Annotated in this window: 47 protein-coding genes and 1 riboswitch (1 of these 48 running past the window's edge); of the genes, 21 read left to right on the top strand and 26 right to left on the bottom strand. The window is 57.2% G+C overall.

The window, feature by feature from the left end:
• From Q1A43_RS10720 to Q1A43_RS10705, 4 genes are all read right to left on the bottom strand, one after another.
• Positions 1-160, bottom strand: the 5' end (the start) of a protein-coding gene (locus Q1A43_RS10720; protein WP_299923311.1) for an ABC transporter ATP-binding protein. Its footprint begins 632 nt before the window's first position; 160 of the gene's 792 nt are visible here — the first part of the coding sequence; its start codon is at positions 158-160; its stop codon lies off the left edge, out of view.
• Entirely contained in the window at positions 157-564 is a 408-nt protein-coding gene (locus Q1A43_RS10715) for a DUF1636 domain-containing protein (RefSeq protein WP_299923308.1), read from the bottom strand. The genes Q1A43_RS10720 and Q1A43_RS10715 overlap by 4 nt, the downstream gene beginning before the upstream one ends.
• A 122-nt stretch (positions 565-686) precedes the next feature.
• Positions 687-910, bottom strand: a riboswitch (cobalamin riboswitch).
• Between the two features lie 176 nt (positions 911-1,086).
• Positions 1,087-2,427: a sigma-54 dependent transcriptional regulator gene (locus Q1A43_RS10710; protein ID WP_299923305.1), complete on the bottom strand. Its 1,341-nt coding sequence runs from the start codon at positions 2,425-2,427 to the stop codon at positions 1,087-1,089.
• A gap of 8 nt (positions 2,428-2,435) precedes the next feature.
• Positions 2,436-4,160, bottom strand: a complete 1,725-nt coding sequence (locus tag Q1A43_RS10705) for an ATP-binding protein (RefSeq protein ID WP_299934931.1) — start codon at positions 4,158-4,160, stop codon at positions 2,436-2,438.
• A 159-nt stretch (positions 4,161-4,319) separates the two neighbouring features.
• Here Q1A43_RS10705 and Q1A43_RS10700 point away from each other — a divergent pair, with 159 nt between their 5' ends.
• Together Q1A43_RS10700 and Q1A43_RS10695 are read left to right on the top strand one after the other, a co-directional pair.
• Positions 4,320-6,209, top strand: coding sequence for a diguanylate cyclase (locus Q1A43_RS10700; protein ID WP_299934928.1), 1,890 nt, complete (start codon positions 4,320-4,322; stop codon positions 6,207-6,209).
• Between the two features lie 195 nt (positions 6,210-6,404).
• Positions 6,405-7,235, top strand: a complete 831-nt coding sequence (locus Q1A43_RS10695) for an amidohydrolase family protein (RefSeq protein WP_299923296.1) — start codon at positions 6,405-6,407, stop codon at positions 7,233-7,235.
• Positions 7,236-7,256: 21 nt separating this feature from the next.
• Here the strand turns inward: Q1A43_RS10695 and Q1A43_RS10690 are convergent, their stop codons facing one another.
• Complete coding sequence (locus Q1A43_RS10690; RefSeq protein ID WP_299934925.1) at positions 7,257-8,681, bottom strand: aminotransferase class V-fold PLP-dependent enzyme; 1,425 nt, start codon at positions 8,679-8,681, stop codon at positions 7,257-7,259.
• Between the two features lie 95 nt (positions 8,682-8,776).
• On the opposite strand from Q1A43_RS10690, the gene Q1A43_RS10685 reads away from it, so the two are divergent.
• Entirely contained in the window at positions 8,777-9,241 is a 465-nt protein-coding gene (locus Q1A43_RS10685) for an Lrp/AsnC family transcriptional regulator (RefSeq protein ID WP_299934922.1), read from the top strand.
• A 106-nt stretch (positions 9,242-9,347) separates the two neighbouring features.
• Positions 9,348-10,547 (top strand): mannonate dehydratase, encoded by a 1,200-nt coding sequence (gene uxuA / locus Q1A43_RS10680; RefSeq protein ID WP_299934919.1) that lies wholly within the window; start codon positions 9,348-9,350, stop codon positions 10,545-10,547.
• Here the strand turns inward: uxuA and Q1A43_RS10675 are convergent.
• From Q1A43_RS10675 to Q1A43_RS10640, 8 genes are read right to left on the bottom strand one after another with little or no spacing between them, the layout of a single operon-like run.
• Entirely contained in the window at positions 10,544-11,428 is an 885-nt protein-coding gene (locus Q1A43_RS10675) for an FAD:protein FMN transferase (protein ID WP_299934915.1), read from the bottom strand. The two genes, uxuA and Q1A43_RS10675, sit on opposite strands and share 4 nt — an antisense overlap.
• Positions 11,425-11,946 carry a nitrous oxide reductase accessory protein NosL gene (locus tag Q1A43_RS10670; protein ID WP_299923286.1) on the bottom strand — a complete coding sequence of 174 codons (522 nt, stop codon included), beginning with the start codon at positions 11,944-11,946 and terminating at the stop codon, positions 11,425-11,427. Before Q1A43_RS10670 ends, Q1A43_RS10675 begins: the two co-directional genes overlap by 4 nt.
• Positions 11,943-12,764 (bottom strand): ABC transporter permease subunit, encoded by an 822-nt coding sequence (locus Q1A43_RS10665; protein ID WP_299923284.1) that lies wholly within the window; start codon positions 12,762-12,764, stop codon positions 11,943-11,945. The genes Q1A43_RS10670 and Q1A43_RS10665 overlap by 4 nt, the downstream gene beginning before the upstream one ends.
• Positions 12,761-13,666, bottom strand: a complete 906-nt coding sequence (locus Q1A43_RS10660; RefSeq protein ID WP_299934912.1) for an ABC transporter ATP-binding protein — start codon at positions 13,664-13,666, stop codon at positions 12,761-12,763. Before Q1A43_RS10660 ends, Q1A43_RS10665 begins: the two co-directional genes overlap by 4 nt.
• On the bottom strand, positions 13,656-14,924 hold the full coding sequence (locus Q1A43_RS10655; RefSeq protein ID WP_299934909.1) for a nitrous oxide reductase family maturation protein NosD: 1,269 nt from the start codon (positions 14,922-14,924) through the stop codon (positions 13,656-13,658). Before Q1A43_RS10655 ends, Q1A43_RS10660 begins: the two co-directional genes overlap by 11 nt.
• Positions 14,925-14,927: 3 nt before the next feature.
• Positions 14,928-16,853 (bottom strand): TAT-dependent nitrous-oxide reductase, encoded by a 1,926-nt coding sequence (nosZ, locus tag Q1A43_RS10650; RefSeq protein WP_299934907.1) that lies wholly within the window; start codon positions 16,851-16,853, stop codon positions 14,928-14,930.
• A gap of 13 nt (positions 16,854-16,866) precedes the next feature.
• Positions 16,867-19,023, bottom strand: coding sequence for a NosR/NirI family protein (locus Q1A43_RS10645; RefSeq protein WP_299935476.1), 2,157 nt, complete (start codon positions 19,021-19,023; stop codon positions 16,867-16,869).
• A 38-nt stretch (positions 19,024-19,061) separates the two neighbouring features.
• Complete coding sequence (locus Q1A43_RS10640; protein WP_299934904.1) at positions 19,062-19,535, bottom strand: DUF2946 family protein; 474 nt, start codon at positions 19,533-19,535, stop codon at positions 19,062-19,064.
• 316 nt (positions 19,536-19,851) lie between these two features.
• Here Q1A43_RS10640 and Q1A43_RS10635 point away from each other — a divergent pair, with 316 nt between their 5' ends.
• The 8 genes from Q1A43_RS10635 to Q1A43_RS10600 all read left to right on the top strand — a co-directional run bounded on the left by Q1A43_RS10635 (position 19,852) and on the right by Q1A43_RS10600 (position 27,576).
• Complete coding sequence (locus Q1A43_RS10635; protein ID WP_299934902.1) at positions 19,852-21,033, top strand: substrate-binding domain-containing protein; 1,182 nt, start codon at positions 19,852-19,854, stop codon at positions 21,031-21,033.
• 87 nt (positions 21,034-21,120) lie between these two features.
• The gene (locus Q1A43_RS10630; RefSeq protein ID WP_299934899.1) at positions 21,121-21,885 is read left to right on the top strand and encodes an ABC transporter ATP-binding protein; all 765 of its coding nucleotides are present in this window, start codon (positions 21,121-21,123) and stop codon (positions 21,883-21,885) included.
• On the top strand, positions 21,878-22,615 hold the full coding sequence (locus Q1A43_RS10625) for an ABC transporter ATP-binding protein (protein WP_299934896.1): 738 nt from the start codon (positions 21,878-21,880) through the stop codon (positions 22,613-22,615). The genes Q1A43_RS10630 and Q1A43_RS10625 overlap by 8 nt, the downstream gene beginning before the upstream one ends.
• Positions 22,612-23,646, top strand: coding sequence for a branched-chain amino acid ABC transporter permease (locus Q1A43_RS10620; protein ID WP_299923270.1), 1,035 nt, complete (start codon positions 22,612-22,614; stop codon positions 23,644-23,646). The genes Q1A43_RS10625 and Q1A43_RS10620 overlap by 4 nt, the downstream gene beginning before the upstream one ends.
• 9 nt (positions 23,647-23,655) lie before the next feature.
• Positions 23,656-24,708, top strand: coding sequence for a branched-chain amino acid ABC transporter permease (locus Q1A43_RS10615; RefSeq protein WP_299934893.1), 1,053 nt, complete (start codon positions 23,656-23,658; stop codon positions 24,706-24,708).
• Positions 24,705-25,436, top strand: a complete 732-nt coding sequence (locus Q1A43_RS10610; protein WP_299934891.1) for an alpha/beta hydrolase — start codon at positions 24,705-24,707, stop codon at positions 25,434-25,436. Before Q1A43_RS10615 ends, Q1A43_RS10610 begins: the two co-directional genes overlap by 4 nt.
• A gap of 62 nt (positions 25,437-25,498) precedes the next feature.
• Positions 25,499-26,545, top strand: coding sequence for an alcohol dehydrogenase family protein (locus Q1A43_RS10605; protein WP_299934888.1), 1,047 nt, complete (start codon positions 25,499-25,501; stop codon positions 26,543-26,545).
• A 110-nt stretch (positions 26,546-26,655) separates the two neighbouring features.
• A complete protein-coding gene (locus Q1A43_RS10600; RefSeq protein WP_299934885.1) occupies positions 26,656-27,576 on the top strand; it encodes an alpha/beta hydrolase in 921 nt (306 codons plus the stop codon).
• Between the two features lie 92 nt (positions 27,577-27,668).
• Here the strand turns inward: Q1A43_RS10600 and Q1A43_RS10595 are convergent, their stop codons facing one another.
• The 7 genes from Q1A43_RS10595 to Q1A43_RS10565 all read right to left on the bottom strand — a co-directional run bounded on the left by Q1A43_RS10595 (position 27,669) and on the right by Q1A43_RS10565 (position 33,725).
• Positions 27,669-28,025 (bottom strand): phosphate acetyltransferase, encoded by a 357-nt coding sequence (locus Q1A43_RS10595; protein WP_299934883.1) that lies wholly within the window; start codon positions 28,023-28,025, stop codon positions 27,669-27,671.
• On the bottom strand, positions 28,025-28,378 hold the full coding sequence (locus Q1A43_RS10590) for a MaoC/PaaZ C-terminal domain-containing protein (RefSeq protein WP_299934880.1): 354 nt from the start codon (positions 28,376-28,378) through the stop codon (positions 28,025-28,027). Before Q1A43_RS10590 ends, Q1A43_RS10595 begins: the two co-directional genes overlap by 1 nt.
• A complete protein-coding gene (locus Q1A43_RS10585) occupies positions 28,371-29,858 on the bottom strand; it encodes an AMP-binding protein (protein ID WP_299934878.1) in 1,488 nt (495 codons plus the stop codon). The genes Q1A43_RS10590 and Q1A43_RS10585 overlap by 8 nt, the downstream gene beginning before the upstream one ends.
• Positions 29,859-29,871: 13 nt before the next feature.
• Positions 29,872-30,618: an enoyl-CoA hydratase/isomerase family protein gene (locus tag Q1A43_RS10580; protein WP_299934876.1), complete on the bottom strand. Its 747-nt coding sequence runs from the start codon at positions 30,616-30,618 to the stop codon at positions 29,872-29,874.
• The gene (locus tag Q1A43_RS10575; protein ID WP_299934874.1) at positions 30,615-31,199 is read right to left on the bottom strand and encodes a TetR/AcrR family transcriptional regulator; all 585 of its coding nucleotides are present in this window, start codon (positions 31,197-31,199) and stop codon (positions 30,615-30,617) included. The genes Q1A43_RS10580 and Q1A43_RS10575 overlap by 4 nt, the downstream gene beginning before the upstream one ends.
• Before the next feature lie 121 nt (positions 31,200-31,320).
• Positions 31,321-33,153, bottom strand: coding sequence for a dihydroxy-acid dehydratase (ilvD, locus tag Q1A43_RS10570; RefSeq protein WP_299923253.1), 1,833 nt, complete (start codon positions 33,151-33,153; stop codon positions 31,321-31,323).
• Between the two features lie 140 nt (positions 33,154-33,293).
• Positions 33,294-33,725 carry a hypothetical protein gene (locus Q1A43_RS10565; RefSeq protein WP_299934871.1) on the bottom strand — a complete coding sequence of 144 codons (432 nt, stop codon included), beginning with the start codon at positions 33,723-33,725 and terminating at the stop codon, positions 33,294-33,296.
• A gap of 802 nt (positions 33,726-34,527) precedes the next feature.
• Between Q1A43_RS10565 and Q1A43_RS10560 the strand changes: the two genes are divergently transcribed.
• The gene (locus Q1A43_RS10560) at positions 34,528-35,517 is read left to right on the top strand and encodes a LacI family transcriptional regulator (protein WP_299934868.1); all 990 of its coding nucleotides are present in this window, start codon (positions 34,528-34,530) and stop codon (positions 35,515-35,517) included.
• 136 nt (positions 35,518-35,653) lie between these two features.
• Entirely contained in the window at positions 35,654-36,205 is a 552-nt protein-coding gene (locus tag Q1A43_RS10555) for a hypothetical protein (RefSeq protein ID WP_299934865.1), read from the top strand.
• Between the two features lie 177 nt (positions 36,206-36,382).
• Here Q1A43_RS10555 and Q1A43_RS10550 read toward each other — a convergent pair whose 3' ends face one another.
• Together Q1A43_RS10550 and Q1A43_RS10545 are read right to left on the bottom strand one after the other, a co-directional pair.
• A complete protein-coding gene (locus Q1A43_RS10550) occupies positions 36,383-37,378 on the bottom strand; it encodes a DUF4105 domain-containing protein (RefSeq protein WP_299934863.1) in 996 nt (331 codons plus the stop codon).
• A 45-nt stretch (positions 37,379-37,423) separates the two neighbouring features.
• Positions 37,424-38,566 carry an alpha/beta hydrolase gene (locus Q1A43_RS10545; protein ID WP_299934860.1) on the bottom strand — a complete coding sequence of 381 codons (1,143 nt, stop codon included), beginning with the start codon at positions 38,564-38,566 and terminating at the stop codon, positions 37,424-37,426.
• 198 nt (positions 38,567-38,764) lie between these two features.
• On the opposite strand from Q1A43_RS10545, the gene Q1A43_RS10540 reads away from it, so the two are divergent.
• The 4 genes from Q1A43_RS10540 to Q1A43_RS10525 all read left to right on the top strand — a co-directional run bounded on the left by Q1A43_RS10540 (position 38,765) and on the right by Q1A43_RS10525 (position 45,301).
• Entirely contained in the window at positions 38,765-40,573 is a 1,809-nt protein-coding gene (locus Q1A43_RS10540; RefSeq protein ID WP_299923240.1) for an autotransporter assembly complex family protein, read from the top strand.
• Positions 40,573-44,301, top strand: coding sequence for a translocation/assembly module TamB domain-containing protein (locus Q1A43_RS10535; protein ID WP_299934857.1), 3,729 nt, complete (start codon positions 40,573-40,575; stop codon positions 44,299-44,301). The genes Q1A43_RS10540 and Q1A43_RS10535 overlap by 1 nt, the downstream gene beginning before the upstream one ends.
• A gap of 112 nt (positions 44,302-44,413) precedes the next feature.
• A complete protein-coding gene (locus Q1A43_RS10530; protein WP_299934855.1) occupies positions 44,414-44,800 on the top strand; it encodes a GFA family protein in 387 nt (128 codons plus the stop codon).
• Positions 44,801-45,301, top strand: coding sequence for a hypothetical protein (locus tag Q1A43_RS10525; protein WP_299934849.1), 501 nt, complete (start codon positions 44,801-44,803; stop codon positions 45,299-45,301).
• Between the two features lie 278 nt (positions 45,302-45,579).
• Here Q1A43_RS10525 and Q1A43_RS10520 read toward each other — a convergent pair whose 3' ends face one another.
• Positions 45,580-49,023 (bottom strand): pyruvate carboxylase, encoded by a 3,444-nt coding sequence (locus tag Q1A43_RS10520; protein ID WP_299934846.1) that lies wholly within the window; start codon positions 49,021-49,023, stop codon positions 45,580-45,582.
• A gap of 304 nt (positions 49,024-49,327) precedes the next feature.
• Entirely contained in the window at positions 49,328-50,464 is a 1,137-nt protein-coding gene (locus Q1A43_RS10515; RefSeq protein ID WP_299934843.1) for an alpha-hydroxy acid oxidase, read from the bottom strand.
• 134 nt (positions 50,465-50,598) lie between these two features.
• On the opposite strand from Q1A43_RS10515, the gene Q1A43_RS10510 reads away from it, so the two are divergent.
• Both Q1A43_RS10510 and Q1A43_RS10505 read left to right on the top strand, forming a co-directional pair.
• Positions 50,599-51,081 carry a hypothetical protein gene (locus Q1A43_RS10510; RefSeq protein ID WP_299930636.1) on the top strand — a complete coding sequence of 161 codons (483 nt, stop codon included), beginning with the start codon at positions 50,599-50,601 and terminating at the stop codon, positions 51,079-51,081.
• Positions 51,082-51,168: 87 nt separating this feature from the next.
• Complete coding sequence (locus Q1A43_RS10505) at positions 51,169-53,637, top strand: ATP-dependent helicase (protein WP_299934840.1); 2,469 nt, start codon at positions 51,169-51,171, stop codon at positions 53,635-53,637.
• Between the two features lie 101 nt (positions 53,638-53,738).
• Here Q1A43_RS10505 and Q1A43_RS10500 read toward each other — a convergent pair whose 3' ends face one another.
• Positions 53,739-54,200: an Lrp/AsnC family transcriptional regulator gene (locus Q1A43_RS10500; protein WP_299930632.1), complete on the bottom strand. Its 462-nt coding sequence runs from the start codon at positions 54,198-54,200 to the stop codon at positions 53,739-53,741.
• A 133-nt stretch (positions 54,201-54,333) separates the two neighbouring features.
• Between Q1A43_RS10500 and hppD the strand changes: the two genes are divergently transcribed.
• A complete protein-coding gene (gene hppD, locus Q1A43_RS10495) occupies positions 54,334-55,431 on the top strand; it encodes a 4-hydroxyphenylpyruvate dioxygenase (protein ID WP_299934838.1) in 1,098 nt (365 codons plus the stop codon).
• Between the two features lie 71 nt (positions 55,432-55,502).
• Here hppD and Q1A43_RS10490 read toward each other — a convergent pair whose 3' ends face one another.
• Complete coding sequence (locus tag Q1A43_RS10490) at positions 55,503-57,533, bottom strand: hypothetical protein (RefSeq protein WP_299934836.1); 2,031 nt, start codon at positions 57,531-57,533, stop codon at positions 55,503-55,505.
• Positions 57,534-57,671: the final 138 nt, after the last annotated feature.

Genomic DNA, 57,671 nt, shown 5'->3' with positions numbered 1-57,671 from the left:
AGATCATCCGCAACAGCGTCGTCTTGCCCGCGCCATTAGGCCCGACGACCCCAAGCACTTGGCCCGCTTCGAGGTCGAATGTGGTTTTGTGCAGCAAGAGAGGCGCGCGCCGACGCGGTGCCCAACTGACGTTGTCGACGGATAGGGACGCGGCGCTCATGAAACGCGATCCGCTGTTTCTTCTAGCGCAATGATCGTCGCGGGAATGCGTGCCAATGTTGATTTGCGCAGCTTGCCCGGTCGATCAACCGATGAACACCAGCCATCATGCAACACCGCGTATTGGCGTGCAAAAGCCACCAGCGCCTCAACATCCTCATCGGGATCAATATCGCCAAAGAGGTACGACGCCTTGCGCGTCGCGTGATAGGCGACCGTGCAAGGATGATCACAGCCCGCCATGCAAGCCGTCCCGGCAATCTCGAAATCTTCTGAAACACTGTCGCCTGCCGCGGCAATCGCTTGGCGAAGTCGATCAATAAGCTCGTAACCCGGCTGACAGGTTTTGCCCTTGTGTCGACAAGACGTGCAAACGGTTATTCTATGTGTGGTCGTCCGGTTCATGTCGCCCTCCGCGAAATCGCGGAGCACTTGAATGGAACCAAGCCACGCCTTTAGCCCAAGCCAAAAGTGACATGTGGTCTCCTTCCAGGGCACCCCGCCCGGTGTGAGTTGCAGAATCGAATGCGGAACACATCCGAGATGGCAGGTCTCCTGACTCGCGGCTCGATGCATCCCCCACCTTCCCGGGCGCTGTTTGACCAGTCGCCTAGTGGTGTTTTGGGGTCTGCTTGCCGCTTACAGTTGCGGGGGCAGTCACGGAGTTGGCGCCTGATGGCTACACCGCACCGTGTTCCCTTTTCATCCCAGACGACTTTTGCGTCCGAGAACCATCACAGGCGTAGATGACGGCTCTGCTTCATCCTGTCAATCTGAATCTCGCGGTGGCAAGATGCCTTTGCGGGCGGGTCAAAACTCGGATTGGTTTCGGAGTTTCAGGCCGTTTTTCTGGGCATGTGGTTTGTTGAGAGCAAGGCGAAAGCAGCCGTTTCGCGCCCCAATCGGCCGGTTTTCCGAGATCGTCAGCTAGATCAAGGCGTCTTTGTCCAACCCCAGTTTGACAATCTTTTCGTTCAATGTGCGCCGCCCAATGCCAAGCGCTTCGGCGGCGGCGTCCATGCGGCCCTCATGGGCCTTGATCGCCTTGGCGATCAGTTCACGTTCAAAGGCGGCGACGGCTTCGCGCAGGGTGTCGGGGACATCGTCAAATTGGGTGTCGGTCTGGATCGCGTGGGTCATCGACCCGCCCCCACGCCGCGCCGCAAGGACCCGCCGCTCACAGGCATTGCGCAATTCGCGGACATTTCCGGGCCAATCATGCGCCAGCATCACCGCCACATCGTCTTGGCTTAGCTCCGGCATGGCGACCTCATAAATCCGGCCAAACTCGGCCAAGAAATGCGTGGCCAAAAGGCCCAAATCATCGCGGCGCTGGCGCAGGGGCGGCAGGGTCAAAACCAGCGTATTGATCCGGAACAGCAAATCTTGACGCAACCGGTTTTCAGCCACGGCAAGGGTGACGTCTTCGTTGGTGGCCGACACCACACGGAACGTCACCGGGACGGGATGGGTCGCGCCGACGGGCAAGATTTGCTTGTCCTCAAGCACGCGCAGGAGCTTGGCCTGAACCGGCAGTGGACAGGAACAGATTTCGTCCAAAAACAAGGTGCCGCCCGAGGCCGCAACAAGGCGCCCTTCGGTTTCCCCCGACACGCCAAACATCTCGGCCTCAAACGCCTCTGGTGACAAGGCGGCGCAGTTCAGCGCCAAAAACGGCGCATCCGGGTTGGCCCCCAAATCATGCAACGCACGTGCCACCAGCTCTTTGCCGGTACCGGTTTCGCCGGAGATCAACGCAGACGCCCCCGTATCGGCCAAATCCAAAATGTCACGACGCAGATCGGCCACCACATCGGTTTGCCCCAACAACACCCGATCAAGCCCCGAGAGATGATACAAGCGTTGCCGCAGCCGCACATTGCTAATGCGCATCCGCGATTGTTCGGCGGCATGTGTGAGAACGGTCAAAAGGCGGCGCGGCTCATAGGGTTTTTCAATGAAACTATAGGCCCCTTGCTGGATCGCTTGCACCGCCATCGGAATGTCCCCATGGGCGGAAATCAACACCATCGGCGGGGCTTCGGCACGATCCAAACTGGCCAAAAGTTCCAGCCCGGACATGCCCGGCATCCGCACATCAGACAAGATCACGTCGGCCTGAAAATGCCCTAGCGTATCGGCAACCAAGGCCGCGCGCGCCAAGGCCTGCACCTGCCAGCCAGCGGCCTCAAGCAATTCGACAAGCGAAAGCCGCATGGATTTGTCATCATCCACAACAAGAACTTTGAGAGCGGGTTGCTGGGTCATTTTGCCGGTCATTCTGAGGGGCTTTCTAAGGGCGGCACGGGAAAGGTGACGCGGAATATCGCCCCGCCTTGGGCGGCATTCATCGCGCTCATGGTGCCACCGTGATCTTGGACAATGCTTGAGGAAATCGCCAGACCAAGCCCCATGCCACGCCCGCTTTCGCGGGTTGTCACAAAGGGTTCTTGCAGCTCAACTAGGGTTGCTTCGCCAAGGCCATGGCCATTGTCCCTCAGCTCAAAACTGATGTCCGTGTCTGTGCGGGCGATGGTCAGAAACAGGGATGGGTCATCGCACTCTTCGACCGCGTCCAAGGCGTTGCGCAGCAGGTTTGTCAGGACCTGTTCAATGCGAAGTCGGCTGCCGCGCAGGGTTGCGGGGCTTTCGGGCATATCGATGGTAATCTGCGCACCCAAAGTGGTAACATTGGGTTCAACCAAGGCCAGAGCGGCCCGAGCGGCATCGCGCAAATCAAACTCCTTGAACGCCTCGCTGTCAGAGCGCGCAAAGAATTTAAGTTGCCGGGTGATCCCTTCCATACGGTCCACCAAACCGGTGATTTTACCAAGAAAGCCGGGCTGGGCCTGACCGCCAAATTCAGCTGCAACCAAATGATTGCGCATCGCGGCAATCGGTTGACCGAGTTCATGGGTAACAGAGGCGGATAGCTGTCCCAAAGCGGCCAGTCGGCTGGCCTGTTCCAGCTCGCTTTGCGTGCGTTTCAAGCGACGTTCGGCGGTACGACGATCTTCAATCTCTACGGCCAAACGTTCATTGGCTTTACGCAGCTCGGCCTCTTCGCTTTCCGACCGACGCAGGGCCGCGCCCACCCGACGGGCGCGTTGCACCTGTGTCACGATCAAGGCCAAAGCGGCCGCAAAAATCACCAAGGCCGTCACCAACCAACTCCGGGTGGCGGCGCGATCATCGCTGGCGAAATAGTGCAATTGCCAACCATGCGGCAGCGCATCAGTGGTTAAATGAATACGCCGGTTCGGGCCAATCCGCGCCCAAGACTCCGCCTGTTCTTGCCAATCAAGTTCTTTAAGCGCCTGACCGGGAAATTGCCGCGCCGCAGTGATTGTTTCGCGTTGTTGCGCACTCAGCGGGTTAAGCGTTTTGTAGCGCCACTCCGGATCAGAGGACAGCAAGACAACCCCATCTTCGTTAGCCAACAACACCTGTTCCCCCGAGTTGCGCCAGCTGTCCTCGAGGGTGGAAAACTCGATCTTGATCGCAACAACGCCGCTAGGACCAGAGCGGCCCGCAACCGCATCAGCAATGAAATACCCCGGCAGTCCAGTGGTTGTGCCGATGGCATAAAACCGCCCCTGTCGACCGCTTAGCGCATCCTGAAAATAAGGACGAAACGCATAGCTTTGGCCGACAAAACTAGAAGGGGTGTTGTGATTTGAGGCCGCTATTGCCACCCCATCAAGCGCCATAAGATAGATCGCACCCAAGCCGGCCTGTTGCGAAAACTCTTCGAAACGCTGGTTAAGCGCCCCGGTCGCGCGCCCTTCTGCCGTGGCAATGACATGGCTGTCACGCGCCAAAACAAAGGTGAGATGGGAAAATCGGTCAATCTCGGCCGAGACCGAGCTTTGGTACAAAGACAACCGGCCCTGCGCCCGCGACAGCTCTTCGGAATGAAAATAGGCATAAGACACCCGAAAAACCACAATAGCAGCGATGAGGGTGGCCAGGATCGACAAAATGAACGGCAGTCTGCGCATCCTTTTCGACTGGCGGTTTTTTCGTAAAAAAGCAAGTAGTGCCTGAGAGACCCTGTCGTTGCAGCAAAGTATTAACTGATGCCTGTTAGTGACAGATTGCCGATGGATACCTATCTCTCAATCGTCGTTAACGGTTTGTAAATTGAGTCTGAGACAAGAATGCCAAATGACCTGCCCAACTTGAAAATGGATGGACCTTTGCGCAATGGGCGAACCGGAATGATTGCCCCCCCTCTGGCAAATGAAGCCGAACGTTTGGAATATTTGGATTGGTTGCAGCTGATCCGCTCTCCTCGTACGCCCGAATTTGATGCAATCACGGCTTTGGCGGCCGACATTCTTGATTGTCCGATCGCTTTGGTGTCCATCGTTGGTCAAGACGAGCAATGGTTCAAATCCAAACACGGCCTTGATGCCGATACGACGTCGCGCGATGTGTCGTTTTGCGCCCATGCTATGCATGGAGATGAGGTTTTCGTTGTTGAAGACGCCCATCAGGATGATCGTTTCCGTGACAACCCCTTGGTCACAGGCGATCCCAATATTCGGTTTTATGCCGGCTACCCCATTTCGACCGACGGGGTTACCAAGCTCGGCTCCTTTTGTGTGATTGATCGCAAACCGCGCGTTCTGACGGAAAAGCAAGAACAACAATTGAAGTTGCTTGGCATCGCCGTCGAGGGGTTATTGCGCACTTTTGAGAGTGAACGAATGGCGATCGACGCGGCCAAAACTGTCAACGACAAGGCCAAATTGGCCCATCGCACGGCGTCATTGTTGGATCGCATTACCGAGGTTTCTGGCGTTGGCGGCTGGGAGCTTTCTCTCGAAACGCAAACCTTGTTCTGGACGGATCAAACCAAACGCATCCACGATGTCCCACTGGATTATGACCCCAGCCTTGAAACTGCATTGGCGTTTTATGAACCAGAATCGGCGGATATGATTTCGGCAGTGGTTGGCGAGGCCATCGAAAACAAAATTGATTGGGATGTCGAAGCCGAATTGACGACCGCCAAGGGGCGAAAAATATGGGTCCATACGGTTGGCACCCCGTTGATCGAGGATGGCAAGGTAACCGGTCTAATCGGCACCTTCCGCGACATCACAGATCGCAAGGAATTTGAACATAAAATTCAGAAATCTGAGGCGATTGCCAAGAAAACCAGCATGGAATTGCGCACCATTTTGGACCGAATGGAACAAGGTGTTTCCGTGTTTGACAGCGACTCTCGACTGACAACATGGAACGACAATTACATTGAGATTTTTAACAAACCTGAACATGAAATTCGCTATGGGGTAACCCTACAGGAGCTTTTGGAGGCCGAAGCAAAGCGAGGGGATTTCAAACCTGACGTTCATGAGCATTTGGAGCGTCTGTATTCTCAACTTGCCCTTGGAGAGCCCGTCTCTGCTGAGTTCCGCCTTGGGAATGGCAGGATCATCGCGACAACTCATGCCCCTATGCCCGATGGTGGTTGGGTCGGCACCCACACCGACATCACCGAACGCGCAAATGCCGAAGAAAAGGTCCGGCATGCCTCACTTCATGACGCCCTAACCGGCCTCCCGAACCGCCTGAAATTAGAGGAAGATTTCAACACCTGGACCAAGGACGCTCTGGCGCATGGGGATGAAATCGCTCTGGTCATGCTAGATCTCAACAAGTTCAAAAATATAAACGACACCCACGGCCACCATGTTGGCGATAAGCTGTTGCAAAAGGTGTCGGACAGGTTGTGCGCCTCTGTGCGCACCGGTGATCTTGTTGCTCGACTGGGCGGAGATGAATTTGCCATCTTGTTGAAATGCTCGCCTAAAGATGCCGTCATCGTTCTGGAACGGTTGGCGAAAGTGATTGTCGAAACGCTTACTCAGCCCTTCGAAATCGAAGGGAAGCATCTCGAAATCGGCTGTAGTGTCGGCATTTCCTTGGCCCAGGCGACGGATTACGATTACGAAAGACAAATGCAGCAATCCGATGTCGCCATGTATAAAGTCAAACGGTCGGGTCAAAGCGGATTTGGCTTTTATAGGCCGCACTGACGGAGTGTTTGCTGCTCGCTCATCAAGAATTGTCTGAGTCGCTCTTATTGGACGCTAAACGACGTTTTGATTTGACCTTGTGCCAACGCCCATCGCCAATCATTATCGTCCGAAACGCAGACGCCCTAGGCCGACCTTGCACCAATGCCGTGTCGCACGACCTTGGCAGGCGTCGGTCCGATTGGAGAACCTGACATGATCATCGACGCCCATCAACATTTCTGGCAGATCGATCGCGGAGTGACCGATTGGATCGATGATAGTATTTCGGGCATTCGGCGCGACTATTTTCCCACGCATCTCGCCCCATACCTTGATCATTTGAATGTCGACAAAACCGTTTTGGTTCAAGCCGCTGAGACCGTGTCAGAAAACGACTTCATGCTGAGCCTGGCAGAGCAAGCCCCCTTTATCGGGGCCATTGTCGCTTGGCTTGATCTCAGCGACCCAACCGCCCCGCAAACCCTAAAGGAGTTGGCACAACACCCTGTGATCAAGGGTGTGCGTCCGGTGTTGCAAGGCATCGAAGACCCCGAATGGATCTTGCAACACAATGTGATGGAGAGCCTACGGTTGCTGCCAGAGCTGGGCCTGCGGTTTGACGCGCTGATCCAGCCGCGCCACCTTCCCAGCATCGACAAACTGGCCTGGGCGATTCCGACTTTGCCAATCGTCATTGACCATGCCGCCAAACCCATCATTCGCGGTGGCACCGATTTGAGCGATGACTGGCGACAAGGCATGGCGAAACTGGCCAAACATCCGCAAATGCATTGCAAAATTTCGGGTCTGGCGACCGAATTTGGCCCCGGCTGGTCTGCGGACACTCTCAAACCCACCGTTGATCACCTGATCACATGCTTTGGACCATCGCGCCTAATGTGGGGCAGCGATTGGCCGGTGCTTGAGTTGGACGGCTCCTATTCGCAGTGGTTCACGTGCCTGCAACACATGATTTCTGATCTCGGCCCTAACGAACAGGCCGACATTCTTGGCCAAACTGCCGCCCGCTTTTACGGAATCTGATTGCGCATATCGCCCCAGCGCTTAGGCGGCTTTGGGGCTAAAGCGGGCCGTGTGGGGATCAAGCTTGTAAAAGCCGCTGAAAGCGTGGGGATCGCGGGCCAATTCGGCAACCGCGTCGATGATTTGATCAACCTTGGTGTCGCTCATCAACGGCGAAAACCCAAGTCGCGTCCACCCCGGTTTCTCAACCTCTTGCCCCGCCAAGATTTCAGAACGCAGATGGTCAGATTGCTCGGCTGTGATGTCAAGCAGACGATGCGCATAGGGGCCAGCACAAGCACAACCACCGCGCGCCTGAATACCAAAAGCATCGGACAACATGCGTGTCACCAATTGTTGGTGCACCAATGCGCCAGAAGGATCGCGCATCTGAAAGGAAAAGATCGGCAAGGCGTTGGCTTTGGAATTGCCCAAAATCCGCAATCCCGGCGTGCGATACCATGTCATCAAGGCACGCTTGCGCAGAGCCGCCAAGCGATCAGAAATGAACGGCTGACCGATGGCATCCTTGACCATAAAGGCCAAAGCAGCGCGAATATCGCCGATCACATTCGGGGTGCCGGCCTCTTCGCGCGTGGCAAGATCGTCGGAGTAATCATGCGCCCATGGCGACACAAAAGACACCGTGCCGCCGCCCGGCAAACTCGGCGTGGTTTGACGCACCGCGGCCTTGCGTAGGATCATCACGCCCGATGCCCCCGGCCCACCAATGAACTTGTGCGGAGAGGTCACGATCGCGTCGGCAAGGCCGATATCCATGTTCATATAGGGGCCGCCGCCCGCGTAATCCCAAATCGCCAAGGCACCGTGCGATTTCAACATCCAGCTGACGGTTTTCACATCGGTCATGATCCCGGTGACATTGGACGCCGCCGAGAAACTGCCAATGATGTGGCGTCCTTGATTGGCCTTGAGGGCGTCTTCGAGCGCCATCATGTTAGGGCCACCGTTGTCGTCTTCTGGAATTTCGATCACCGTTGCGCCGCTTTCGCGCCACGGCAGAATGTTGGAATGGTGCTCATAGGGGCCGATCAAAACCACCGTCTCCGGCCCCGCGCCAAACAAATGCACCAACCGGTTAAGTCCAGCGGTCGCGCCCGATCCGGTGAAAATCACCGCGTGCCTGTCATCCGCGCCGCACAGCGCACCAATGATTTTGCGCGCCTGCGCCCGTAACCGCGTCATTTGCTGACCACAGAACGAGGCTTCGGTATGGCTGTTGGCATAGTGTGGCAAGACGTGGCGGGTGACAAAATCTTCGACCTGAACCAATGCACGGCCAGAGGCCACATAATCGGCGTATATCAGTGACTTGGGACCAAACGGACCGGAGAGTTCCATGCCCTCACCAATCAAACCCGCCCTTAGGCGACCGTGCACGTCGCTCCCATTTATTTGCTTTTGAAAGGCGAAAAAGGGGGATGATCGATCAAGTGAAAGGGGCATGTGAGGTCTCCTGCGTTGCGCTAGGAGGAGAATGCCCCTACTCTTTTCAATAATCCTCACCAACTTCTACGCCAATAAGGACTTTTAACTATCAAATGAACGATGAAACCCTAGATAACCTCGACAAAGCTATCTTACGCGCCTTGCAACGTGATGCGTCCTTGTCGCAACGCGAATTGGCCGAGAAAGTCGGGCTGTCGCAAAACTCATGCTGGCGGCGGCTGACCAAATTGCGCCAGATCGGTGTGATCACCGGACAAACCATCCGGCTCGATCCGCAGGCTGTTGGCTTGGGGTTGACTGTTTTTGTCATGCTGCGCACCCGACATCATTCGGCGGACTGGCTTGATGCGTTTCGCCGTTCTGTGCTTGCTATTGAGAACGTCATCGACTTTTTCCGCATCGCCGGGGACTATGATTACATGCTCAAGATCGTGGCGCGGGATATGAATGATTTTGACCGGATATATCAGCGCTTGATCCGGGATTTTGAGCTTGAATCCGTCACCTCCTATATCACCATGGAAGCCCTTGCAGATGGGCGTGATTTACCGGCCTAGGAAGCTCGCCAAGCCCGTATCAAGCCGGCCCATTCGCACCCTTGCTCTGGCCAAAGCTGATGGTATACCAAGACCACCGGTAGCGGTACCATAAGGGAGTGAGACGATGCGGCAGACTTGGCGATGGTTTGGACCAGCGGACATAATAGACATGGCGGCCCTGCCTCAGGTGGGTGTCGAAGGCGTGGTGTCGGCCCTTCATCACATCCTTCCCGGTGCGGTTTGGACGCAGGAAGACATCAAAAAACGCCAACGCGAAATTGCCCACCCTAACACTGGCCCTACCGGCATCACTTGGGAGGTGGTCGAAAGCCTTCCGGTGTCGGAAACCATCAAAACCAAAGGCCCGGATTATCACGCCCATATCGAGGCTTATCGCGAAAGTATGCGCAATCTGGCGGCCTGTGGGCTTGAGGTGATTTGTTACAACTTTATGCCGGTTTTGGATTGGACCCGCACCGATCTGGCCAAGAAAATGCCCCATGGCGGTACCGCGATGCATTTTGACGTCGTTGATTTCGCTGCTTTTGACCTTTTCATCCTAGAACGCCCCGCCGCACAGGCGGAGTTTAGTGCCGAGACAATCGCCACCGCCAAAGCCCGGTTTGACGGTTTGGATGACATCCAACAACGTATGTTGCAAAATAACATTGTTGCCGGATTGCCCGGTGCAAATGACAATTGGTCGCTTGAGGACGTGCGCGGCCATCTCGCCAGTTATGACGCCATTTCCGCCGATCAATTGCGCGCCAATCTGGTGGATTTTCTAAACGAAGTGACGCCCTTGGCCGAGGAGCTTGGGCTGCGCCTGTGTTGCCATCCCGATGATCCACCGTTTCCCTTGTTGGGGTTGCCGCGCATCATGTCGACCGAAGAAGATTATGCGAAAATCTGTGCCGCCGTTGATAGCCCGGCCTCAGGGATCACCTTTTGCACCGGCTCGCTGGGGGTTGATCCGGCGTTTAATCCGGTGCGCTTTGTCGAACGGCTTGGCGATCGCATCCATTTTGCACATCTGCGCAATACCACGCGGATTGCCCCACATGATGGCGACAAATCCAGCTTTTACGAGGACTTACACCTTAATGGTGACACCAACATGGTGGCCACAATCCGCGCGCTGATGGCCGAAGAAGCCAAGCGCAAGGCGCAAGGGCGCAGCGATTGGCAAATCCCGATGCGGCCCGACCATGGTCAGGACCTGCTCTATGATCTGCAACAAGGAGGTCAGCCCGGTTATCCGCTTTTGGGGCGGATGCGCGGGCTGGCGGAATTGCGAGGCGTGATGGCGGCTTGCGCGTCTTAGGCGCGAAACTCTAGTTTCGCATCCGGGAACTGGGCCAAAACCTCGGATGCGTCGCCCATCAGGCAGAGCGCCGTCGACAAGCCATCGGCCAAAGCCGCGGTTGATGCAGAGACCGAGACAAGACCATGGGCCGACATCTGGCCAGCGGGATGCAGAATATGCGACCCCTCGGCCAAAACGGTGCCCTCAGCGGCCGAGGTCGCAATGGCGCGATCGCTTAACTGAACCCGTTGCACGATTTCGCCGGTGGGAGTGGTCACGCCGAGCTTCCAAGGAGTGCCATCGGCGCGGGTGCCAAGGCCCATGACCTCCCCCATATCGACCAGAACATCACGTAGCCCATGTTCACGCAGACGCGCCGCGATCTTGTCGGTGATATAGCCTTGGGCGATGCCGTTGAAGGTCAATGCCTGACCTTTGCCAAGGGTCACGCGCGCGCTGTCATATTGGACTTGGTCCCAACCGATCAAGGCTTTGGCCGCCTCAACGTCACCCCGTGTTGCCTTGGCATGCCAAAGCGGCTGAATGCTCGGATCGAACCGGCCACCGGTGGCCGCATGCAGGCGCGTCGACAGGCTCAGCACCTGCAACAGATCAAACGATGGGGCCTCAAGCACGCCATCACGGTTCAGGCGCGATAACTCACTAGCGGGTTGGTACAGGCTGAAAATCGCCTCAAGCCGCAGGATTTCGGCCTCAACTTCGGCAAAGACCGCACTTGCAGCGGTGTCATCAAGCCCAACCAATTGCATCGACGCGCCAGCGCCCAACGCCCGACCTGACCAGCGCGCCATCGGCGTCGCCGCAGACAGGGGGCTAGCCGCCAAAGCGCCGGATGCGGCGGCTATGGTCAAAAATCGGCGGCGAGAAAAAACAGTCATGACGGGGTCTCCAACACTTGCGCCAGATTGACGGCGCCAAGCGCGGCGTCGTCGGGAATTTCGGACATTGGCAAGACCTGCCCGCCGTATTTTGTAGTGAAAGCTTCTGCGCCTTCATAGTTGCCAAATGGTACAATCTCTGGCGCACCCATGCCACCCCGAACCGGCGCGCCGACAACATATTGAGCGCCATCCGCCAAAATCCAGTTGCTGGTGCCCGGTTCTTCCCAACTTGCGGCCACGCTCATATCGCTTACGTAGACGGCAAGGATTTTGGCGTCGCGTTCCGGGCTTTTGAGATAGGCGACCATATCGCGGACCTGGGCGAAAAAGATCGGGGCGGGATAGCCTTCGAGATGGATTTGCGCCTTGGGGCCGCCGTGATCAGAGATGTTCATCTGACAGAAAAAGCTGAGCGCTTCGGCGGTCATGTCCACGGGCGGTGGCGGCGCTTTGGCTTCTTCTTCCTGACAGGCGGTCAATGTGAGTGTGACCAGAGCCAAAAGGACAAATCTCATGGTTCAATCCTCCGGAAGGCCAAACGCGCCGCCGCGAACCCAATCAGCGGCCACGCCAAGAGCGAGGCAGGAGCCGCCCAAATCGGCAAAGCCTGTGCGGCACCGGTCATGCCGCTGGTCAGCGCGACACCTTCGGAGGCCGCGATGTTCCAAACCCGGAAGGCGTCGGCTGGGTTGGCGACCATCAGCCAAGGGAAAATCGTTTGGGTAAAGCTGCCGCCTTCGTCCATCACAACCGCGCCCAAAAGGCCAAGGTCATAGAGAACCACAAAGATCAGCCACAGGCCCGCGCTCATCCCCGCCGCAGCGGTTGACGACGTGGCAAGCGACGACACCAAGTAGCCCAACGTGATGAACACGGCGCCCAAAATGATCGAGGTGGCGATGAGACGGGCCAGCGCCAGCAGGCTTTCGGCCCCTGCCCCACCGAACCACGCCGCCACCATCCCGGCAGAGCCGAAACCAATGACCATGGCAATGGCCAAGGCGCTTAGGTGGGCAATGAACTTGCCTAGCAGCACTTCGCCACGGCTGGCAGGGTACGAGAGTAAAAGGGCCAATGACCCGCGATCCGCGTCCCCAGCGATGGCGTCAAAGGAGATCATCAAGGCCAAGAGCGGGGCGAGATAGACACTCAACGTCGTCATCGACGCCACCGAAATGGTCAGCATATCGACGCCAAGCGCCCCGGTTGGCGCCGAACCAGCAAAGGTCAACGCCAGCGCAAACAGCACCATGATCACCGTGGCCACAACCAGCCATAGGTTGCGTTGCAGGATGCGCATTTCACAAGAGGCAATGGCAAGGGCGCGGGTCATGATAAATCCTCCGATGCGTCTTGGGCCGCGAAATGGCGGTACAGGTCTTCAAGCTTGGGCGGGGTGATTTCGAGATCAGCCACCGCGTCGCCTAAATCGGTGATCCGGCGCAGCTGGGCCATTTTGTCATCTGGGGTACAGTGCAGTTCCACCGAGGCACCGTTGATCCGTTGCCCACCAATTTGCGCCGCAATCGCATCGGCATTGTCGGTGGCCCGCACCCGCAAGCGGATCGGCAATCCGGCGCGGCGCGACAAGCCAGTCAATGTGTCATCAGCGACCAAATGGCCCTTGCTCATGATGGCGATACGATCGGTGCGCGCCTCGACCTCGGTCAGCGCATGCGAGGCGATGAGCACCGCCGTCCCCTGCCCCGCCAGTTGGTCAATAATCGCATAGAGATCTTGGCGCGAAATCGGATCTAGCCCGCTGGTCGGTTCATCAAGCAAAGCGACGGCAGGTTTGCCGAGCAAAACCTGCGCCAAACCAAGTCGTTGCCGCATGCCCTTGGAATAGGTGCCAATGCGACGATCCAAGGCATCGGACAGGCCGACACGCTTTAGCAAGCCAGCGACATCGGCCTTGGCCCCGTCAAGCTTGGCAAACAAGGTGAGCTGTTCCCGCCCGGTCAAAGCCGGGTGAAACGACACGGCTTCGGGCAAATAGGCGGTTGCGCGACGGGCCGCGCCGGTTCCGGGGGCCGCGCCGTCAACGGTGATCGCGCCGCTATGAATAGGCGTCAATCCAAGTATCGACTTGATCAGCGTCGATTTACCGGCTCCGTTGTGGCCGAGCAGAGCCACACGTTCGCCCGGTTGAACCATCAGCGACACATCGTTCAAGACGCGCGTCTTGCCACGATCTTTGTCAACGTTGGATATATTCAAAACATCAGCCGTCATGGGGGACCTTTCGAAAGGCGTCGGGTTTGACGGGTTTCATAATCGGGTGGCTATCGACCACCCCGCCCGGCAACAGCGCCGGAAATGCGGATTGCGACCAACGTACCAGCTGAACCGCCGGTGACCCTAGCAACAATTTCGCGCTTGGCTGGGTCCAAAGCACGTGATCCATGCTATCGTTGGGGCGATAGGGCTGATCGCCGATCCCGTCGCCATCAACGTCAAAGCTGGCATTATCGGACCAATAGTTGCCACGGCCATTTTCGGACCATTCGTGCCAATCGGTCGAAACCAGTTTCACCTGTGTGCGGTTGCCAACAAAGGCATTGCCAAGGATGCGGTTATCCTGAGACCCGGCGGTGAAATGGATGCCAATCCCACAGCCTTCGAACCAATTGTCGGCAAAGGTGTTGCGGTTGGAATTATAGAGGAAGGAACATTTTTCCTTGGCGCCACGGACATAGTTGCCGCGGATTTCGGATTTGTTCGCATAGTTCATCATCACCCCATGTTCGCGGTCATCAATCGACACATTGTCGGTGACTTTGACGTTGGTGGTGAACATCACCGCATAGCCCAAATCATTGCCGATCGAGACATTGTTGGCGACGATGGAGTTGTCGGCATACATATAGTGAACTGCAAAACGCAGATCGCGGAACAGATTGTTGGTAAAGGTGTTTTTCTTGGAGGAGTTCACGAAAATCCCATCGCGGCCCCACCGAATATCGTTGTTGTCAACCGTGGCACCGGGGGCGTTCCAGACGTAAACACCATTGCCGCGAATGTTCATGTGGCGGTCAAGGCGCCCTTCGATTCGGTTGCCTTGGACCATGGAGTCTTTGGCACCATGGATGTCAATTCCGTAGAGATTACCCAAGACCACATTGTTCAAAATCTGCGGCGCATAGGCGGTTTTCTTGAGCTGAATGCCGCTATCGATGGTGTCATGGCTGTCGCCTGACCCTTGGACAGTTACGTTTTGCACGGTCACGCCGTCACCGGTCACGGTGATCACGCTACCGCTGCCACCGGCGTCAATAATCGCATGGCCTAAGCCATCCAAAATCATCGGCCGATCCAGCACCACATTTTCAAAATAGGTGCCAGAGCCCAGGCGGAGGGTGTCACCATCCGCCGCCTGAGCCAAGGTTTCAGCAATGGCTCCGTCCCGCACTGGGACATCCCAAACCTTGGCCGATACTGGGGAGAAAACGACCAAAGCTAGGAATGTTGAGAGGGACAGGAGCCAATGCATATCTTAGGCCTCGCGTGGTTTTACGAACATACGGCCGCGCATTTCCATGTGCAGCGCGTGGCAGAACCACTGGCAATAGAACCAGTGAACACCGGGACGTTCGGCCACAAAGGTTACCGATGCGGTTGCCTGTGGGGCCACTTCCATGGCGACACCAAAGTTGGCCATACAGAACCCGTGAGTTACGTCATCAACGTCGTCGAGGTTGGTGACATAGACGGTGACTTCGTCGCCTTGATTGACCTCAAATTTCTCCCACGAGAAGACCGGCGCAACCGATGTCATATAGACACGTACTTTGGTTGGATCGTCCTTGTCGCGGATGATTTCTTCGGCACCATCTTCCAGATCAATACCATCGGCTTCGGCCTGAATGCGGGCATCTTCCCACATTGGGTCATTGCGATCCCAAACATCAAGCGGCGTCACTTTGGAGCGGTGAACAATGATGCTATCGTGAGGTTCAGCAAAGGTTGGGCCGTCATGGACAACCTTCATCTTGTCGCCGGAAATGTCGATCAGCTGTTCGTTTTCAGGCTTGAGCGGACCCACATTCAAGAAGCGGTCTTTCGAGAACTTGTTCATCGAAATCAACCACTTGCCGTCAGCTTCGGAGGTTTCACCCATCGAGGTTGAGTTGTGACCGGGCTGGTAGTGTACGTCGACCTTGTCTTTGATCGGGTCAACGTCGGAACCACCATAAGACGCGATCGCGTCTTGGATGTTCCACTTAACCACTTGGCTATCAAGGAACAGGGTGGTGTAGGCGTTGCCACGGTTGTCAAATGCGGTGTGGAGCGGGCCAAGACCCAGCTGAGGTTCTGCAACAACTGCGCTGCGTGGATCGGCGTCCGCGTCAAACAGAGCGTCGAGTTTTTCCACGTCGATAACCGACACGGTTGGCGACAGTTTGCCGTTGATACAGATGTGACGCTTGTCCGGTGCCGCGTTCACGCCGTGTGGCGAGTTCGGGATCGGGATATAGCGGGTCAGTTTGCCCGGCGCACCTTTGCGGCCATCAACAACTTTGACACCCTTAAGCTCTTGGTAATCGCCATTGTTAACCGCTTCTTCGATGGCCTTGATGTTGAAAACAACAACGTGGTCAAGCTCGGCTTCGGTCATCTCGGCAAGGGTCATGCCCATTTCCGAGTTGTACGAGGTTGAGAAGGCATATTTGCCTTGGTAATCACAATCGGTGTTGTCGAGGTTCCCCGACACGATCACCTGCCATGCAACTTCCATTTCGTCACCGTCGATGGCGGTGAAGATGTTCACATACTGCTCTGGCTCATCCAGAATCGTGCCATCATTGACGAGGGGTGCTTCGTGCTCGCCGTTGGCAAAGACATAGCCGGTGCGTGGAAATTTCTGTGGACGCAAACCGTGGATGTCATGTGCGTTGGGAATCTCGATGATCTTGTCGCATTTCATCACGTCACAACGCACACGGGCCACACGGGTGTTGGCTTTGTCGTTCATGAATAGGAAACGGCCGTCATAGGTGCCGTCGGTGAACGACATATGCGGGTGGTGCAAATCGCCGTTGTCATAGGTGACCTTGCCGTTTGCGGCGAGGTATTCCTTGGTTTCAGGCAACAGGCCTTCGGTGAGAACCTTGAGCGATTCATTGGTTTGACCCCAGCCGGTGGCCGAGCAGCGGTTGAAGACCGGAATACGCATCAATTCGCGCATGGATGGCATCCCAAGGATACGCAATTCGCCGGTCTGACCCGAGGACCAGAAGCCGTAGTATTCATCAAGGTCACCTGGCGCGAGGTGCCAGCTCGCGGCGGTGGCCGCCTTGGCTTCGCTTGCGCCCAAAAGGGCAGAGCCGACGCCAGTCGCTGCAACAGCAGCACCGGTCGCGGTCGCGCCCAATAGGCCGCGGCGTGTTACCGACATTTTTTCATTGGTTTCTTCGGACATTGGAGTTCCTCCTTCACGAAACATTAGTGGGTTTGGCATTTGGGTGATTTGTCGGCGGTGTTCCCGCAGGAACCTTAAGTTCCGCCGACCCGACCTTGGCACGCCGTTTGACTTGGCGGATCACGACCGGACATTTGGTTTCCGACTGGTAGAGAACCTGACAATGCAGGCAGTCGACACATTCATTGGGGTTGATCTCACCGGTGGGGTGGATCGCCTGAACCGGGCATTCATTGGCACAGGTCTGGCAGGGAGAGCCGCATTCTTTGTACCGGCGCAGCCAGTCAAACATGCGAATCCGTGCCGGGATCGCCAGCGCCGCGCCAAGCGGGCACAGATAGCGGCAGTAAAAGCGTTCGATGAACAGACCGGCCAACAGCAGCGCCAGAGCAAAGATGACAAACGGCCAGTCACGCACAAATTTCAAGATGATCGCGGTCTTGAACGGTTCGACCTCAGCATAGGTTTCCGCCAGCGGGATCGACACCATCGACAGGCCGAACAGACCCAAGAAGATCATGTATTTGACCGCCCAGAGCCGTTCATGCAGCCCCCATGGCAGGGTGATCTGAGGAACCTTAAAGGCGCGGGCGATCTTGTTGGTCAGCTCTTGCAGCGCACCGAATGGGCACAGCCAGCCGCAATAGGCCCCACGACCCCAGAACAACAGCGCCGCAGCAATGGCGAACCATTGAATGAACACCAGCGGGTCCATCAGGAACGCGTCCCAAGTAAAGCCACCTTTGAGGCTCCCAGCCAGCGCCATGAGGTTCACAACCGAGAGCTGCGCATTGGCGTACCAGCCGATAAAGAACAGCGACATGGTGAGAAACCCGATGCGGAACCAATAAAAGGTGCGCGCATTCATGGTGGCTTGGAACTGGAAGAAGAACGTCGCAGTCAGCACCAATAGCATCACGCCCAGCACAGCGATTTCAACCGTGCGGTCTTTCCAGATGCGCTGCCATAGGGCAGTTTTTGCGGCGGCTTCGGCGGTGGCATCATCCACCACTTTTGGCGCAGCGGCCTTGGGCAGCAAGAAACGTTCCGGCAGTTTGTAGCCAAGGTCGAAGGTCAAAAAGACACGTTCAAGCGCGCCAACAGACCGTTGCGCCAGCAGTTGCAGCCGGAAGGGTTCGGTAGGATCAAACTCGGCATCTGCCGGGATTTTGAAAATGTCGAGCTCAACAAAGCTGGGGCTGTCATCCGTGGCCAGCTCGCCAAGACGGCGTTGCTGTTTGTCAAAGAAGCGAACCGAATTGTCGCCCTGAATAAGCTGGATACGGTCAAAAATCCCGCCGCGAACATAGCCCGACCCCTTGAAGCTATAAGCCCCACGACCAAGAACCAAAATCGCCTGCTCACCCTCTTCGAGCCATTCAAGCATGTTGTTGTACTCGGCCTCGCCCAACAGGGTTTTGCCGATGCTGGGCACCGAAACCAGCGCCAGATGCATATCGATATAGGTGTCACCGGGTTCGCCCGGTTCGGGGCGTTTGGCGGCACGTGGATCGGGCATGACCTCAAAGGCTTTGTTGACCTGACCAATGTCCAAGGTCATGCGACGCACCGAACCGTCACCCGACAGGGTGGTCCAATCGGACATCTCAACCTTGGCCATATCGACCTCGCGACGCGGACCATCGCGGGTTACCGGGGCAAGCCCCCCAAGGCCAAGCGCGCGCGACACTTTGATACCGCCCCGGACGAGGCTGTCATCAATGACCATAATCGTTACGGTCGCGCCAGAGATGATATCGAGATCGTGGGATTCACCGCCCGACGCCGCCTCGGCCTTGAGATCAAGACCGGTATAGCCTTCGGTCAGTTTGACCATTTTCGAGTTGGGAATACCGATCAACACAATTGGTTCAGAGTGTTTGACAAGTTTGACGCCGGTGAGAACCGCGTCATTGTCGATAGCCGCAACAACGTGGATCGGTTTGCCCGAATACCCGGTGGTGCCAACAAAATCAGAGGTTAGGAAAGCCCATGCAATGGTCTCGCCCCCTTTGAGGATAGGAGCGACCTTTACATCATCGCGAACCGGGCCAAAGGCATCTGCGCCGGGGGCCAATTCGGAGGGAACCAAGTCAGGCAAAAAGCTGTCTAGGCTATCTGCAAATGCTGGGGCCGTCATTGCCACCAGCCAGAGCAGGCCGATTTTCATGCCAAGAAACAGGCGTGAGAAGAATGCGCTTTTTACGTTCACAGCGCCTCTCCCTTTTTAGAGTTCGACACCGGGAACGCGCGGAATACGCGGTCCTTTTTATCATTGTTCGCGCTCGGGGGGCCGCGTGTTACGGGCCACAGGTAATCGGCGTTCCACAAAATTGGAACGGTGCGAATAGATGTTTGAGGGGCGGCCAAACCGTGTGTTGTAACCATTGTGGTGGCGGCAGGATCGGCGCTTTCCGACCCGGTGGCGCACAGGGCGCAATCGTCACAATCTGGGCATGGCTCGTGGTTTTGCCCCTCGGAGAGGTCAACCTGAACCAGTTTGGCCCCGTCATCCGAACAAATAACCATCCATTCCAGATCAGCAGCCTGCGCCATTGTCGGGGCAAAGCTTTGCAGGCAGAGGGCCACCACGCCCAAGATGGCCCAAAAATCACGCAGCTTTCCCAGCCGCGCCATTGGGCGCAGTATCTGGTGAAAAAGCTGTGCGACTCGGACCATCATGGATGTGCTCAAATATTAATCTCTTGGTAAAATCGCTACCAGTCGGGGCCGCCTCAGGATTTGACTATCGTCAAGGCAGTTTGAGATTCTTTTGGGGGCCGACCGTCTTTCACGCGTGCCCATCAATTGAGGGATCAAGCCCGTTCACGGCGGTATGACGCTCTCAACAGCCGCACTCGCAAACCCTTATGGAATTCTGCGACCCTGGTCACAGAGGTCGGCCCAACGTCACTCCTGTAGATCCTTTTCGTTGACATGAATTATGATTCATGTTTCACATTTGAACAGGAGAGATGCGATTGGGAGGAGGACCCAGATGAAAGGTTTGTTAAAAACCGGTGTTGCGGCGTTGACTTTGGCGCTTGCCACTGCGGCCAGCGCCGAGATCCGCGTGGCCCATGTTTATGGCAAGACCGGCCCGTTTGAGGCCTATGCCAAACAGTCCCATGACGGGCTGATGATGGGGTTGGAATATGCCACCGGCGGCACGATGGAGATCAACGGCGAAAAGATCGTTGTGATCGAAAAGGACACCCAGCTTGACCCCGCAACCGGTCGTAGCCTTTTGGCCGAAGCCTATGGTGACGATGACGTCCATATCGCCGTTGGTCCGGTAAGTTCGGGCGTGGCCTTGGCCATGTTGCCGGTCGCCGAAGAATATGAACGGGTGTTGATTGTTGAGCCAGCCGTGGCCGATAGCATCACCGGTTCCGCTTGGAATCGCTACATTTTCCGCACCGGGCGCAATTCGTCTCAGGATGCGATTTCCAACGCGGTTGCCCTTGGTGGCGACGGGGTGACCATCGCGACGCTGGCACAGGATTATGCCTTTGGCCGCGACGGGGTTTCCGCATTCAAAGAGGCGCTCGAAGCCACCGGAGCCAAGATTGCGCACGAAGAATACGTGCCCACCGACACCACCGATTTCACCGCCGCAGCCGAGCGGATTTTTAACGCCATGGAAGGTGAGAGCGGCGACAAGAAGCTCTTCATTATTTGGGCCGGTGGCGGCAATCCGATGTCGAAAATCAACGCTATGGACCCGTCGCGCTTTGGGGTTGAGATCGCCACAGGTGGCAACATTTTGGCGGCTTTGAAAGCCTACAAAGAACTGCCCGGCCTAGAAGGCGCGACCTATTACTACTACGAAATCCCGCAAAACCCGGTGAACGAATGGCTGGTCAAAGAACATTTTGACCGTCACGGCACGCCACCTGATTTCTTTACCGCGGGCGGCATGGCCTCGGGCATCGCGGTTGTCGAAGCGATCAAAAAGGCCGGCGGGGCCGAAGATACCGATGCGCTAATTGCCGCCATGGAAGGCATGGAATGGGAGACACCCAAAGGCAAGATGATGTTCCGCGCCGAAGACCATCAGGCCATGCAATCCATGTACCACTTCCGCACCGAAATTCAGGACGGCAAAGACTATGGCGTGCCGGTTCTGGTACGCGAAATTGGCCTTGATGAAATGAAGATCCCGCTCAGAAACCAGTGATGCGCGTCCCGCGCGCATAACGCAGAGGGGCCGCTCGTGACTATAGGCTCCTCTGCACCCTTTCCCCTTGATCCAACAGGCAAAACAATGACCCAGGTGCTTCTGGAAACGGACGGTTTGACCGTGCGATTTGGTGGCCATGTGGCGGTAGACGCGGTGTCTTGCGCCTTTCATGCCGGTGAACTCACCGCAATTGTCGGCCCCAATGGCGCAGGCAAAACCACCTATTTCAACCTGATTTCCGGCCAAATTCCCGCCAGCGCGGGCAACGTAGCGCTTATGGGCGATGACATCACCCGCCTGTCCGTGTCTGAGCGCTGTAAACGCGGATTGGGCCGGGCGTTTCAGCTCACCAACCTGTTTCCCGGCCTCTCGGTTCTCGAAAATGTCCGGCTCGCCATTCAGGCCCATCGCGGCGCGCGCGCCTCTTTGTTGACCCTTGCCGATAGCCATCACGCGATCACGGTCGAGGCTATGTCGGTTCTGGAACGTGTCCGCCTTGATGATTTGCGCAACCAACCGGTTTCTGAACTCAGCCACGGCAATCAGCGCAAGCTAGAGGTCGCCATGCTGATCGCGATTGACCCCAAGGTTTACATGTTTGACGAACCCACCGCCGGGATGAGCGTCGACGAAGCCCCGGTGGTTCTTGATCTGATTGCCGAACTCAAGGCCGACCGCGATCGCACCATTCTTTTGGTTGAACACAAGATGGATGTGATCCGCACCCTCGCCGATCGGATCATCGTTTTGCACAACGGTGCGCTGGTTGCGGATGGTGATCCGGCCACTGTGATGGCCTCGGATGTGGTGCAAGACGCCTATATGGGCAAGGAGTTGGCCGATGTCTAACCAAACCTCTGACGCCATTTTGAAATTGCAAAACGTCCATACCGATATCGCGCAATATCACATCTTGCATGGTGTTGACCTTTGCGTTGAACGCGGGGCGGTCACCATGTTGTTGGGCCGCAATGGCGTTGGCAAAACCACCACTTTGCGCAGCATCATGGGACTTTGGACAACCCACACCGGCGACATTACTTTTGACGGAGCCAACATCACCGCAACGCCAACCCCGGCGCGGGCGCGGGCTGGTATTGGGTTTGTTCCCGAAGACATGGGTATTTTCACCGATCTCACGGTCGAAGAAAACATGACGCTGGCGGCCGCCTCTGGCCCGCTATCCCCCGCCCGCCGTGACTGGATTTTCACCGCCTTTCCACCACTCAAAACCTTTTGGACGGCCGAGGCCGGCAACCTTTCGGGGGGGCAGAAACAGATGTTGTCCATTGCCCGCACCATGGCCGAAGAGCGCAAGCTCTATCTGATTGACGAACCCACCAAGGGTCTCGCCCCGGCGATTGTTTCAACCATGGCAGCCGCGCTCAAGGAACTCAAAAACCAAGGGGCCAGCATCTTGATGGTCGAACAGAATTTCGCCGTCGCCAAGGCCATTGGCGATTACGCCGCCGTCATGGAAGACGGGCGCATCACTTGGTCCGGCACCATGCAGGAACTGGCCAGTGACACCACCCTTCAGGAACAATTGATGGGCCTTTCCATGGAGGCAAGCGCATGACCACCCTCGCCCCAGACCACAAACCGACCTTTGCGTCGGTCCCATTGTCGGAACGTTTCGCCGCCGCCCTGCCCGTTTTGCTGGTGCCAATTCTTGTGGTGCTAGGGTTCCTTGCCATCGGCAATCCGTCTAGCTGGCTCACCCTAACCGTGTCCGGCCTTGCCATGGGCATGATGATCTTTGTCATGGCCTCGGGACTGACCTTGGTTTTCGGGTTGATGGATGTGATCAACTTTGGCCATGGCGCGTTCATTTCGGTGGGGGCCTTTGTCGGTGTATCAACCCTCTTTGGCCTTTCCCATTGGGCCGGTGCCCCGTCGCTCACGCTCAACCTGATCGCCATTCTTCTGGCAGTTCTCGCGGCCATGGCGGTCACCGGGCTTCTTGGCTGGGCGTTTGAACGGATCATCGTGAAACCGGTTTATGGGGCACACCTCAAACAAATCCTTGTCACCGTCGGTGGTTTGATCGTTATCGAACAGATGATCCACGTGATTTGGGGGCCCGAAGAAATCTTTCTCACCCGTCCTGAAATGCTCAAAGGGTCGATCACCTTCTGGGGTGCGGCGCTCGAAAAATACCGCCTATTGGCGGTTGCCATTGGCCTAATCCTTTTCGTCGCCATGCGCCTAACTTTTCGCCGCACCAAGATCGGGTTGATCGTGCGCGCCGGTGTCGAAAACGGCGAGATGGTCGAGGCCCTCGGCTATCGCCTGCGCATCGTCTTTGTCGGGGTCTTTGTTGCGGGCTCGGCGCTCGCCGGTTTGGGCGGTGTGATGTGGGGCCTTTATCAAGAGGTCATCACCGCCGGCATGGGCGAAGAGATGATGATCCTTGTGTTTATCGTCGTGATCATCGGAGGGCTTGGCTCGGTCGAAGGCGCATTTATCGGGGCCCTCCTTGTCGGCCTGCTGCAAAACTACATCGCCTTTCTCGAACCAAAACTGGCGCTGGTCTCCAACATCGGTCTGATGACCGCGATCCTGATGTGGCGTCCACAGGGCATGATGCCCGTGGTCAAAGCGAAGTGAGGCTCAACAATGCTTAAAACGCTTTTGTCCAACGACACGCCCCGCTCCAAAGTGCTGACCATCGTTGTACTCATTATCTTCCTTGGCCTTGCCCTTGCGCCGTTCCTGTTTCCCGGCGTGCGATCGCTCGATACCGCCGCGCGCATCGCGATTTTCATCGTCTTAGCCGCCAGTTATGACCTGCTTCTGGGCTATACTGGCGTGGTTAGCTTTGCCCACACGATGTTCTTTGGAATGGGGGCGTATGGGGTTGGCCTAGCCTCGCTCCATATGGGTCGCGGGTTTGGCGCGATCCTTGTCGGGAGCCTCGCCGGGGCCGCCTTGGCGGCGGCCTTTGCCTTCCTCATCGCCCTGTTTTCTTTGCGTGTCCGCGCCATCTTTTTCGCAATGATCACGCTTGCGGTCGCCTCCGCCGTGGCAGTTCTTGTGTCCCAGCTAAGCTGGCTCACCGGTGGCGAAGATGGTTTCACCTTTAAAATCCCCCGCGAACTTGGCCCAGCCAATAGATTGGGCGAAGTCGCTGGTGTTAAAATCAATGGCAAGCTGTTGAATTACTACCTGATTTTCACCTGCTCTCTGGCGCTATTCTTGCTGATGCTGCGGGTTGTGAATTCGCCCTTTGGCCGCGTCTTGCAAGCTATTCGAGAAAATGATTTTCGCGCCGAGGCCATTGGATATCGGGTTGTGTGGTATCGCACCGTCGCGACCTGCCTATCCGCCGCCGTGGCCGCCTTGGCCGGGTCGCTCTTTGCCCTTTGGCTGCGCTATGTCGGCCCGGACACCACACTAAGCTTTTCAATCATGCTTGATCTTTTGTTGATGGTGGTGATCGGTGGCATGGGAACCATCTGGGGCGCGGCCGTCGGCGCAACCCTCTTGGTCCTGGCCCAAACCTACCTTCAGGACCTCATGGGAAGCGCGGCCAGCGCCACCGAATTTCTACCGTTGCTCTCGCGTCTTTTGGACCCGGACCGTTGGTTGCTCTGGCTTGGGGTGTTGTTCATCCTCTCGGTCTATTTCTTCCCCACCGGCATTGTCGGGCGTCTTAGGGGCGATAAATGACCGTGCCGATTTTCCTGCATGGCTGGACGATGCGTGGTTCCGTTTTCGACCCTGTTCTGGCGGAACTTGGTGGCGTGGCCCCCGATCTTCCCGGTCATGGCGACAGGCGCGGCACCGCCAACATACAAGCATGTACCGACCTATTGCGTGACACGCTTTGCGGGACTGGCCCCACCGTTATCGTCGGTTGGTCCATGGGGGCGGCCATCGCTTGGAACTACATCGCGCAAAACGGCACCGCCGGGATCACCGGGCTAATCACCTTGGATATGAGCCCCAAGCCCGTGAACACTCCGGATTGGCCCCATGAGTTGATCGGCCAAACACCGGAACGCCAGTCCGCAACAACCCGCGAAATTCATGACAACTGGCCTCAGGCGGCGGAAAAAATCGCAACCACGATGTTTGCAACCAAATCCGCCGCCCCGGGTTTCAGCCGTGATCAGGCCCTCACGCAGATCCTGTCTAATGATCCCGAAGTGATGGCCGGGTATTGGGATGAACTCATGGCGCTGGATTTGCGCGATGTGATCGACAATATCGATGTGCCCTATCTTGTCGGCTATGGCGGCCAAAGTCGGGTCTATCCCGCCTCAACTGCCGCATGGCTGGCGCAAACAGCACCGCACGCGCAACTGCAATGTTTTGCCCAATCGGGCCATAGCCCCCATCTCGAAGAACCCGAGACTTTTGTCAGCGTGGTCAAAGAATTCTCCGCCGCGCTTTGAAACTCAATTGACAGGTCTGACCGCGGCGCGCAGGTTGCTCTTCTGATCCATCAGGAGGCCACATGACCCTACCTACAACGATGACCGGAATTGCCATGGTTGGCCATGGCGGCCCCGAGATGTTGGAGCTGAGCCACGAGTTGCCCGTTCCGACGCTTGCCCCAACCGATGTGTTGATCCTTGTCGCCGCCGCTGGGGTCAACAACACCGACATCAACACCCGAATTGGATGGTACTCCAAAGGCGACAACCAAAGCGAAGACGCCGCATGGGGCGGCACGGCACTGGCGTTTCCGCGCATCCAAGGGGCTGACATCTGTGGTGAAATCGTCGCCACCGGGTCCGAAATAAGCGACGCTCGTCTTGGCGACCGCGTGTTGGTTGAACCCTGTTTGCAAGAAGCTGATGGGACCCTTCTGCAAACCCCTTGGTATATCGGGTCGGAATGTGACGGCGGCTTTGCACAATTCACCAAGGTCGCCGCGCGTCACGCCCATACGATCCAAAGCCCCCTAAGCGATGTCGAGCTTGCCTCGTTTCCCTGTTCCTATTCCACTGCTGAAAACATGCTGACCCGCGCCAATGTTCAGGCCGGGGACCGGGTTCTTGTCACCGGAGCCTCGGGGGGCGTTGGCTCTGCTTCTATTCAGCTTGCCCGCGCCCGTGGGGCCGAGGTGATTGCCCAAACCAGCGCCGCCAAAGCCGAGGCACTGCGCGCGCTTGGGGCCAGCCAAACAGTGGATCGCAACGATGATCTTTCCGCGGTATTGGGCCTAAACAGTGTCGATGTTGTTATCGATCTGGTCGCCGGACCCACCTGGCCAAACCTGCTCGAAATCTTGCGCCCCTTTGGTCGGTACGCGGTGGCCGGTGCCATCGCCGGGCCATTGGTTTCGCTTGATGTCCGCACGCTCTATCTCAAAGACCTAAGCTTTTTTGGATGCACCGTGTTAGAGCCACAGGTCTTTGGCAATCTTGTCAAACGCATCGAAAGCGGCGCCATCAAACCGCTTGTCGCCGAAACCTATCCCTTGGCCGAGATCGCCGCCGCGCAGGACAGTTTTCAGCAGAAAAACCATGTCGGAAAAATTGTGCTTACCCTCGACTAGTTAAAATTCCTGCGGCCAACACCAAAAAAGCCCTTCCCAAAACTAAACCAACTCGTTTACAAGAAGAAAAGTAAACAGTTCGGTTCACTTTGGGCGGGGAGGCCCAGACCATGAAACGCTTTTTCATATCACTGGCAGTGCTTCTGGCTGGCCTTTTTACAGCCTCCGAAATCTGGCCCGCCAAAGCCTCAAACCTTCTGCTGTCGACCTTGCACCTTGCCACCGGCATGACCGCCAAAACGGTCGACACCTCAAAAGGGCCAATCCAATACCTTGAGGGCGGCAGCGGCGATACAGTTGTGTTTCTGCATGGCATTTTTGCCCGCAAGGAACATTGGCTCGACATGTCGCGCCAGATCAAAGATCACCGTTTGATCCTACTTGATCTGCCCGGTTTTGGTGACAATCCGGTGCTTGACGCCGCTGACTATGATTTTGCTCAGCAGGTCACCAATATCTTTGAAACCCTTGATGCTATGAGCGTTGAAAAGTTCCATTTGGTCGGCAATTCCATGGGCTCGCAAATCGCCAGCATGATGGCGGCTGACCGCCCCGATCAAATCATCACCCTGTCCTATATCGGCAGCCCGGTTGGCGTCACGTCCCCGATCCCGTCCGACATGGAGACCGCAATTGCCAAGGGGACCGCCCCGCTGGTTGTCAAAGATCAGGCCGGATACGACGCGCGCATGGCATGGTTGTTCCCCAAAGAGCCGTTTTTGCCGCGCCCTATGGCACGCACATGGGCCGCCGCGGAAATCGCACGTGCTGACAGCAATCAAATGATTTGGGATGCGGTGAACGGATCGCAGATCACACCAAGCGACCACCTTGCGCCTGACCTAGCCATGCCGTCCTTGGTGATCTGGTGCCAAGACGACAGGATTTTCCATCCAACCGGGGCGCAGGTCTTGGCCGATGCGTTGCCCAATAGCACGCTGATCACCCCGTCGGGTTGCGGCCATCTTCCGATGCTCGACCGCCCCGCCGAAACCGGTCGCGACCTACAGGGGTTTTTGTCGGCCCATTGAATTCGTGGCATCCCTCACTTGTCTCCCGAGGACCCACGAACAGAAGGCAGGGTGCCCCTCGGCCCCTGCCTTTTTTCATTTACCTCAGGCTGTTAGCCATGTCCCGTATCGGCATATTTCACCAAGGATCGACCCTCGGCAATGACGGTGCCGTCGCTTAGAACCGCCTTGGCCCAGAGGTCGACGATCTTCTTGTCCGGCCGTAATCGCGTCACCTCAACACTTGCGGTCACAACTGCGTCCAAGGGCGCTTGCCGAATAAAACCAATCTCTTGCTTAAGGTAATTTGTCCCCGGTCCGGGGAGTTTCACGCCCAACAGATACGAAAACAACGCCGCAATCAGCGGTTCGGGAACGTGAGCCCCACGCGTACCCGCAAGGGTTTCATACCCGGTCAAATCCTGCGCCGAAAACTGGCGGGTGACCTCTGCTTTGTCGCCAATCTGCATTACGCCACCTCCGCCTTACCAACAAACACCTCGGCCCCATCTTTCACCCGCACCGCCCGCATCCTTGCCGTGCCCGGTAGCGCGCCGCGCACCTCAAGCCGGATATCTTCACCGGTGAAACAGGGGTTTGGAAACATCATGGTTTGAGACAAGCTCCGCGCACCCGGATGGGCGGCACAGATAAGGCCCCAAAGCTTGGAATAGATCAGCATTCCGTGGCTAACCGTGCGGCCAAAGGCCGATTTGGCAGAAAACTCCGGGTCAACATGGATCGGGTTGTCATCCCCAGACACCTGCGCAAAGAGATCAAAATCCGCCTGCGTCGGGTGCCAAATCGCGCTTAGCTCATGCATGGGAAAATCCTTGTCTCAACTCTGGCTTTTTGATCTTGCCCGCCGCTGTGCGCGGGAAATCCGCGACGCTAATAACATGGGCGGGCACCTTGTAGGCGGCAAGCTTGCTCCGACACCAAAGCCGCAGGGCTTCGACATCCAAATCCTCCCCCGGCTGGGCAATGACAAATGCCGCACCAACCTCGCCCCAGCGGTCATCCGAAACGCCAATAACCGCGACCTCTAGCACCGCATCGTGTTGCACAAGAACCCGCTCCACCTCGGCCGGATAGACGTTTTCGCCCCCCGAAATGAACATGTCTTTGATCCGGTCAACGATATAGACAAACCCGTCGCTATCACGCCGCCCCACATCGCCGGTTTTCAACCATCCATCCGGAGTAAAGGCGGATCTGGTGGCCTCGGGATTTTGATAATACCCCGGCGTGATCCCCGGCCCGCAAAGCTCAATTTCACCGCTGCCTTCGCACCCGTCGGCAACCCCGGTCAAGCGGCATTGCGTCAACATTTGTGGCCGACCAACCGACCCGATTTTGGCCTCGGCATGGGCCTCATCCATCAAAAAGACCGTTGGCCCGGTTTCGGTCATGCCAAATCCGTTCAACACGCGTGCGCCACGTTCGGCGAAAAATCGGATGAGCGGTTCGGATAACGGGGCCCCACCACAGCCGCAGCGAATGCGCGACCAATCGATTGCATCGACATCCGGCGACAAGCTAAGCGCCTGATAGATCGCGGGAACGCCGAAAAACTGGGTGATCTCACCGGAAGTAAGAAGGTCGATGACTCGAGCCTCATCAAACTTGGAAAGCACCCGCGACATGCCACCATTCAAAAACACTGGTAGGGTATAAAGGTTGATCCCCGCCGTGTGGAACAGCGGCAGGAAATTGATCGAGGCATCGGCACCGGTTAACCCAATCGCCTGCCCGATGTTGACGGCATTGGCCCAGGCCATGCGCGCGGTCTGAATCACCGCCTTGGGTCGCCCGGTCGTGCCAGAGGTGAAAAGCAAATACCAACAGCGCGTTGCCGGGATCAGACCGGCAGTGCCCGACTGCCCCGCCTCCATCCACAGCTTTGCGATATCCAAGCCAATAAGCTTGGCCCCAAATCGGAGTGCAATCGCCTTGGCCACATCGGAAAAGCCCGCGTCGTGCAGGATCAGCTTGGGCGGAAAAGCATCAATAGTATCAATCAGCTCCGCCGCCGGTTGACGCCAATTCAACGGACATAGGATGAGACCGGCCTTCTGGCAGGCAAACAGCGCAACAAAGAACTCAGGGCAGTTTCCGCAGAGGATCGCAACACGATCTCCTTGCGCCAACCCTTGTTTCCGCAGCCCGTCGGCCAACCCGTTAGCGGCTCGGTTTACGCGGTCAAAACTCCAATCCTCTCCCAAGGCCTCATCGCGAAAAGCGACCCTATTTGGGCTTAACTCGGCCCGCTTTGCCGCCATATCCGGCACAAAATCAAACATCTGCACCCTCTCCTCATGGATGTAGAAACTTTGCCATTCCCTCACGCGTGTCTGAGGCGTCGATGCGCTCCAAGAACGCGCCTGTCTCCGCCGCCAATCGCCGTTCCAACAAAGCCAGCCGCGCGGTGTCCCAAATCAATCGCTTTGCGGCCCGAAAAGTCTCTGAATTGCCCCCTTGCAGGAGCTTTTGCAGCTCTTGCTCAGGCTCTTGAGAAACGGCGTTCGCCAGCCCAAAGTCACAGAGCTTTTCCGCCTCCAACCGGCGATCCGATATAATCCAATTCAGAGCCTGTGCCGCCCCAATTCGCTCTGCCAAAAGCGCGGTCCAACCGCCATCAGGGGCAAATCCGACCTGCGCATAATAGGGTTGTACAAAGGCGTTTGGGTGCACCACCGCGCAATCGGCGGCAAACAAAAACCCGGCCCCGCCGCCGGTGATCGCCCCGCGCGCCGCCACCGCCACAACCGACGGCAGGGTCACAAGACGCAAGACAATCTCTTGCAGTTTTGGAACAACCTGGCGGGCATAATCCCGCCCCTGCCCCGCCTTCACCGCCGCAGCGAAACGCGCGACATCCCCGCCGGAACAGAAATTCCGACCGGCTCGAATTGTCAGAGTTTGTGGTGAAACAGTCTCGATCTCGTCAAGCCGCGCACGGATTTCATCGAGGAAAACTGGCTCAAGCGCATTCGCACGCGGCGCGGCGAGTTCGAGAACAACCCCACCGTCGCTACGTGTCAGATGCGCCAGCTTGCTCATGGGGCCAATCCATTGCGGATCAGGTCAAACCCTTCATCCGCGATTTTGTCCAAATCCGCGCCGCCGTTTAGCGCAAATTGATCGCCCAAATTCTTGGCAATCCCCATCAAGGCCCAAGCACGGACTTCGGCATTTCCCGGTCTGATTTCCCCCGCCGCCTCGGCGCGTTCAAGCTGATCTTGGTAAGCCGCCGCGAATTGGGTGAAATAGTCCCTATAGGCGTCCGGATCGACAAAACGCGCCTCTTCGACGATGCGGTACAAAGCAGGTCGTTCCGCAACAAACCCCAAAAAAGCCCGCAAGCCCAATCGTTCGGCTTCAAGCCGGTTTGGCGCGCCATCTACCGCGTCGCTCATCACCCGCCGGGTCAACGTACCCATTTCCAAAACCAGCTCGCGAAACACCGCGTTTTTGCTTTCAAAATAGATGTAATATGTCCCAAGCGCCGTGTTCGCTTCGCGGGCGAGATCAGCGATGGTCGAGGCCGCAAAGCCCCTCTCTCCAAATACTTTTTCCGCCGCCCGCAGGATCATTTCTCTGCGTGCTGCGCCTCGTTTTGTTTTGGGTGCCGTCATTGCCATAAAACATGAATACTGATTCATATTTCACTTTGCAAGATCGGATTGATCCGGATTGCGACAAAGAAAAGCCGCCGCCCCTAGGTAAGGGACGACGGTTTCAAAACACAAAGCCGAACTCGGATTAGATCACCCGAACCGCGCCTTTGGCCGCGGAACTTGCCATCATGCCATAGGCTTTAAGCGCTGTGGACACCTTGCGCTTGCGGGGGGCCGCAGGTTCCCAACCCTTTTCGTCCTGCTCAGCGCGACGCGCCGCCATCTCTTCGTCCGACACAACAAGCGTGATCGAGCGGTTGGGAATGTCGATCTCGATCTTGTCGCCATCACGCACCAAGCCGATCGCCCCACCTTCGGCCGCCTCGGGCGATACGTGGCCAATCGACAATCCCGATGTCCCGCCGGAGAACCGGCCATCGGTCAAAAGCGCACAGGCTTTGCCAAGCCCTTTGGATTTCAGGTAGCTGGTCGGGTAGAGCATTTCTTGCATTCCCGGACCGCCGCGTGGGCCTTCGTAGCGGATCACTACGACATCACCCTCTTTGACTTTGTTGGTCAAAATATCGCTCACGGCGGCGTCTTGGCTTTCACAGACATGGGCCGTGCCGGTGAATTGCAAAATGCTCGCATCCACCCCGGCGGTTTTCACAATACACCCGTCAAGCGCGATATTGCCGAACAGAACCGCAAGTCCACCGTCCTGACTAAAGGCGTGTTCCTTGGTGCGGATAACGCCGTTTTCGCGGTCATTATCCAGCTCTTTGTAACGGTTGGATTGGCTAAACGCCTCGGTCGTACGAACCCCACCCGGTGCCGCCTTGAACAGGCTTTCGGCCTCAGGGTTGTTGGCAACCTTGATGTCCCATTTGGCAATCGCTTCGCCCATGGTGGCGCTATGCACGGTTGGCACATCCAAATGCAAAAGATCGGCGCGCGACAGCTCACCCAGGATCGAGAAGATGCCACCAGCGCGGTGCACGTCTTCCATATGGACGTTTTCGGTATTGGGGGCGACCTTGCACAAGCACGGCACCTTGCGGCTTAGGGCATCCATATGGGTCATGTCGAAATCGACTTCGCCCTCATGGGCAATCGCCAAAAGGTGCAAAACCGTGTTGGTCGACCCGCCCATGGCGATATCAAGCGACATAGCGTTTTCAAAGGCTTCAAAGGTCGCGATTTCGCGCGGCAAAAGACCTTTTTCCTCGCCCTCATAGTGGCGCTTGGTGATGTCGACAATCTTGCGACCGGCCTCAAGGAATAGGTTCTTGCGGTCCGAATGGGTTGCCAGCGTCGAACCGTTGCCCGGCAGCGCCAAACCCAGCGCCTCGGCCAAACAGTTCATCGAGTTCGCGGTAAACATCCCCGAACACGACCCACAAGTCGGACAGGCATTTTCTTCGATATGCTGCACCTGTTCGTCGGTCATGGTGTCGCTGGCGGCGGCAACCATTGCATCAACAAGGTCAACCTTGGTCATGTCGAGATCTTCAAGATCGATCTTCCCGGCCTCCATCGGGCCACCAGAGACGAAAATCACCGGAATATTCAGGCGCATCGCCGCCATCAACATGCCCGGCGTGATCTTGTCACAGTTCGAGATACAGACCATGGCATCGGCGCAATGGCCGTTGACCATATATTCAACGCTATCGGCGATCACTTCGCGCGACGGTAGCGAATAGAGCATCCCGTCATGGCCCATCGCAATTCCGTCATCCACCGCAATGGTGTTGAATTCCTTGGCGATACCACCGGCATCTTCGATCTCGCGCGCGACCATCTGGCCGAGGTCTTTGAGATGCACGTGACCGGGCACAAATTGCGTGAACGAATTGACGACCGCGATAATTGGCTTGCCAAAATCGCCATCCCCCATGCCTGTCGCACGCCAAAGGGCGCGGGCGCCCGCCATGTTGCGGCCATGGGTCGAGGTTCTGGAACGGTAAAGGGGCATTGGCACTCTCTTTTGCGGCTGTCTCTCTGGCTCCCTCGTCTTTAGCAAAGATCATCCGACAGGAAAGCCGAAAACGACCTTATGTTGCCCAAAACCCCGACACAAGTGATTGAAAATTGCGGTATACCAAAATCCGCTTGTTAAGGGCGGCGGTTTGGCTCTTTCATCACATCAATCCAGAGCCTGAATGCGCCAAGATGCGGCTCCGACTTCATCCGCAGATGTAAATCCCTTAACCTTCGCTTGTCCCGCCCGACGTCTTTGATTGCGGTTTCAATGGCGGCTCTTGCCTCATCTTCACGCCCAAGCTGTGCCAAGGCAATCGCCTGCTCCACCCTAATCGCCGCGCTTTTGGCTCTTTCCGTTGCAGAGAAATCGAAAAATGACCCCTCTGTTAGCGAGATATTGCAAAACCTCAGCTTCTTTTCGCCGTCATATCGGTCATTTCGACAGGCTCCGGCCATGAGGCCCGCTGTCATTCCCGTCAGCCAAATCATGATAAACAGCGAGACAAAGACTATTTTCAGCCAGCTTTTGACGGAGAATGACTTAGGGTCGGGCAAATGCGTCATGCGCTCTACCTAACCGATGAAAGCGTTGGGAAAAAGCGGCCTCAGCGACTGCGTTTCGCTATCGGCATCAAAGAGAGAACAACGCGACGTTATGAGGCCCAGCCTGACAATCCGACTTTGCCGCCCGCTTGCCCATCGACCCGGATGTGACGGGGTGTACCTTCCAGCAAGACCCAGATAGTTGTGTCACCCCCCTATCTTTTCAACCAAGTTGGCGGTCACCCAGTCTTCTAATCACTGCGTAGAGCATTCGCGCCAATCAACTGGTTTTCGACCGAGCCCAACCAACGCCGCATGCCCAAAAGCCTTTGTATTCGTCCATGCCGACAATCTCAGATTCCAGCGGCATCCTCGATTTGATGACAAACAGGACACTGTCCAAATGGTCCAACCGGCGAGCACGATGAGCGCCGTTGCGTTCAATAAAAGGGTCGTCATAAAGGTCGTCGACGCAAGCACCCGGCCCAAATGTGGCTGGTCTTCCATCGTTTTTGGGTCGGGGTGAGATGGTCGGTGCCTATTCCGGGAGGTCAGGCACCGACCGAGCTGCTTTGACTGCAAAGATCAGTCAGCAGATCCATTTAATATCGTCGAAACACCCCCGAGCGACTTCGCTGGCTCGGGCGACTTTTGGCTAAACCAACTTGGCATGGAAAACCTAAATCGATACAGGGAAACTAAAACGATTTAGTTTTACTTTGCAACTGATTTGTCCCACCTTGAGAAAACGATCCCGTTTCCTTTGAGCATTTCAGGCTCTACGCTAGTTAGGCACAACGCTTAGAGACAATTTGAACCACTCATGACCAGATCGCCGCGCCCTACCCTCAAGACCATTGCCCAGTTGACCGGGCTTGCGGTGCCAACCGTGTCACGCGCGCTATCGGGGGCCACGGATATTGGCCAGAAAACTCGCGAACGGGTGCGCAAAGTGGCCGACGAAATCGGGTATGTGCCCAATCGCGCGGGCCTTCGGTTGCGGACCGGGCGAACCTTTGTTTTGTCTTTGGTATTGAGTAGCGAAGCGGATGTGATGAACCTCACCGCACGGCTGATCAATGGCACGGCGACGGCCCTACGCGACACCCGCTATCACCTGACGATCACACCGTTTTTCAGTGACGAAGACCCGATGCGGTCCATCCGCCACGTTGTGGAAACCAATGCTGCGGACGCGGTGATCCTCAACCAAATCCTCCCCGAAGATCCGCGCGTGCGCTATCTATTGGACAAGGGCTTTCCCTTTGCCACCCATGGCCGGTCAAACTGGGCCGATCAACACGCGTATTTCGACTTTGACAACTTCACCTTTGGACGGCTGGCTGTGCAACGCTTGGCGCAACAGGGGCGCAAATCAATCCGGCTCGTCGCGCCACCGCGTGATCAAAATTACGCCCAGGAAATGATCCACGGGGCCGAGCAAGAGGCTGACACCCAAGGGGTCGACCTTCATGTCATGCAGCGTATCACCTCGGATGATCCTGCCACCAAAATCGAAGACGAGATTGCCGCCTTGTTTCAGGAAAACGTGCCAACCGACGGGATGATCTTTGGCTCGGCCAACTCCTGTATGTCCGGGGTCGCCGGGCTTGAGAAGGCCGGTTTGACCATTGGCAATCAGGTTGATGTCTTCTCCAAAGAAGCCATTCCTTTCCTGCAACGCTTCCGTCCCGCCATCCACGCTTTGCACGAAGATGCGCTTGCCGCCGGTGAATTCCTCGCCCGCGCGGCCATCGAACGGATCGAGCACCCGGAAAAGCCGGTGATGCAGTTTTTGGAAGTGCCAAAGTAAGCGCGCGACCACGTCTTTCCGTCTAACCAAGCCGATTTTGCAAAGTTTTTGCGGGAAATTTGCAAGAATCTCACACATGCCTACCGCTTTTTTCACTCCATCGCGGGGCCAAAACGTGATGAGAAAGGAACGGCATATGACACAACCCAAAGTTACCCGTCGTCAGGGGCTTGTTGGTTTGGGCGCAACAACACTCGCCGGGCTAACCGCCAGCACCGCCACCGCAGCGGCCGAAAACGCGACCTTTGACCAAAGCAATATTATCTGGAACACGCTCGATGGGTTTGCGCACATCTGGTACCACGTGGTGAAGGTCGACGCCGATCAGAAGATCGTCGATGTGCTCTTCAAATTCGCCGCCAATGAACAGGTCGTCAAACACCGCCACCATGCCGACTACAGCACCTTCATCCTTCAAGGTGAATTGCGCATCTACAATGACGCGGGCGATTTGGCGGAAATCAGGCCGACCGCAAGTTATGTGGAAAAGCAAGCCGGTGGTGCCCCCCATACCGAGGGTGGCGGTGACATTGATTGCATCGCGTTGTTTAGCAATCGCGGCACGGATGGCGTCATCTACGAGGTGCTCGGCCCCAATAACGAAACCATCGCCACGCTTGGCTTGCAAGAGTTTCAAGCACTCTGGGAGGCGCAACAGCCCCCGGTTCAACCGATCATTCCCGGCTGATCTCGATCTGCGATGTCAGGTAAGGCCCCCTTACCTGACTATTCTTTGCCACTTGGCAAAGTGATCCACGCAGAAGTCTTCCAAAGATCCGGCCACACCGGTTTTGGTGTCATCTCTCCCTGTTCATCCAAATCATCCGCCGCCACTTTGGCCGCCCCTCGCGGGAAAACTGCTGACCTAGGGGACAGGAACGCCAACACGTATCGCGGCTGAAAACCCCGGTTCTAGCCCGTGTTCAATGGCGCGCGGGGCAACACGGCCCAACTCGCGGAGCTCTTCCAGCGGAAGATCGGTGTTCACCGCACCAATGTCATAGGCAAAATCAGGCAGATACCCATTGGCAACAACGCGCCAATCCCAGGCCTGCCCGGCCCCGACCCCATCCATAATCTTTGTGACAACCGTGGTGCAATTGGTGAACAAAGAGTTGTACCAGCGCGGCTTAGCAGCCAGGTCCGTGGCATCTTCGATAAAGCCGGTCAAAATCCGACGCGCGGCCTCTTCTCGAACCCGCAACCGATAAAGCTGCACATCCTCACCGCGGACATTGGTCCGCAACCCGACAATGTCACGCTCGGTTGCCGCCAAAATCGCAAGGGTGTTGGCCTTGAACATATCGGCTACCGGCGAAAACCCACCGCCCTTTTGGCGACGCACCTCAACCGACCACGCAAGATGATCGCCATTTTCAAAGCCAAAGCTCACAATCAAATGCGCCATGTATTGCGGCCCCCAATAGGACAAGAACACATCGGTGCTTTCGATCTGGCTTAGATCAAATTCCTTGCTGATCCAGTTTTCATCGAAATCCTCTTTGCTGCGCCAATTGAAATCGCGGATGTCATGCACCGTTAGGGTCTCACCGCTGATCTCACCATAAGATTGGCGCGCCACGTCGCGGGCCCAGTCTCGGTTTGCAGGTGGTGTTAGGGTGTTCCACCAAAACAACGTCGCCCCAAAGGCCACAAAAAACGTGATCATCCCTTTGCCGCGATGCCGGGTGAAAAGCGTCACAACCCCAATCACCCCGGCCAAGGCCATCATCGCGCACAAACCCATGCGCACCGTTTCCGTTGTTGGAAAGCGATGCCAAATCGCCATCACCGCCCAAACCGTCGCCACTGCAATGGCAATAACGGCCAAACCGCCCGTCAGACCCTTCAAGAATTTCATAATTGCCCCTGCTCCCTCATAACATTTTCCATTGGGGTCTTTTGCTTAAAAAGCGACGCTGATCGGCAACCCAATCAACATCTCTTTCAACTGCTCCGCCCCATAGGTGCGCGAAAAATTTTGATTTCGGTTCAAACCGCGCCCAAGTAGTTTAACGACCTCGGGCGAACCTGAAAACTTCGAATGATTGCCGGAATTAGAGTCGTCAATCTCAGAGAGATCAATCGCCACAACCCCGAGTTCAGCAAGCTCTTGGGCATCCGTCGCCCCAACCCGAGGCACCCCACCGGCCACCAATTTCGCCATGTTCAAAACGCCATCATCCTTGGAAATCAACACGTACATCCGGTCGCTAATCGCCCCGACGTTTTTGATCTGGGTGCGGAACAAATCCATATCGATATCGGGTGACGCCAGCACAACTCGTTTCAACCGGTCGGTATGGGTCAGCTGATTTTTGAGCGCCAGTTCCGACAACCCTTCCATCACCACCAAACCGCCCATTGAATAGGAGAACACATCATACCCTTCGGCCTGCGTCTGTCCCAAAACCGATTGGATTTTCGCCATCTGCGACCGGGCAATCAACGCGCTATTTATGTCATAGACATAGCGGCTCAACTTGCCGGCCGATGCCCAGTCAAACAACACCGGCACACCGTGATAGCCGCTGTCTTGAACAAACTGCGCCAGATGCAAAAGGGAATCTGTTGTGCTGGTGTTATAGCCATGCACGAAAAACAACACCTCGCGCTGACCCTTTGGGCGTTTTGCCAGCTCGCTGTTCAAGGCGGCGATGAATCCGTCGTCACTTTCGTATCGCACCGGTTCCACAATCGTGTAGTGCTTGCGCGGGTCAGGCGGCAATTGACGCGCCCGGCTTAAGGTTCCCGGCCGGTGATCCGGGGGGATTGTCACCGTGACGGCGGCAAAGCCAACAGACTCTGCGCGTTGATTGGAAAAGAACGCCCCAGCGACCTCGGTTGGTTGCCGCGTCGTTGCCAGGAAAATTTTGTGTTCGGCAAGGCCCGGAACGTCCGAAATGGCCACTTTTGGGTTCTCAATACCGATAAGCGGCGGCGGTCCGCCACATCCCGATAGAATAAGTGCGACACAGGCCCCCAAAACCCAGAAGAGCAGTCTGTGAGCGGTGGAAAAGAGCCGCTGGCCCCAGTGAACGCCCCTCATTTTCCTTGCCCCTCAACGCCTTGATGTGGTGCTCCACATCTCTCACTTTATGCGACCCTAGCCGAGGGACCCTGCGCAAACAACGCCTTCGCTATCCAGTCTCTGGAACAAATTCGCAAATTGCCGCCGAAAGGTGAATTTCAGCATGGCCCAAATCCCCGCCCTGACATAGATTGGCACAAAAAGGTGGGGCAAATCATGTCGCGCAGCGGGAATGGCATACGGATGGCACTATGGGGGTTGGCGCTTGCCAGCTCTGTTTGCACGCCGGTTTTTGCGCTCGACAAGGCCAAGGTTAGCCTGCTCAACACCGACAATGATCCTTTGCGCGACAGCCTCAAAAATGCGTCCATCGCTCTGCCGTTGGTCGATCAGCCCGATGTCACTCCGCGTGACATTCTGGCCGCGGCGCAAGCCGATTACGCCAATATGGTCGAGGCGCTGTACGCCCAAGGGTATTATTCTGCCATCGTTCGGATCGAACTTGACGGGAAAGAAGCCGCCCAGATTGATCCGTTTAATCCCCCAAGCCAGATCAAAGACCTGCGCATTCTTGTTGAACCCGGTCAGCGATTTGTTTTTGGTACGGCCCAAATAGCCCCGCTCGCCCCAAACTCAACTTTGCCCGATGGCTTTGCCCCCGATCAACCCGCCCTCGCCACCGCCGTTCGGGATGCCGCGCAAAGTGCCGTTACCGATTGGCGCTCGGCGGGCTATGCCAAGGCCGACATAGCCGCCCAAGACATCAGCGCCGATCACGCCGCAAACACGCTTAATGTTGGGGTTCAAATTGCACCGGGGCCGCGTTTGCGGTTTGGCGATGTGAACGTCACCGGCGAAAGCACTGTCAAACCGGGGCGGGTCCGTCAAATCGCCGGTATTCCGCGCGGCGACCGCTACCATCCGGATGATGTTGAAAAAGCGGCGTCCCGTCTGCGCCGCACCGGTACGTTTCAGTCTGTTCAAATCGCCGAAGCCGACCAACCCGATGGCGATGGCAACCTTGACCTGACCATTAATGTCATCGACCGCAAGGCGCGTCGCATTGGTGGTGGGGCCGAAGTCTCGACCCTTGATGGGCTGACCCTGTCGGGGTTCTGGCTGCATCGCAATCTGTTTGGCGGGGCCGAACGGTTGCGCATCGATGGCGAAATCACCCAGATCGGTGCAGAGGACCTTGGCATTGACTATTTCCTCACCTTCCGCCTCGAAAAACCCGCCGTCTATGGCCCAGAGACACAGTTCTATACCGAATTTGAACTCAGCCACGAGGATGAGCCGGACTATGTCGAAAGCAAAGTGAGCCTCACCCTCGGTGCCTCGCGCGAGTTTAACGAACACCTGACCGGCGAACTTGGGTTCGCGGTGGCCTATTCCGAGGTCACAGACCGTTTTGCGGACCCGCAAACCACTCGTGAATTGCTGGTCTATAGCCTGCCCATGGGGCTGACCTATGACCGGCGCGATGACAAGCTCGACAGCACGGCGGGCTATTACATCGACACCGAATTTGAACCCTTTCATGACACCCGCAGCGGCGAAAGCGGCACGCGCTTTACCTTTGACGGGCGCGGCTATGCCAGTTTGGGTCAGACCGGCACGGTTCTGGCCGGACGCTTGCAGCTCGGGGCGCTTACCGGGCCCGATGCCGTTGATGCCCCCCCCGGTTTCTTGTTTTATTCCGGTGGGAGCGGCACAGTCCGCGGCCAACCCTATGAATCGCTCGGGGCCACCCATGACGGTCAAGACCTCGGTGGCAAAGCCCTCGCCGCGACCTCTGCTGAAATCCGCTATGCCATGACCGACACCATCGGCCTTGTCGGCTTTGCCGATGCTGGGTTCATTGGCGCAGACGGGTTTAATGACGGCGATTGGCATGCGGGTGGTGGGCTTGGTGTACGCTACAAAACGCCTGTTGGTCCGATCCGGGTTGACCTTGCCGGGCCTTTGGCGGGCGACACCGACGACGGTCTTCAACTCTATATCGGTATTGGGCAGGCGTTTTGATGTTGCGTTTGTTGGCAATTTGCCTTGCCCTTCTTGCCCCACTCACCGCAACGGCCCAAGACCGCGACAGCGATCGCGGCTATATTCAGGGCCTGTTAGAAGACGCGCTATCGGCCCCCGGGCGCACCGTTACGCTTGACGGCTTTGCCGGGGCCTTGTCCAGCCGCGCCACCATTGATGAAATCACCGTCACCGACCCCGATGGGGTTTGGTTTCGCGCCACCGATGTCGCGTTGGTCTGGAGCCGTTCGGCCCTCCTGAAAGGGGCCATTGAAATTGACGAAATTTCCATCGGCAAAATCGACCTGCCGCGCGCACCACTGCCGTCAACAGACCCGGCCACACCCGCCGCCGCATCGCCCTTTGCCTTACCGGATTTGCCTGTTTCCGTCGACATCGCCAAAATGTCGATTGCCCGCGCCGACCTTGGCAAGGCGCTGCTGGGCCAATCCGCCAGCGTTCGTTTCGACGGCTCCGCCAATTTGGCGGATGGCGCAGGGCGGGTTGATCTCAACCTCGAACGGTTGGACCACCCCGGCAAGATCACATTGGCCGGTGGGTTCGACAACGCCAGCCGGGTGCTAGACCTCGACCTCAACCTGCAAGAACCTGAAAACGGCCTTGCCGCCAATCTCCTGACCTTGCCCGGCAAACCATCGGTGCATCTAACCGCCTTGGGCAAAGACCCGATTGATGACTTCAAGGCCCAGATTGATCTCTCGACCGACGGCCAAGAGCGCCTGACCGGCACCGTTACCTTGCTGACCGACACCGACGGAACCTCGCGGTTTGCCGCTGATCTTGGCGGCGACATCGCCCCGGTCTTTGTGCCCGACTTTGCCGATTTTCTTGGCAACACGGTCCAACTTCAAGCACAGGGTCAGCGCGATCCATCCGGCGCGTTGCACCTTAGCCAGCTTAACCTGTCCGCCGCCGCCCTGCGCCTTCGTGGCTCGGGCACCATTGGCGCGGACGGTTGGCCCCAAACCCTGTCGCTGGATGGCGCGATCACGCCGCCAAGCGGTGAACGGGTTATCCTGCCACTGCCCGGCCCCCGCACCGCCATTCGCGCCGCAATCTTATCCGGTGAATTTGATGCCGCCGCTGGGTCCGAATGGCAATTGTCGGGGCGTGTTATGGGCTTGGTCCAAGACGGGTTGACCCTTGGGTCGGTCGGCTTTGATGGTGCCGGTGACATAGATCAAGACGCCGCGCGCGTGACCGGCGGCCTAACGTTTGACGCCGACTCGATTTTTCCCGACAACGCCCCGCTGGCCCGCGCCATCGGAACCGCATTAAACGGCGGCTTGACCTTTGATTGGGCCCCTTCGGCCCCGCTTTTGCTGCGCAATCTTGCTCTGAGCGGAGAAGATTACGGGTTGACCGGGGCGCTCACCCTGTCTGATCCGACGCAGCTCAAAACCCTAACACTGACACCGGATGTTACCCTGTCCGCCACCGATCTGACCCGGTTTGATGATCTGGCTGGTCTGAAACTCTCGGGTGCCGCGAACCTGTCCATTTCCGGGGACATTTCGCCGCTGACCGGTGGCTTTGCCCTGCGGTTCCTTGGCGACACCCAAGACATCCAAACCGGCATTCGACAGGTTGATCCGCTGATCCTTGGGCGCGGTGAGCTGTCGGTAAACGCCACCCGCGACACCACCGGCTTGCACATCACCCCGGCCCTGATCGACACCCCCGAGGCCAGCCTGTCGCTCACCGGAACCCTATCCGATGGCACCAGCACCGCCGATTTCAACGCCCGTTTGCGCAATGTCGGCCTGTCGCTTCCCGGTTTGACCGGCCCCGCCACATTGAACGCCACGGCCCGCCAAGAGGGTGAGGATTGGTTGCTCACCGCCTCCTCCACCCTGCCCGGCGCAACAAATGCCAAGTTCAGCGGCCGCGTGGACCAAATTGCCCCTTCCGAATGGGCGGCATCAGGCGATCTAACCGCCGACATAGGCCAGCTTGCCGCCTATTCCCGTTTTGTCGGCCAACCTTTGGGTGGGGCGGTCACCCTATCGGCGAAAGGCAGCGCCGATATGCAGGACCTGTCCTTTGATCTGGCCGCCAATGGCACGCTCTCCAACCCGCGCTTTGGCAATGCCACGGTGGAACCTTTGCTGCGCGGCATCTCTCGCTACACCCTGTCTGCCACCCGTCAGGGAGAGACAATCACCATTCGTCAACTTGACCTGAACGCCTCGGGCATAAACGCTGATCTCTCGGGTCAATTTGGCCCCACAACCGGCGATCTTCGCTATCAAATCGCCCTACCCGATCTCGCCCGCATTGTTCCCGACTTTCCCGGAGCAGCCAAGCTTTCTGGCACAGCCGTCAAGCAAGGGACCGATTGGCAAATCAACGCCTCGGGCGATGGGCCGGGGGGGATCACCCTCGCCACCCAAGGACGCGTGGCCTCGGATGCCTCGCGTCTTGATCTTGGGGTGACTGGCGCGGCACCTTTGGCCATCGCCAACCGCTATCTCAAAGGTCAGGCCGTCTCTGGTCAGGCGGAGTTCAACCTCTCGGTCAATGGCCCCCCTGCCCTCAATTCCCTAACCGGGCAAATCACCCTGTCCCAGGGTCGCTTTACCACCCCCTCTCTCGGGATAACCGTCGAAAACATCGCCGGTCCTGTTACCTTGACGTCCGGGCGGGCAAACCTCGATCTGGCGGGTAAAATCGCGTCTGGTGGGCGCTTTCGGGCAAACGGCCCGATCTCGTTGACCGCGCCTTATACGGCTGATCTCACCGCAACCCTATCCGATGTCACCCTGCGTGATCCGAGCCTCTATGAGGTCAATCTTGACGGTGATTTGCGTGTGACCGGCCCGTTAACTGGCGGCGCGGGCATAGGCGGCACCATCACCCTCAACAGCGCCGAAATGCGCATTCCCCAGTTCAATCCGTCCTACTCCGCCCTCGAAGGGCTCCGTCATCTCAACCCCTCTGCCAAGGTTCAGCGCACCCTGCGCTTTGCTGGTCTTGACGAAACGCCCGACACCACGCCGGAACCCGCGGTCGCCTATCCGCTTGACCTCACCATCACCGCCCCTGCCAAGCTGTTTATTCGTGGCCGGGGTCTTGATGCCGAGTTGGGCGGCTCTCTGCGGCTCACCGGCAATTCTAACGATATCATTCCGGTTGGCGGGTTTGACCTCATTCGCGGGCGGCTTGACCTTCTGGGGCGTCGCCTAGATTTAACCGAAGGAAGCGCTCGCCTGCGCGGCAGCTTTGACCCGGTGATTGATTTCTCTGCCTCGTCCGAGGTCGAAGACGTCACCGTCACCCTGCGCCTCTTTGGGCTAGCATCATCACCCGAGCTCACCGTCACCTCGGTTCCCGAACTGCCGCAGGACGAAGCGCTGAGCTATTTCCTCTTTGGCAAAAACGCCACCTCGATCTCGGCGCTTCAGGCGGTGCAACTGGCCGCGGCCATCCGCACCTTGTCCGGACGTGGGGGCCTTGGGATCACCGAACGGTTACGCCAAAACCTTGGTGTGGATGAGCTGGACATCGGCACCGACGACGATGGCCAAGCTCAGGCCAAGATCGGCAAATACGTTTCCGACAACGTCTATACTGATGTCACAATCAAAAGCGGTGGCGAAAGCCAGATCAATCTCAACCTCGACCTGACCCCACATGTGACGGTTCGCGGTCGCCTTGATAGCGATGGTGATACCGGCATCGGTGTCTTCTTTGAGAAAGATTACTAGCGGCTGACGCCCCTCGGCCTTGCAAGCTCTGCTAACAAACGCACAGCAAAACATAGGTGACAGTCCGCGACCCACCGCTACACTCGTTAAATCTAAAGAGGGAGAAACCCAGATGATCACCGGCAAATGCGATTGCGGCAAAGTCAGTTTTTCAGTGCCCGCCGTGCGCAAAACCGTCACCGCCTGTCACTGTAGCCAATGTCGTCGCGCCAGCGGACATATCTGGGCCTCAACCCAAGCCAGCGATGTCACCGACCTGACCTTTGCCAATGACGAAGGCCTCACATGGTACGCCTCCTCTGATTTCGCCAAACGCGGTTTTTGCAAATTCTGCGGCTCGTCCCTGTTTTACCGCCTCAATACCGAACCCGGCATCGCCATCGCCGCCGGATGTATTGACACCCCAACCGGCCTTCAGATGGGCAAACACATATGCGTTGCCGACAAAGGCGATTACTATGAAATCAAAGATGGGTTGGAGCAATTGGACACGCACTGAATGAAACACCCATTCTGTCTCGCGCTTCTCATTGGCCTTTGGGCCTCCATGGCCGCCGGTGACACCCCGACGGTGCCTCCTCCCGCTATCCTCCCCTGTTTGGTTGACACAGGCATTGTACAAGAAACCGACTACAAACCCTATCACTTGTCCCGGTGGAGTGAACTCAACACTGATACCTACATCCTATCCGGCCAACTGGGCTGGCACATGTCTTGGGCGGTGTTGCTGGACCAATCCTCAGCCCCACCCTCAGCCTATGAAACCATCAACGCCGACGACGGTATGGGCCGGGCCTTTGGACGATCAAAAACACCACCTGCGATTATCATCGCTCTGCGCAAATGTGGGGTCACTTGGCAAGGCGACTGGCTTGGACCACTCCCAAGACGAGATCACATAGCTGACCGAAAGGCACCTGCCCCGCTCAAATCAATGCCAAACTTTGATCTCAGCCCTGCGCAAGTCCAAACCCTTTTGCCGCCAAACCCGATCCCCTAGCCAACTCCTCGATCTCTGCATAAACAGCTTCCGACAATCCGCCTCCAACGGTTGCCCCCATGTGAGGTTTCACTGAAACCGAAAACTGATCCTTGGCACGATGCGCTAGCCTATCCACAACGCGCGCGTTCGCCGTCTGCAAAGTAACATCTGGGCAGGGTTTCAAGCTCTCAACATACGTAGCGGGCGCGGCCAAAGCACAGGCCACCAGCACCCCACGTATCGTTTTTAAAAACCAAAAATCTTTTCCTCACATGAAAGGCGTCACGCCCAGCAACCTACCCCAATTCGACGAGGAGGTCTTTGGCGTCGATTTGAGCGCCTGGTGAGATGTGGATTGCTGTGATTGTGGCGTCTTTTTCGGCGTGGAGGCCGGTTTCCATTTTCATGGCTTCGATGGTGAGCAAGAGGTCGCCTTCTTTGACCTGTTGGCCGACCGTGACCGCAACCGAGGCGACGACGCCGGGCATGGGCGCGCCGATATGGGCGTCGTTGCCGGGATCGGCTTTGGGGCGGGCGACCGTTTCGGCGGCGATTTTGCGGTTGGGGACGCGGATGGTGCGGGGCTGGCCGTTGAGTTCAAAGAACACTTTGACCTCACCCTTGTCATCGGTTTCACCAAGCGCCTGTAGGCGGATTTCCAACGTCTTGCCGGGGTCGATTTCGGCGGTGATTTCTTCGCCCGGCATCATGCCATAAAAGAACGTTTTGGTCGGCAGGGTGCGCACCGGACCATAGCTGCGATGGCGGCCCATGTAATCGAGGAACACCTTGGGATACATCAGATATCCGTTCAGATCTTCATCATCCACCGCCTTGCCTTCAAGCTCTTTTTGTAGGGTCAGACGGGTCTCTTCGATATCCACCGGCGCGGCGTGCAGACCGGGGCGATCATCAAAGGCTTTCTCATCCTTCAAAATCTTCTTCTGGATCTTCTTCGGCCAGCCACCGGGAGGTTGACCAAGGTTGCCCTTCATCATGTCGATGACGCTATCGGGGAAGCTAACATCGGTTTTCGGGTCCTCGACCTGATCCCGATCCAGACCCTGTGACACCATCATCAACGCCATGTCCCCGACCACTTTCGAGGAGGGCGTGACCTTGACGATATCGCCAAACATCCGGTTCACATCGGCATAGGTTTGCGCCACTTCGTGCCAGCGTTCCTCAAGCCCCATCGAGCGCGCCTGCGCCTTGAGATTGGTGAACTGACCGCCGGGCATTTCGTGCAAATACACTTCAGAGGCCGGGGCCTGTTGGCCGCTCTCGAACGCCGCATATTGGCCGCGCACTGCCTCAAAATAATTGCTGATCTCGCGGATCGCGCCGATGTCGAGACCGGTGTCGCGGTCGGTGTGGCGCAGCGCCTCAACCACCGAGCCAAGCGTCGGCTGTGAGGTGTTGCCCGAGAAGCTGTCCATCGCCGCATCGACCACATCAACCCCGGCGTTGGCCGCCGCGATGATGGTGGCGATCGAGGCGCCAGAGGTGTCATGGGTGTGGAAGTGGATCGGCAATCCGACCTCTTCTTTAAGCGCCTTAACCAATGGCCCAGCGGCGGAGGCCTTGAGCAGACCAGCCATGTCTTTGAGGCCCAAAACATGCGCCCCGGCGGCCTTGAGTTCCTGACCCATGGCAACGTAATATTTCAGGTCATATTTGGCGCGATCGGGGTCCAAAATATCGCCGGTATAGCAAATCGTACCCTCAAGAACCCGGCCGGTATCAAGCACCGCGTCCATAGCGACGCGCATGTTTTCAACCCAGTTCAGGCTGTCAAAAACGCGGAAGACGTCAACGCCGGTTTCCGCCGCCTGTTTCACAAAGAACTGCACCACATTGTCGGGATAGTTGGTGTAGCCAACGCCATTGGCGCCGCGCAGCAACATCTGGGTCATCACATTGGGCATGCGGGCGCGCAGATCGCGCAGGCGTTGCCAGGGGCATTCCTGCAAAAAGCGATACGCCACATCAAAGGTCGCGCCGCCCCAGCACTCAACCGAAAAGAGTTGTGGCAGGTTATGCGCATAGGCCGGGGCCGCGCCGATCATATCGACCGAGCGCATCCGCGTCGCCAGCAAAGATTGGTGCCCGTCGCGCATGGTGGTGTCGGTGATCAAAAGCTGCGGTTGCGCGCTCAGCCAATCGGCCACGGCCTGCGGGCCCTTGGCCTCCAACAGGGTCTTGGTGCCATCGGCGGGGGCCTGTGCGCGCAATTCCGGGGTGCGGGCCGGTTTCAAATCCGCCGCCGGTTTGGCGCGGCCCTCAACCTCGGGGTGGCCGTTCACGGTGATGTCGGCGATATAGGTCAAGACCTTGGTGCCCCGGTCGCGCCGCTTGGCAAACTGGAACAACTCCGGCGTCTCATCAATGAACTTCGTGGTGTATTGATTGTTCAAAAACACCGGATGTTTCAACAGGTTCTCAACAAAGGCGATGTTGGTGCTAACGCCGCGCACCCGGAATTCGCGCAAGGCCCGATCCATGCGTTTGATCGCCTTTTCCGGCGTCGGGGCCCAGGCCGTCACCTTGGTTAACAGGCTGTCATAATAGCGGGTGATCACCCCGCCCGCATAGGCGGTGCCGCCGTCAAGACGAATGCCCATGCCGGTGGCGCTGCGATAGGCGGTGATGCGGCCATAATCGGGGATAAAGTTGTTTTGCGGGTCCTCGGTCGTGACACGCGTTTGCAGCGCATGACCGTTCAGACGGATATCATATTGGCTCGATTTACCGGTCGCCTCGGCCAAAGATTTGCCCTCAGCAATCAAGATCTGCGCCTGAACAATGTCGATGCCGGTGACCTCTTCGGTGACTGTGTGCTCAACCTGAACGCGTGGGTTTACCTCGATAAAATAGAACTTGCCGGTGTTCATATCCATCAGGAATTCGACCGTGCCGGCGCATTCGTAATTCACATGCTGGCAAATCTTGCGGCCCAGCTCGCAAATCTCTTCGCGCTGCGCCTCGCTTAAATAGGGGGCAGGCGCGCGCTCAACCACCTTTTGGTTGCGGCGCTGAACGGAACAATCGCGCTCATAGAGGTGGTAAATATTGCCTTGTTTGTCGCCCAGAATCTGCACCTCGACATGGCGGGCGCGGATGATCATCTTTTCCAGATAGCCCTCACCATTGCCAAAGGCCGCCTCGGCCTCGCGACGCCCCTCCATGACCTTCTCGGCCAACTCGTCTTCGCCCTCAATCGGGCGCATGCCGCGACCGCCGCCGCCCCAAGACGCCTTGAGCATCAAAGGATAGCCAACCGCCGCCGCCTCGGCCTTGATCGCCTCCATATCGTCGCCCAAAACCTCGGTCGCCGGGATCACCGGAACACCGGCCTCAACCGCAACACGCCGCGCGCTGGCCTTGTCACCAAGGGCGCGCATCGTGGCCGCCTTGGGGCCGATAAAGGTGATGCCATTGGCCTCGCAGGCATCAACAAAATCAGGGTTTTCCGAGAGCAAACCATAACCCGGATGGATCGCATCCGCGCCACATTCCTTGGCCACCCGGATGATCTCATCAATGCTCAGATAGGCCGCAACAGGCCCCATCCCCTCACCAATCCGATAGGCCTCATCCGCCTTAAAACGGTGAAGACCCAACTTGTCCTCCTCCGCATAAACCGCAACCGTCCGCTTCCCCATCTCATTCGCGGCTCGCATAACACGAATCGCTATCTCCCCACGATTCGCTATCAATATCTTGCTGAAGGTGGTCATAAGAGTGGCTCCTAAGAACTTGGTTTTGGCGAGAGCAGCCGGAGTTAGGTCCGATGGTGCCGCAGTGCAGCGGTTTTATCGGCAGGAGATTCCGGAATGGCAATGAAGAATGCCGGAAAGGGGCGGAAAAAGTCGTTTTTTTAGGTCGCAATTATTGACCTAAAGTGTGAATTTGCAAAATTTGCTATAGGTTTCCCAAAACTTTGCAATTGGTGCAAAGTGATTGAACACAAAGGATTCGTTTCAATTTCATTGGATTCGCAATGAATGGCGCTTATGTCATTAAGCGTGACCTATTTGCATTTCAGACGAGACGATTGGCCAATTCATCAAAATGCTGCACCCCGAGCTGGGCCATATTCAGTTTCATGTCATCGGTTAGAATGTGCATGAGATGCGCGGGACCTTTTTGGCCAAGGGCGGCGACGGCGTAATGCCATGCGCGACCCAACATGACAAAATCTGCCCCAAGAGCCAGAGCGCGTAGCACATCCATGCCCGATGCAACGCCGCTATCAAAAATCAACGGCATATCAGGGCCGACTGCCTGCCGGATGATAGGCAAGGCGTCAATCGATGCTGGGCCGGGTTCGAATTGGCGCGCAGTGTGGTTTGATACCCAAATCGCATCGACCCCAGCAGTGACCAATTTTTTGGCGGCCTTTGGGCACATGACGCCTTTGACAACCAAATCACCCTGCCATTCGTCGCGCAACGCGGCCAGCGTATCCCAGTCAGGAGCACCGCGAATGATATGCCCGGCGTGGGCAAGCGAGGAGCGCGCTTGGGTGGTATCCACATAGCTTTCAGGCAATCGCAAACGGGGCGAGCCGACCTTGAGCGTGCCAATCGCCCATTGCGGATGGGTCAGAACTTCCCAGATCACGCGTGGTGTGATTTTCGGCGGAAGGGTCAGCTTGGCGCGACGTTGGCGTTCGCGGCGGCTGTCATCGGGGACATCGACGGTTAGGATCAATTTGGAAAACCCCGCGTCGCGCGCCCGGCGCAGCATATCGCGGCGGATTTCCGGATCAGAGGGGCAATAAAGTTGGAACCAACCCATATCCCCCGCAATCGGTCCAATTTCCTCGGGCAGGCGGGTCGCGACGGTGGATAACCCATAGGGAATGCGCGCCTGATGCGCAAAACTGGCCAAATAGCGTTCTGCGCCGGGCCACATCACACCGGCCATGCCCACCGGAGATATGCCGAACGGGCGGCCATATGTTTGGCCCATAAAGGGTGTCTCGAATTCCGGTTCGATGGGCCCTTTAAGGATGTCGGGCATGAACAGCACCGCGTCCAGCGCATCGCGATTACGCCTGGCCTGAAGCTCCTCGCCAGTGCTGCTATCGAGGTATTCAAAGGCGAAATGCGGAATGCGGCGACGGGCGCGCAAACGCAGGTCGGACACGGCGGGGTATGTCAGGTCGAGATCCATGGCCGCATTTGTGAACAGATGCCGCGATCTGTCCAGTGCTTGGCGTGTCTTTAAATTGGCTTTGTGTCGGTTCATCCAATTTTAAATGGTTTTGACGAAAACTGAGTCGGCAAGTGGAAATGAGGGAGCACGTCATGCAGTGTTTGGTTGTCGATACACAGGCCGCGCGTTTAGATAATACCATGATCGCTTTTCTAGAGGCGGGATTGCAGGTCACCGGGACAAGTAGCCTATTGGTTGCCGAAGCCTGTATGCGCCGGTCTTTGGTGGATGTTCTGGTGATTGACAAAGGGCGCAAAGGGCCCGATCACGCCCGGCTGTTGCGTCTTGCAGAAATGCGTAACAACCGGTTGGTGACATTGTTTATCACACCGACGGTCGAGCGAGATTCCGACCCGGTTCCAAGGGCTTATCCGTCTGTTCATTGTGTTCTAGGCGCGGATGTCGATCCGGGTTTGGTCGCAAAACTGGCGCTGGCGTCTTTGGCGGAAAAGACCGTTTGTTCTGGGCTGGATGCGGAACCTCTTTTGACACGTGTGGCGTTTAGCACCGAGACCGGAGAGGACGCGCCCGTCTTCCATTCCAGCCGCGCCATGACCGATCGCGTAGCCGCCTAGAGCGGCCCAATAGGCATCATCTACGTTTTGTGAACATAGTGCGAACACCGCTTCCCATCGGCAGGCCGCTTCTGTAAACTGACTGCCATGAGCAGTTATGATGACATGGACGCCTTTGAAGGCGTGTCGCTGTCGGCCCGCGCGATGATGGCGCGCCCGGCGCCCTATTTGGATGAACTCAACCCGGCACAACGCCAAGCGGTTGAGGCGATGGATGGGCCGGTGCTGATGCTGGCCGGGGCCGGAACCGGCAAGACCAAAGCGCTGACGGCGCGGATTGTGCATCTGCTCAACACTGGCAGGGCGCGACCAAATGAGATTTTGGCGGTCACCTTTACCAACAAAGCCGCGCGCGAGATGAAGAATCGTGTTGGTCGGATGCTAGGTGAAACCGTCGAAGGCATGCCATGGCTCGGAACGTTTCATTCGATCTGTGTCAAACTTCTACGCCGCCATGCCGAACTGATTTCGATGGATGATCAAGACGGCGTTGTCGAAGGCCGGCCCTCGGTGCATCTGAAATCCAATTTCACCATTCTGGATACCGACGATCAGCTGCGCTTGCTCAAACAGCTGATCCGCGCCGCCGGGATCGATGACAAACGATGGCCAGCGCGGCAGTTGGCCTCTGTCATTGATGCGTGGAAAAACCGGGCGCTGACACCTGATAAAATCCCATCTGCGGACGCCGGGGCCTATAACCATCGCGGGCCCGAGCTTTATGATCAATACCAGCGCCGTTTGCTCGAACTAAACGCCGTGGATTTTGGTGATTTGCTTTTGCACATGGTCACGATTTTCCAGCAACATCCCGATATCTTGCGCAAATACCAAAACTGGTTCCGCTACATTATGGTGGACGAATATCAGGATACCAACGTCGCCCAATACCTGTGGCTGCGGCTGTTGGCACAGGGGCATCGCAATATCTGTTGCGTTGGCGATGATGATCAGTCGATTTATGGTTGGCGCGGGGCCGAAGTTGGAAACATTTTGCGGTTCGAAAAGGATTTTGAGGGCGCGCATGTTGTCCGGCTTGAACAAAACTACCGCTCAACCCCGCATATCCTCGCCGCGGCGTCAGGGGTGATCCGGGGCAACTCCAACCGTTTGGGCAAGGAGCTTTGGACAGCTGAAGAGCAGGGCGAAAAGGTCCGCCTGATCGGCCATTGGGATGGCGAAGAAGAGGCGCGTTGGATCGGCGATGAGATTGAGGCGATGCAGGGTGGGACCCGTGGGGCGCGCTCATTCTCCTTGGATCAGATGGCGATCTTGGTACGCGCCTCGCACCAGATGCGGGCGTTTGAAGACCGGTTTTTGACCATTGGTTTGCCCTATCGTGTCATCGGCGGCCCGCGCTTTTATGAGCGGATGGAGATTCGCGATGCCATGGCTTATTTCCGGATTGTGACCTCGCCCGACGATGATTTAGCTTTTGAACGCATTGTGAACACGCCCAAACGCGGCCTTGGTGACAAGGCACAGCAAACGATGCAGCGGATGGCGCGTGAAAACGGCGTGTCCTTGCTGGATGGGGCGGCTTTGGCGGTTGAACAAGGGTTGATCAAAGGCAAAGGGGCCAAGGCTTTGGCCGAGCTGGTGGTCAATATTTCGCGCTGGGGGCGGCTGACACGCGCCACGATCGCCGCTGATGGTGACGCGGTGGTTGACGATTTGCTTAGCCCGCAGCCGACCAAAACCGAAGTTAGCCATGTGGAATTGGCCCAGATCATTCTCGACGAAAGCGGATATACCGCCATGTGGCAGAATGACAAAACACCCGAGGCACCGGGGCGGCTTGAAAATCTCAAAGAACTGGTCAAGGCGCTGGAGAACTTTGAAAACCTGCAAGGGTTTTTGGAGCACGTGGCCTTGGTCATGGACAATGAAAACGATGACGGCGGGGCCAAGGTGTCGATCATGACGCTGCATGGTGCCAAAGGTTTGGAGTTTCCAGCGGTGTTTTTGCCGGGATGGGAAGACGGGTTGTTCCCCTCGCAACGCAGCATGGACGAAAGCGGTGTCAAAGGTTTGGAAGAAGAGCGGCGGCTGGCCTATGTCGGCATCACCCGCGCCGAAGAAGTCTGCACCATTTCCTTTGCTGGCAACCGGCGGGTATTTGGGCAATGGCAAAGCCAGTTGCCGTCCCGTTTTGTTGATGAACTGCCCGAGGAACATGTTGAGGTTCTGACACCTCCGGGCCTTTATGGCGGCGGTTATGGTGCCGCGGCCCCATCCGCAAGCATGGGATCAAGTGTGGAATCGCGGGCGGCGGCGGCGGATGGCTATAATTCACCCGGCTGGAAGCGCCTTCAGGCCCGCAGTCAGGAAGGCCCGATCAGTCAACCGCGCGAAAGCAAAGCCTCGGTCATCGATATGCAGGCGGTTGCGGCCTACATGATTGGCGAACGAGTCTTTCACCAGAAATTCGGCTACGGCGCGGTGATTGGTGTTGAGGGCGACAAGGTTGAGATTGAATTTGAAAAGGCCGGTGTCAAAAAGGTTGTGTCCCGCTTTATCAAACCCGCCGATGCGGCGGATGATGTGCCGTTTTGAGGTGTTGCGTTGGTCCAAACTGTTGCGCAAGAGGGGCCAGCCTCTCTTGGAGCCAAGGCTCCAATTCACCCTGGGATATTTGAGGAAAGAAGAAACTTGGGTCAATAGACCGGGAGCGGGGCGTCTTCTTTGGGTTGGTCCATGACGATCTGGCTATGGACACGCGCCACAACCGGATGGGCCAGCAAGACATCGTGAATTAGGCGGTTTAGCGCGGCGAGGTCGGGGCACCAGACACGCAACAGGTAATCGGCCTCACCGGTCATCGTCCAAACCGACGTGATTTCGGCCCGTGTCCGCATAAGGCGGGAAAACCCCGCGCCTTGTTCTGGGCCGTGGCTGGCCAATTGCACTTGCACAAAGGCTTGGACGGACAGTCCTAATTTATCTGGGTTTAGGCGGGCGCGGTATCCTTCGATTACGCCGGTTTCTTCCAAACGCTGGCGGCGGCGGCTGGCTTGCGATGGCGATAAGTTAAGCGCGTCCCCCAGTTCTTGGGCTGTAGCCTGACCATTTTTCTGCAAGAGAGTCAGGAGTTTTATGTCGGAGGGTTCCAGTGTCATGCGTCATTTGTGCGTAAATTTGGGTTTGAGTGCAAGAGTGACGCGCATATTTCGCAGATGAAGCGAAGGATGCGTCATTCGTGCGCCGCGCAAAAGCTACATTGTCCGTAGGACTTTTACAGGAGGAAACGCCATGGGCCCGTTCCCGCACGACGCACCGCAATCGACAATCACCGAGGAAAACCCCGCCGGGACCGATGGGTTTGAGTTCGTAGAATTCGCCCACCCCAACCCGCAAGAGCTGCGCGATCTCTTTGCCTCAATGGGCTATGAGCATGTCGCGAACCACAAAACCATGGCCGTAGAGCTATGGCAGCAGGGGGACATCACCTATGTGATCAACTCCGAAGAAGGCAGCTTTGCCGCGAAGTTTGTCGAGGAACATGGCCCGTGCGCCCCATCAATGGCATGGCGTGTCGCGGATGCACAAAAGGCGTTTGAACACGCGGTGGCCCAAGGCGCGGAACCTTATGAGGCAAATGACAAAACTGTCGATTGGCCTGCAATCAAGGGCATCGGTGGCAGTTTGTTGTATTTCACCGACCGGTATTATGACACGTCTCCCTACAACGATGAATTCGAGTGGATTGCCCAGTCCAAACCGCGCGGCGTTGGCTTCTACTACCTCGATCACCTGACCCACAATGTGTTCAAGGGCAACATGGACAAGTGGTTCAATTTCTACGGCACCCTGTTCAATTTCAAGGAAATCCGTTTCTTTGACATTGAAGGCAAATTCACCGGATTGTTTAGCCGTGCGCTGACGTCACCTTGCGGTCGAATCCGTATTCCGATCAACGAAGATCGCGGCGAGACAGGGCAAATCGTGGCCTATCTGAAAAAGTATAATGGCGAGGGGATTCAGCACATCGCCGTTGGGTCCGAGGACATCTACCAATCGACGGACACGATTGCCGGTAATGGCATCAAGTTCATGCCTGGGCCCCCGGCGACTTACTATGACCTGTCCTATGACCGGGTTGTTGGCCATGATGAACCCAAAGACAAAATGATGAAACATGGCATTTTGATTGATGGTGAGGGTGTTCTAGATGGCGGCGAGACCAAGATTTTGCTGCAGATTTTCTCGAAAACCGTGATTGGCCCGATCTTCTTTGAATTCATCCAACGCAAAGGCGATGACGGCTTTGGTGAAGGCAACTTCAAAGCACTGTTTGAGTCGATCGAGCGGGAACAGATTGAGAGTGGCGAACTGTCAGCGGCCGAATAATCAAGCTGCCGCGATGATTTGACCAAGCGTCGTCCTAACCGGGGCGGCGTTTTTTTTATGCCCGGCGGCTTTTAGCTGCGTGGCATTTTCAGGGTCAGATTGCGCCCGCTTTTGGTATAGCGAAGTTCGGAGTCACCAATGGCGGCAACGCGGCCACCGTCTAGCCGATCACCGACTTTGACCTTTTTGTATTTACCATTTGGCAAGCGGACGAGCGCACGTCGCGCGGCTGGCGTACCATAAACACCAATCAAGCTTATTTTCTTGAGGTTGATGGCATTTCTTACGGTCGCAGATTGGGCAACGCCGCGTGATGACGGCGCGGCGGGGGTGACTGTTCGTGGTGCGATGGCTGCGGTTTGAACCGCTTCAGGAGCGGCTTGTTCTGCTGCGCGATCGGCCCGTTTCACAATCGCAGTCATATTGCGGGGGCGGCCAACCGGGGTAAGCGACGCTGCGACGGCTCGGTCGGTTGCTGTGGCTTCTGGTTCCTCTGCAACGGCGACCTCTTGCGCCGTTTTCGGGCGCATAACCGGGCGGATCGCCGCCAGTTCAGACCGGGAAATGCCGCTTAGGACAGCGCGTTCGCGGGATTCAACCAAGGTATCGGGGCGCAGGCGCGGACGCCGTTTGCCCAAAGCTTCGTTCACTTTTGGAGTCTCAGTCGCCGGAGCTGGCGCGGCAACCGTTTGCCGCAGCGGCGGTGTCACTGGTGGAAGGCCAGCAAAAACCCGAACCCCATCGGGGCTTATGGAACCTTCGGGCGTTGCACGTACCAAGCCGCGCGCGTCCATGTCAAAAACTTGGCCGGCTGGCGGAGGAAGGCGTTGGGGCTCCAAAATGGGTTCCTGAGCAACACCAAGCGGATCAGGCAGCGCAATCGCATCAGATTCCTGAACACTTGGGTCAATCGAGGCCACATAAATGTCATCCACTACATCTTCGGGGAGGCCATGAGGCGCGACAGGGGCGCGTTGCCATATGCCTGTTGCGGCATAGGTTGCGGCGGCTTCTTCGGGGGTTAACATTTGGGGGACAACCGGCACAGCCAAAGGCGTAGGCAAGTCCGAAGTCGCACCGGTGTCCAACGCCGCCAACTGAATATCGTCGCTTGCCTCTTCTGGATCGGGCGATGGCAAAATCGCGGGAATAGCTGATGCAGGCACCACTTCGGGGCTGATGTCAGGTGCGGACGCCACGGCTGTTTCTTTTGGTTCGCTGCGGAACAAGCCGGCCAAACCTTCATCCAAGAAGACAGACGCCCAGGCCGCAACCCCAGCCATAAACAGCAGCAACCCAGCCGTGAGCAACAGGCCAAGGAACCGTGGTTTGCCGCCGATTTCGGGTTGGGTTCGGGCTCCGAACACGGTCATGCGCTCGCGTTCGGTTTCCGATGTCAAAGACGCGGCAGCAGCCTGCGCCAAGGCCGGGTCGGCGGGTTTTTCCTCGGATTTTGGCTTGGTTCTCAACGCGGCAATACGGCCAAGTGCTGATTTGCCCGTGGTCTCGGACACGGCACTGGCTTTGTCGGCATTGAGCTCGGGGGTCGGCTCTACGACTGGCTCAACAACGGGTTCGTCGCGTTTTTTGGCTTTGTTCTTGCGAGACAAAGCCAATCCCGCCAAAGCCCCACGTCCCTTGTTCGTTTTTTTGCCGCCTTTGGCGGTATCGGACGTGGGTGCGGGTTTAGGTTTAGCCGCGACACTTGGGGCAGGCGGGGCAGTTTCCGGAGCAGTCTCGTCGTGATCGGGCTTTTCCGAGCGTGCTCGCAATGCCGCCAAACGGGCCAATGCCGCCACAGGTGCCTTGTCCGACGTGTCTTGGACGGCATCGACCTGCAGTGTCGGCGCAGGCATAGGGGACTTTGGTGGAACGGTATTGGCTGGTTTTACCGATGGCGCAGTTGGGGCCGCGTCGAACTCGGTATCAAGCTTGGCATCGGTAACACCGGCGTCTTTGACGATGGTGTCGCGGGTCGCCACAGGTGTAAAACGTGGCTTGACTTGCGTCGAAGGCCGTTCGTCAATTTCTAGTGGCTTGGCCTTGGGGGCCGCAGGCATATCAGCGCCATCCCGGCTGGCGCGGATTGTCGAAAATGACATGGCCGGTGCTGGCTCGGGTTGCGGATCCGGTGTTGCCACGGGAGCTGGATCCGCCATTTTTTCAGGCTCAGGCTCAGGCTCAGGCTCAGGCTCAGGCTCAGGCTCAGGCTCAGGCTCAGGCTCAGGCTCAGGCTCAGG

The organism is uncultured Pelagimonas sp., assembly GCF_947498515.1.
Lineage (GTDB): Bacteria > Pseudomonadota > Alphaproteobacteria > Rhodobacterales > Rhodobacteraceae > Pelagimonas.
The sequence above is the reverse complement of the archived record's forward strand: the minus strand, read 5'-3'. Positions and strand labels throughout refer to the sequence as shown.

Bases quoted from the DNA above. Each gene is read 5' to 3' on its own strand.
- Q1A43_RS10500 (WP_299930632.1), bottom strand. From the start codon at position 54,200: ATGACACTGGAACCCTCCGACATAAAACTCCTGACTCTCTTGCAGAAA.
- Q1A43_RS10530 (WP_299934855.1), top strand. From the start codon at position 44,414: ATGATCACCGGCAAATGCGATTGCGGCAAAGTCAGTTTTTCAGTGCCC.
- Q1A43_RS10700 (WP_299934928.1), top strand. From the start codon at position 4,320: ATGCCAAATGACCTGCCCAACTTGAAAATGGATGGACCTTTGCGCAAT.
- Q1A43_RS10560 (WP_299934868.1), top strand. From the start codon at position 34,528: ATGACCAGATCGCCGCGCCCTACCCTCAAGACCATTGCCCAGTTGACC.
- Q1A43_RS10625 (WP_299934896.1), top strand. From the start codon at position 21,878: ATGTCTAACCAAACCTCTGACGCCATTTTGAAATTGCAAAACGTCCAT.
- Q1A43_RS10595 (WP_299934883.1), bottom strand. From the start codon at position 28,025: ATGCAGATTGGCGACAAAGCAGAGGTCACCCGCCAGTTTTCGGCGCAG.
- ilvD (WP_299923253.1), bottom strand. From the start codon at position 33,153: ATGCCCCTTTACCGTTCCAGAACCTCGACCCATGGCCGCAACATGGCG.
- Q1A43_RS10505 (WP_299934840.1), top strand. From the start codon at position 51,169: ATGAGCAGTTATGATGACATGGACGCCTTTGAAGGCGTGTCGCTGTCG.
- Q1A43_RS10600 (WP_299934885.1), top strand. From the start codon at position 26,656: ATGAAACGCTTTTTCATATCACTGGCAGTGCTTCTGGCTGGCCTTTTT.
- Q1A43_RS10620 (WP_299923270.1), top strand. From the start codon at position 22,612: ATGACCACCCTCGCCCCAGACCACAAACCGACCTTTGCGTCGGTCCCA.
- Q1A43_RS10535 (WP_299934857.1), top strand. From the start codon at position 40,573: ATGTTGCGTTTGTTGGCAATTTGCCTTGCCCTTCTTGCCCCACTCACC.
- Q1A43_RS10710 (WP_299923305.1), bottom strand. From the start codon at position 2,427: ATGACCCAGCAACCCGCTCTCAAAGTTCTTGTTGTGGATGATGACAAA.
- Q1A43_RS10490 (WP_299934836.1), bottom strand. From the start codon at position 57,533: ATGTCATTTTCGACAATCCGCGCCAGCCGGGATGGCGCTGATATGCCT.
- Q1A43_RS10525 (WP_299934849.1), top strand. From the start codon at position 44,801: ATGAAACACCCATTCTGTCTCGCGCTTCTCATTGGCCTTTGGGCCTCC.
- Q1A43_RS10640 (WP_299934904.1), bottom strand. From the start codon at position 19,535: ATGATGGTCCGAGTCGCACAGCTTTTTCACCAGATACTGCGCCCAATG.
- Q1A43_RS10615 (WP_299934893.1), top strand. From the start codon at position 23,656: ATGCTTAAAACGCTTTTGTCCAACGACACGCCCCGCTCCAAAGTGCTG.
- Q1A43_RS10575 (WP_299934874.1), bottom strand. From the start codon at position 31,199: ATGGCAATGACGGCACCCAAAACAAAACGAGGCGCAGCACGCAGAGAA.
- Q1A43_RS10515 (WP_299934843.1), bottom strand. From the start codon at position 50,464: ATGGATCTCGACCTGACATACCCCGCCGTGTCCGACCTGCGTTTGCGC.
- uxuA (WP_299934919.1), top strand. From the start codon at position 9,348: ATGCGGCAGACTTGGCGATGGTTTGGACCAGCGGACATAATAGACATG.
- Q1A43_RS10555 (WP_299934865.1), top strand. From the start codon at position 35,654: ATGACACAACCCAAAGTTACCCGTCGTCAGGGGCTTGTTGGTTTGGGC.
- Q1A43_RS10645 (WP_299935476.1), bottom strand. From the start codon at position 19,023: ATGAAAATCGGCCTGCTCTGGCTGGTGGCAATGACGGCCCCAGCATTT.
- Q1A43_RS10580 (WP_299934876.1), bottom strand. From the start codon at position 30,618: ATGAGCAAGCTGGCGCATCTGACACGTAGCGACGGTGGGGTTGTTCTC.
- Q1A43_RS10715 (WP_299923308.1), bottom strand. From the start codon at position 564: ATGAACCGGACGACCACACATAGAATAACCGTTTGCACGTCTTGTCGA.
- Q1A43_RS10655 (WP_299934909.1), bottom strand. From the start codon at position 14,924: ATGCATTGGCTCCTGTCCCTCTCAACATTCCTAGCTTTGGTCGTTTTC.
- Q1A43_RS10585 (WP_299934878.1), bottom strand. From the start codon at position 29,858: ATGTTTGATTTTGTGCCGGATATGGCGGCAAAGCGGGCCGAGTTAAGC.
- Q1A43_RS10630 (WP_299934899.1), top strand. From the start codon at position 21,121: ATGACCCAGGTGCTTCTGGAAACGGACGGTTTGACCGTGCGATTTGGT.
- Q1A43_RS10685 (WP_299934922.1), top strand. From the start codon at position 8,777: ATGAACGATGAAACCCTAGATAACCTCGACAAAGCTATCTTACGCGCC.
- Q1A43_RS10705 (WP_299934931.1), bottom strand. From the start codon at position 4,160: ATGCGCAGACTGCCGTTCATTTTGTCGATCCTGGCCACCCTCATCGCT.
- Q1A43_RS10565 (WP_299934871.1), bottom strand. From the start codon at position 33,725: ATGACGCATTTGCCCGACCCTAAGTCATTCTCCGTCAAAAGCTGGCTG.
- Q1A43_RS10605 (WP_299934888.1), top strand. From the start codon at position 25,499: ATGACCCTACCTACAACGATGACCGGAATTGCCATGGTTGGCCATGGC.
- Q1A43_RS10520 (WP_299934846.1), bottom strand. From the start codon at position 49,023: ATGACCACCTTCAGCAAGATATTGATAGCGAATCGTGGGGAGATAGCG.
- Q1A43_RS10510 (WP_299930636.1), top strand. From the start codon at position 50,599: ATGCAGTGTTTGGTTGTCGATACACAGGCCGCGCGTTTAGATAATACC.
- Q1A43_RS10665 (WP_299923284.1), bottom strand. From the start codon at position 12,764: ATGACCCGCGCCCTTGCCATTGCCTCTTGTGAAATGCGCATCCTGCAA.
- Q1A43_RS10660 (WP_299934912.1), bottom strand. From the start codon at position 13,666: ATGACGGCTGATGTTTTGAATATATCCAACGTTGACAAAGATCGTGGC.
- Q1A43_RS10695 (WP_299923296.1), top strand. From the start codon at position 6,405: ATGATCATCGACGCCCATCAACATTTCTGGCAGATCGATCGCGGAGTG.
- Q1A43_RS10590 (WP_299934880.1), bottom strand. From the start codon at position 28,378: ATGCATGAGCTAAGCGCGATTTGGCACCCGACGCAGGCGGATTTTGAT.
- Q1A43_RS10690 (WP_299934925.1), bottom strand. From the start codon at position 8,681: ATGCCCCTTTCACTTGATCGATCATCCCCCTTTTTCGCCTTTCAAAAG.
- Q1A43_RS10545 (WP_299934860.1), bottom strand. From the start codon at position 38,566: ATGAGGGGCGTTCACTGGGGCCAGCGGCTCTTTTCCACCGCTCACAGA.
- Q1A43_RS10670 (WP_299923286.1), bottom strand. From the start codon at position 11,946: ATGAGATTTGTCCTTTTGGCTCTGGTCACACTCACATTGACCGCCTGT.
- Q1A43_RS10610 (WP_299934891.1), top strand. From the start codon at position 24,705: ATGACCGTGCCGATTTTCCTGCATGGCTGGACGATGCGTGGTTCCGTT.
- nosZ (WP_299934907.1), bottom strand. From the start codon at position 16,853: ATGTCCGAAGAAACCAATGAAAAAATGTCGGTAACACGCCGCGGCCTA.
- hppD (WP_299934838.1), top strand. From the start codon at position 54,334: ATGGGCCCGTTCCCGCACGACGCACCGCAATCGACAATCACCGAGGAA.
- Q1A43_RS10675 (WP_299934915.1), bottom strand. From the start codon at position 11,428: ATGACTGTTTTTTCTCGCCGCCGATTTTTGACCATAGCCGCCGCATCC.
- Q1A43_RS10635 (WP_299934902.1), top strand. From the start codon at position 19,852: ATGAAAGGTTTGTTAAAAACCGGTGTTGCGGCGTTGACTTTGGCGCTT.
- Q1A43_RS10540 (WP_299923240.1), top strand. From the start codon at position 38,765: ATGTCGCGCAGCGGGAATGGCATACGGATGGCACTATGGGGGTTGGCG.
- Q1A43_RS10550 (WP_299934863.1), bottom strand. From the start codon at position 37,378: ATGAAATTCTTGAAGGGTCTGACGGGCGGTTTGGCCGTTATTGCCATT.